The organism is Actinokineospora bangkokensis (assembly GCF_001940455.1).
Lineage (GTDB): Bacteria > Actinomycetota > Actinomycetes > Mycobacteriales > Pseudonocardiaceae > Actinokineospora > Actinokineospora bangkokensis.
In genome coordinates, this window is record NZ_MKQR01000009.1 from 56,556 (window position 1) to 112,217 (window position 55,662).

Sequence of the window (55,662 nt, forward strand, 5' to 3'; positions counted from 1 at the left end):
CCACCACGTCGCGCCAGTCCTGCGCGGCGTGGTCGCGCAGCAGCGCCTCGGTGCCCGCGGGTCGCACGCCCAGCGCCGACGGGTCGCCCAAGCGCTCGGTGAGCCGGGTGTAGGTGGCCAGCGCGCGCTCCGGGGGCAGGCCGCGCCCGGTCTGCGGGACGCCGCCGGCGAAGAACACGCCGCTGTTGGCGTCGGTGAGCCCGTAGAAGCCGTGCGGCCAGTCCGCGGTGTTGACCATCTTCGGCGTCTGGTCCACGCTGACGACCCCGCGCACGCCCGCCGTGCCGCACAGGTCGGTGCGCGCCCAGACCGCGCTGGCGCCCATCGACCCGCCGACCAGCACCACCTCGCCCAGGTCGAGCGCCGCCAGCACCTCGTCGAGGTCCTTGCCGTGCCGGGCCAGCCGGTTGCCGTGGCCGGGGTTGTCCGAGCGGCCGTGCGAGCGCCGGTCCACGCACACCGCGCGGTAGCCCGCCGCCGTCAGCGCCTCCACCTGCCACACCCACGACCGGGCGGTCGCCCCGTACCCGGCGACCAGGACCACGGGTGGCCCCTCGCCGTCCGAGGTCACGTGCAGCGCCACCCCGTCGTTGGTGCGCACGGTGGTCTCCGTCGTCATCGACGCCTCCCGCGTGGTCGTCCGCACCCATCGTCGATCAGGTGGGGCCCGGTCGCCAGGCGTGTGGGGGAACCTCCCGGCGCCGTCCCTGCCGGGCGGGGATCCGGAGCAGTTCACACCCCTGTCACCGGGGGGAGTGACCAGCGCTACTCCGCCCGGGTAGCGCGGCGGGACGCAGGTCGCCGTCAGGGGTGTCTTTAGAGGGTTCCTACAAAAGTGGGCTGGCGGCGTGCGCGATGGACGACCTTGGTGAATCGGTCCGGAACTAGCAGGGTGCTGGGTAGTCGCAGGCGCGCCCGGAACCCGGGCGCGCCCTGCCGCACGGTGGGGTTCCGGGAGGGGTTCGCAGGTGTTCAAGCGCATCGCCGTCGTCAACCGTGGTGAGGCCGCGATGCGGCTCATCCACGCCGTCCGCGAGCTCTCGGCCGAGACCGGGGAGCCGATCGAGGTGGTGGCGCTCTACACCGACGCCGACCGCCACGCCACGTTCGTCCGGGAGGCCGACGACGCCCACGCCCTGGGCCCGGCGTCGGCGCGGCCCTACCTCGACCACGCCGTGCTGGAGCGGGCGCTGGTGGAGACCCGCGCGGACGCGGCCTGGGTCGGCTGGGGCTTCGTGGCCGAGGACCCGGCGTTCGCCGAGCTGTGCGAGAAGGTCGGGGTCACCTTCATCGGCCCGAGCGCCGAGGCCATGCGCAAGCTGGGTGACAAGATCGGCGCCAAGCTCATCGCCGAGGAGGTCGGCGTCCCGGTGGCGCCGTGGAGCCGCGGCGAGGTCGCCACCCTGGAGCAGGCGCTGGCCGCGGGCGCCGAGATCGGCTACCCGCTCATGCTCAAGGCCACCGCGGGCGGTGGCGGGCGCGGCATCCGCAAGGTCACCTCCGGCGAGGACCTGGCCGAGGCCTACGAGCGCACCAGCCAGGAGGCGCTGCGCGCGTTCGGCTCCGGCGTGGTCTTCCTCGAGCGCCTGGTCACCGGCGCCCGGCACGTCGAGGTGCAGGTCATCGCCGACGGCCAGGGCACGGCGTGGGCGCTGGGCGTGCGCGACTGCTCGGTGCAGCGGCGCAACCAGAAGATCATCGAGGAGTCCGCCTCCCCGGTGCTGGCCCCCGAGCAGACCGCCGAGCTCAAGGCCGCCGCCGAGCGGCTGGCGCTGGCGGTGGACTACCGGGGCGCGGGCACCGTCGAGTTCCTCTACCACCCGGGGGAGCGGCTGTTCGCCTTCCTGGAGGTCAACACCCGCCTGCAGGTCGAGCACCCCATCACCGAGCTGACCACCGGCACCGACCTGGTGAAGCTGCAACTGCACGTCGCCTCCGGCGGCAGGCTCACCGGCCCGCAGCCCGCCGAGGCCGGGCACGCCATCGAGGCCCGGCTCAACGCCGAGGACCCCGACCGCGACTTCGCCCCCGCCCCCGGGCGGATCACCCGGTTGCAGCTGCCCGCGGGGCCCGGCATCCGGGTCGACACCGGGGTCAGCGAGGGCGACAGCATCCCCGCCGACTTCGACTCGATGATCGCCAAGGTCATCGCCTACGGCCGCGACCGCGACGAGGCCCTGGGCAGGCTGCGCCGCGCCATGGCCGAGACCACCGTGGTCATCGAGGGTGGCGCCACCAACAAGGGCTTCGTGCTCGACCTGCTCGACCAGCCCGAGGTCATCGACGCCAGCGCCGACACCGGCTGGATCGACCGGGTGCGCGCCGAGGGCCGACTGGTCGCCCACGAGCACTCCGCCATCGCGCTCATCGCCGCCGCCGTGGAGGCCTACGAGGACGAGGAGGAGGTCAGCCGCACCCGGCTGCTGTCCACCGCGCACGGCGGCCGCCCGCAGGTGCAGCACGAGAGCGGCAGGCCGCTGGACCTCAAGCTGCGCGGCACCGGCTACCGGGTGTCCGTCTCGCGCACCGACCAGACCCGCTACCGCGTCGGCGTCTCCGGCGGCGGCGACGTGCACGGCGCCGACGTCGAGGTCGAGCGGCACGACGCGCACAGCGGCCGGATCACGGTCAACGGCAGGCGCTTCCGGCTCGTCTCGGCCACCCACGGCCCGGTGCACCTGGTCGAGGTCGACGGCGTCACCCACCGCATCAGCCGCGACGAGGGCGGCGTGGTCCGCTCGCCCGCCCCCGCGCTGGTCGTGGCCACCCCGCTGGTCGTCGGGGACGAGGTCGACGCGGGCGCGCCCATCCTGGTGCTGGAGAGCATGAAGATGGAGACCGTGCTGCGCGCGCCCTTCCGCGGCCGGGTGCGCGAGTGCCCGGTGTCGGTGGGCAGCCAGGTGGAGACCGGTGCCCCGCTCATGCGCCTGGAACCGCTCAGCGACGACGCGGAGGAGAGCGCCGCGGCGACCGGGGTCGTCGAGGTCGAGCTGCCGCAGGCCCCCACCGGCCTGTCCGCCGCCGACCGCGCCGAGCGCGGCCTGCGCGACCTGCGCGCGCTGCTGCTGGGCTTCGACGTCGCCGCCCAGGACCGCGAGCACCCGCTCTCGGGCTACCTGGCCGCCCGCGCCGAGCTGGGCGGCAGGCCGCTGCCCGGCGAGATCGAGCTGCTGCGGCTGTTCGCCGACCTGTCCGAGCTCAGCCGCAACCAGCCCGGCGACCCGCTGGAGCCCGGCGGCCCGGTGCACAGCCCGCGCGAGCACTTCCACGTCTACCTGCAGAGCCTCGACGTGGAGCGGGCCGGGCTGCCCGAGCCGTTCCAGGCCAGGCTGCGCACCGTGCTCGCGCACTACGGCGTGGCCGACCTCGACCGCACCCCGGAGCTGGAGGCGGCGGTCTTCCGCGTCTTCCTCGCCCAGCAGCGCACCGCCGCCGACGTCGACGTCGTCTCCGAGCTGCTGCGCCAGTGGCTCGCCGGGTCGCTGCCGGTGGTGTCGCTGCGCCAGGAGGCGGGGCTGACCCTGGAGCACCTGGTCGAGGCCACCCAGGTGCGCTTCCCCGCGGTGGCCGACCTGGCCCGCGGCGTGGTGTTCCGCTGGTTCGCCCAGCCGCTGCTGCGCCGCACCCGCGCCCAGGTCTACGCCGCGGTCCGCGACGAGCTGCGCCACCTCGACCGCAACCCCGACTCCCCGGACCGCGCCGAGCGCATCCAGGCGATGGTCAGCGGCCCCGAGCCGCTGGTGCGGATCATCGGCCAGCGCATCGGCCTGCCCGACCGCGACCACGCCCCGCTGCTGGAGGTGCTGACCCGCCGCTACTACGGCAACCGGCCGCTCTCGCTGGTCGAGGCGGGCGACGCCGGGGGCTGCCGGGTGGTCACCGCCCAGCACGTGCGCGACGGCCGGGCGAGCAGGCTGTTCACCACCGCCGTCGACGTCGCCGACCTGCCCGCCGCCCTCGGCGCGCTGGCCGACGTCGCCGCCGGGCACGGCGAGGAGACCGTGGTCGCGGACCTGTACCTGCGCTGGGAGCCGCAGCCCGACGTCGACGGCATGGCCGAGCGGTTCACCGCGGCGCTGGCCGAGCACCCGCTGCCCGCCAACGTCCGCCGCGTCACGCTGACCGCGGCGGGCGCCCGGGGCGCGGTGCACCACCACCACTTCACCTTCCGCCCGGCCGAGGGCGGCGGCTTCGCCGAGGACCGGCTCATCCGCGGCCTGCACCCGCAGATCGCCCGACGCCTGCAGTTGCAGCGCTTCCGCGAGTTCGACCTCACCCGGCTGCCCTCCACCGACGAGGAGATCTACCTCTTCCGCGCGGCCGCCCGCAGCAACCGCTCCGACGAGCGGCTGTTCGTGCTGGCCCAGGTCCGCGACCTCACCCCGCTGCGGGAGGAGGACGGCAGGCTGGTGGCGCTGCCCGCGGTCGAGGACGTCTTCCACGCCTGCCTCGACGCGATCCGCAACGTCCAGGCCCAGCGGCCCAGCGGCAAGCGGTTCGACACCAACCGCATCATGATCTACGTCTGGCCCACCACCGACCTCACCGCCGAGGAGGTCGAGTCGGTCGTGCAGCGCGTCATGCCGACCGCCCGCGGCGCGGGCCTGGAGGAGGTGCAGGTGCTGTCCCGGCAGCGCCAGGCCGACGGCCGGGTCTCCGAGGTGGCCGTGCGCATCTCCCTCGGCCCCGACGCCACCCCCCGCCTGCACGTGGGCGAGCCCAGCACCGACCCGGTGCTGCCGCTCGACGACTACCGGCAGAAGGTGCTGCGCGCGGCCCGCCGCGGCTACACCTACCCCTACGAGCTGACCGACCTGCTCGCCGGCAGCGGCAGCTTCGTCGAGCACGACCTCGACGGGTCGGGCGCCCTGGTGCCGGTCGACCGCCCGCGCGGGGGCAACACCGCCGCGGTCGTGGCGGGCGTGGTCAGCACCCCGACCGCCCTGCACCCCGAGGGCGTGACCCGGGTCGTGCTGCTCGGTGACCCGACCAAGGCGCTCGGCGCGCTGTCGGAGCCGGAGTGCTCGCGGGTCATCGCCGCGCTCGACCTGGCCGAGCGGATGGGCGTGCCGCTGGAGTGGTTCGCGCTGTCGGCGGGCGCGCGGATCTCGATGACCTCCGGCACCGAGAACATGGACTGGGTCGCGGCCGCGCTCAAGCGGATCGTCACCTTCACCCAGGCGGGCGGCGAGATCAACATCGTCGTCGCGGGCATCACCGTCGGCGCCCAGCCGTACTGGAACGCCGAGGCCACCATGCTCATGCACACCAAGGGCATCCTGGTCATGACGCCCGACTCGGCCATGGTGCTCACCGGCAAGCAGTCGCTGGACTTCTCCGGCGGGGTGTCCGCCGAGGACAACTTCGGCATCGGCGGCTACGACCGCGTCATGGGCCCCAACGGCCAGGCGCAGTACTGGGCCCGCGACCTCAACGCCGCCCGCGACGTGCTCATGGCGCACTACGAGCACACCTACGTCGCGCCGGGGGAGACCGCGCCGCGCACCGCGGGGACCACCGACCCGCTCGACCGCGACATCAGCGACTACCCGCACGCGGTCGTCGGCTGCGACTTCACCACCGTGGGCCAGGTGTTCTCCGCCGAGCACAACCCCGACCGCAAGAAGCCGTTCGACATCCGCACGGTGATGCGCGCGGTGTCCGACCAGGACCACCCGGTGCTGGAGCGCTGGGCGGGCATGGCCGACGCCGACACCTCCGCGGTGCAGGACGTCCACATCGGCGGGCGCCCGGTGTGCCTGATCGGCATCGAGTCGCGGGCGGTGCCCCGCCGCGGGTTCCCGCCCACCGACGGCCCGGACACCTACACCGCGGGCACGCTGTTCCCGCGGTCGTCGAAGAAGACCGCGCGGGCCATCAACGCCGCCTCGGGCAACCGCCCGCTGGTGGTGCTGGCGAACCTGTCCGGCTTCGACGGCTCCCCGGAGTCGATGCGCAAGCTGCAGCTGGAGTACGGCGCCGAGATCGGCCGGGCGATCGTCAACTTCGAGGGCCCGATCGTGTTCTGCGTGATCTCCCGCTACCACGGCGGCGCGTTCGTGGTGTTCTCCAAGGCGCTCAACCCGAACATGACGGTGCTGGCGCTGGAGGGCTCCTTCGCCTCGGTGCTCGGCGGCGCCCCCGCCGCGGCGGTGGTGTTCGCCGGTGAGGTCAACAGCCGCACCGCGGCCGACTCCCGGGTGGTCGACGTGCAGGCGAAGGTCGCCGCCGCCACCGGCGCCGACCGCGCCGCGCTGGCCGCCGAGCTGGTGGACGTGCGCGCCTCGGTGCGCGCGGAGAAGCTGGGTGAGGTCGCGGCCGAGTTCGACCGGGTGCACAACATCGAGCGCGCGGTGGCGGTCGGGTCGGTCGACGAGATCGTCTCCGCGGCCCAGCTGCGGCCCAAGGTGATCGAGGCGATCGAGCGCGGCCTGGCCCGCTGACGCCGGACGGGGGTGCCCGGTGGTCGGGCACCCCCGTCGGGGTCGGTCGTGGCGGTCAGGCGGCGAGCGAACCGTAGACCAGGACGTTGTCCAGGTAGCTGTGGTTCGCGGCGTCGAACTTCCCGCCGCAGGTGATCAGCCGGATCTCCGGGCGGTCGGTGTCGCCGTAGACCGCGTCGGTGGGGAAGGTGTCCTTGGCCACCTGGTCCACTTTGTACACGGTGAAGGCGACGGTGCTGCCGTCGGCGCGGCCGACCTCCACGCGGTCACCGACCGCCACGTCCTTGAGCCGCCAGAAGATGCCGGGCTTGCGGTTGCCGTCGACGTGGCCGAGCACCACGGCCGGGCCCGCCTCGCCGGGCGCCGGGCTGTCGCGGTACCAGCCCGCCTGCATCGGCTGGTCCACTGGCGGCACCTCGACGGTCCGGTCCGCGTTGAGGCCGAGCTGCACCAGGGTGGACCGGGCCGCGATGCTGGGCACGTCGATCCACAGCGGCGTCACCGGTGCGCTCGGCGCGCTCACCTGCGCCTGCTGCGGCGCGGACTGCGGTGCGGGCTCCGCGGGCGAGCAGGCGACCAGCGCGGCGGCGAGCAGGGTGAGCAGGCCGAGCAGCGGGCGGCGCGTCACCGCAGGCCCGCCGACCCGGTCTCCGGGGCGCCGACCGGGACCTGCGCGACCTGCCGGTCGCCCGCGGGCCGCGGCGCCGTGGTCGTGGTGGGCGCCGCGGGCGTGGTGGTCTGCGCGACCGAGGTGACCCGCCCGCAGGTCGACGAGGCCAGGATGACGTCCCCGCTGCCCAGCTGGGCGGCCGGGCCGCCGAGCAGGCGCAGGTGCAGCGCGTTGACCGTCAGCGTGCCGTCGGCGGCGGTCACCTGCTCGTTGACGACCAGCTCCAGCACCCCGGGGATGCCCAGCCGCTGGTTCGGGCTGCCGTCGAGGGGCAGCCGCCCGAGCCCCGCCAGGTCGAGGTCGACGACCGTGGCCGACCCGGTGACCCCGGCGGGGGTGGCGGTGCACTCCGAGGCCAGCGTCCGCACCGTGGGCGTGCCGCCCGCCAGCGCGGCCAGCACCGGCAGGCTCGCGTCGACGATCGCCGCGGTCGAGTGCACCCCGGCCCGGGAGGCCACCGACGAGCTCGTCACCGCCTTGGCCCGCACCAGCCCGGCCAGCGGCACGTCGACCACCGAGGCCTCGGTGGGCCCGGCCGTCGACGAGGGGGCCAACCGGCCCGTGTCCACCGTCAGCCCCTGCTCGCCCAGCACACCGGGCAGCAGCGACACCCTCGCCGAGGCGCCGAACGCCGACCCGGCGTCCGGTTCCGCGCTCGCGGGCGCCGCGGCGCCCACCACCCCGACCACGACCGCCGACAGGACGGCGGTGCCGCGGGTACGCATGTCCAACCGCATCAAGGCAAAACCCCTTCGCACAGGAGAAAGAGATGGCGGCCCGCTCCACACCCCGTCCCCCGGCGGCACAGGTGTCGATCACACACCCGGATGGGCGAGCGGGAGGGAAGCTACCAAACTCCTTGCGCCCCAATCGAAATCCAGCTCACTCATCGGGGTGGCCCGCAACTATCCTGCGTTGATCACCGACGGCCTTGAGCGCTGAACAGGGCGACGTCGACCCCGGTGGGTCCGACCGATCCGGTGACCCAGCGTCACCTCACCCCGGTGCGCGGTGCTCGAATGGCCGCACCGTTCACTCGTTGTCGTACACCTGCAAGGTGCAGCCGGGCGCACGCGTCCGCTGTGCTCCGCGCCACGTCGAGGCAACCCCGCACCGGTTCCGGCGCTCCGGTCAGCGCGCGGGCGACGCGCCCAGCTCCATCCCCGCGATGAGCAGGGGTAACCGCGCGGAGCTGGCGGCCTCGGCCTCGGCGTCACCCCGGTGGCGGGCGTCCCACAGCGCCGCCTTCTCCCGCAGGTACCCCAGCCGGGCCTGCTTGGCCCGGATCTCCGCCTCCACCCGCTCGGCCTGGCGCAGCAGCAGGTCGCGCTGCTCGGCCGAGGTCGACAGCCCGCGCGCCCGGTTGGCCAGGTAGACCCGCATGTCCTCGATGCGCATGCCCACCGCACGCAGGCACGCCAGCACCTCCAGGGTGTCGACGTCCGCGGTGCCGTAGCGGCGGTGCCCGCTGCGCTCGTCCCGGCTGACCGGCCCGATCAACCCGATGTCCTCGTAGTACCGCAGCGTCGGCTCGCTCAGCCCGCAGTGCCGCGACACCTCCTGGATGCTCAACGCGACCATGGCCCCCAGCGAACCACCCCTCAAGCGCTTGAGGTCAACGGCCCACCCCCGGCGGGGTCTTCGTGCGGGCGGTCGGCGGTCCTGCGACACTTCCCCCGGAGTGCGCACGCGCTCGGCGAGGAGGACGGATGACCACGCGCGTCCCGGCGGTCCCGCGCGGACGCCGATGACCGACACCCCCGCCACCCGGGCGCCCGCGCGGTTCACCGCCGAGATCGCCGCCCGCAGCGGTGAGCTGGCCGCGGTGCGCGACGACCTGCGGAGCTGGTTGCGCTCCCGCGACGCCTCCCCGGACCTGGTGGTCGACGTGCTGCTGGTGGTCGACGAGGCGATGACCAACAGCGTCGAGCACGGCTACCGCGGCGGCGTGCCGGGCCCGGTGCGGGTCTCCGCCGAGCTGGGGGCCACGGCCCTGCTCGTGGTCGTCTCCGACGACGGCTGCTGGCGCCCGCCGCGGCCCGCCCCCGACAGCACCCGCGGCCGCGGGCTGGAGATCATGCGCGCGGTGGCCTCCGCCGTCCGGCTGGACACCAGCCGCGGCACGACGGTCTCGCTGACGATCCCGCTCGACGGGGTCAGCTGACGCCTGCGCCGGGCGCGTCGACCCGCAGGGCCACCAGCACCGCGTCGTCATCGATGTCGTCGAGCACCACCCGCCGGGCGAACAGCCCGTCGAGCAGCGCGGGCAGGTCGTCCACGCCCCCGGCCCCGAGGTCCGCGGCGAGCTCGGCGGTCTCCACCCGGGAGTCGAGGCCGCGCCGGTCGGTCAGCCCGTCGGTGTGCAGCAGCAGCACGTCGCCCGGCGCCAGCTCGGCGGTGTGGTCGTCGATCCCCTTGGGGCGCAGCCGCGGGTAGCCGAACATCATGTCCCGCTGGTCGAGGACCTCCACGGTGCCGTCCGCGCGGCGGATGAACGGCGGCGGGTGCCCCGCGTTGGCCCACCGCACCTCCCACCGGCCCCCGGGCAGCGGCCGCAGGTGGCAGTGCACGAGCGACCCGGTGGCGGGTGGCCCCACCGCGGCGCAGGCGCGCTCGACCGCGTCCACCACCGCCGACGGCAGGCCTGCCGGGCGCTCCCAGGTGGCCTGCCGGGCCATGCTGCGCACCTGCCCCATGACCGCCGCGGCGTGCAGGTCGTGGCCGGTGATGTCGCCGACGGTGACGGCCAGCCCGCTGCCGCCGTCGAACAGCACGGCGTCGTACCAGTCGCCGCCGACGTGGTCGGTCTGCGAGGAGGGCCAGTAGCGCGCCGCCATCGCCAGCCCGGGGACCTCCGGCAGCGGGCTGAGCATGGCGTCCTGGAGCTGGTGGGCCACGGTGATGCGCTGCTGGAGGAAGCGGGTGCGCTCGACCGCCCGGCCGATGTAGTCGGCCAGCGTCGCCAGCACCACCTGGTGCTGCGGCCCGGCCTCGGGCAGCTCCGGCCAGCCCAGCTCCAGCGCGCCGATGACCTCCCCGGCCGCGTGCAGCGGGGTGCGCACCAGCGCGCTCAGCCCGCGCGCCAGGTGCGCGGCGGCGACCTCGGGGGCGAAGCCCGCGGCGATGGCGGCCTCGTCGGCGAACAGCGCCACCTGCCGCGGCCACGGCCCGTCGACCACCGGTTCCAGGTCGATGTGGACGTGCGTGGCCCCCACGGCCTCGGAGACGACGCCCGCCACGACCTCCCGGACCTCGTCCACGTCGACGGCCTTGGTCAGCGCCTCGGACACCGCCAGCAGCAGTTGCGAGCGCTCCAGCGCCCGCACCAGCCGGGCCTCCGCCGCCGCGGTCTGCGCCCGCTCGCGCTCGGCGTCGCGCAGCGAGATCCGCAGGCGCAGCCGCGCGGACGTGCCGTCGGCCAGCGCCGAGAGCACCGCCAGCTCCTCGCGGCGCCAGACCCGCGGCACGTGGTCGATCGCGCACAGCGAGCCCAGCGGTCGACCGGCGCCGTCGGTGAGCGGGAACCCCGCGTAGGCGACGACGCCGAGGTCCACGATCGCCTCGTTGTACCGCAGCACCGGGTGCTCGCGGGCGTCCTCGACCACCAGCGGCTCCCCGGACACCACGACGTGCTGACAGAACGAGTGCGACAGCGGCGTGCCGCGGCAGGACGCCCACGGCTCACCGAGCCCGACGGCCCCGGGGAAGTGCTGCCCCTCGGTGTCCACGAGGCTCACCAGCGCCACCGGCACCCCCAGCAGGTCGCGCACCTGCTCGGAGACGGCGTCGAACTCCGCGTCGGCCTGCGCCCCCAGCCCCGTCTCGCCCAGCGCGGCCACCCGCCCCGGCTCGGCCAGCGCCTCGATCACGGGGGTCTGGTCGGTGTGGACGTCCGGCTGCGCGCCACTGCTCGCGACGTCCACCGCACCTCCTCTGCCGCCGCGGCGGCGGGGTGCCTCCCACGGTAAGCCGCCGGGGCCCCTCGGGCACGATGAGGGTGGTCACCACGCGCAGGCGAAATCCGGTTGAGACCGCTGCCCCCGGGAACCCCGGCCCGGACACCGGAGCCTTCAGGAGGGAACGCCGTGGGGACGACCACCGCTGAGCAGTCGCTGTGGCTGCGGGACACCGCCGCCGACAACCACCCCGCCCTGGTGGGGGCCGAGCGCGCGGACGTGGTCGTCGTCGGGGCGGGCATCGCCGGGCTGACCACCGCCCTGCTGCTGCGCAGGCGGGGCGTCGACGTCACCGTCGTGGAGGCCGCGACCGTCGGTTCGGGCGTCAGCGGCAACAACACCGCCAAGGTCACCGCGTTGCAGTCCACGATGTACTCCTCGATCGAGTCCAAGCACGGCAAGCCCGCTGCCGCCGCCTACGCCGCCGCGGCGGGCGATGGCGTCGCCCTGGTCGCCCAGCTCGCCGCGGAGATCGACTGCGACTTCCAGCTCGCCCCGGCCGCCACCTACGCCTTCGCCCAGGGGGAGCGCAGGACCGTCGAGGCCGAGTTCGAGGCGGCCCAGCGCGCCGGGCTGCAGGTGCAGTGGGAGGAGCGGATCGACCTGCCGTTCGAGACCTTCGGCGCGGTGCGCCTGCCCGACCAGGTGCTGCTGCACCCGGCCAAGTACGTGCGCGGGCTCGCCGCCGCGCTGACCGCGGCGGGCGGGGTCATCCACGAGCACAGCCGCGTGCGCAGCGTGTCCGTCACCGCCCCGTACACCGTGCGCACCGCCGAGGGCGAGATCACCGCGGACCAGGTCGTCATCGCCACCCACTACCCGCTGCTCGACCGCGGCCTGTTCTTCGCCCGCTTGGAGGCCGAGCGCTCCTACTGCGTCGCCGCCCGGCTCGCCTCCGGCGCCCCGCCGCGGGACCTGGCGATCAGCGCGGGCTCGCCGTCCTGGTCGTTCAGCAGGCACGGCGACCTCATGGTCCTCGGCGGGCGCAGCCACCCCTCGGGCGAGCGCGGGGTCGACCGCACCCGCTACACCGACCTGGAGGACTTCGCCCGCAGGCACTTCGACGTCGCGGAGATCACCCACCGCTGGTCGGCCCAGGACCCCAAGGCCTACGACCTGCTCCCCATGGTCGGCTCCTACCTGCCCGGGGCGTCGTCGCTGTGGGTGGCGACCGGGTTCAACAAGTGGGGCCTGGCCATGGGCAGCGCCGCGGGCGCGGTCCTGGCCGACCGGGTGAGCGGCGCGGCGAGCCCGCACCAGGACCTGTTCACCCCGCACCGGGTCACCCTGCGCGGCGCCCCCACCCTGGTCAAGCAGAACGCCAAGGTCGCCGCCGACCTCGTCGGCGACCGCCTGCACTCGGCCGAGGCGGGCAGCGCCGACGAGGTGCCGGTGGACGAGGCGCGCGTGCTCTCCGACGCCCAGGGCAAGAAGGGCGTCTACCGCGACCGGGCGGGCGCCCTGCACGCGGTGTCCCTGCGCTGCACCCACCTGGGCTGCCTGGTGCGGTTCAACGGCGCCGAGCGCAGCTGGGACTGCCCGTGCCACGCCTCCCGCTTCGACGTCGACGGCGCCGTCCTGGAAAGCCCGGCCGTCGACCCGCTGGCGCCGCGTGAACCGTGAGCCGTCCCGGGTGGTTCAGCGCGGTGAGCCGGTGAGCCGGTAGCCGTCGCGGCCGGAGAAGTCGGCGGTCAGCGCGAAGCGGTCACCCCGCACCAGGGTGTGCCGCCACTCCACCGGAACGCCGCGCGCCCACCCGAGCCGGGTGATCGACAGCGCCGCCGTGCCCGCGCCGCAGCGCAACCGGGCGCGCTCGGCGGCGGTGGGCAGCACGGCGCGGACCTCCTCGCGGCCGTGCTCGACCCGCAGGCCGGTCGCCCGGTGCAGCTCGGCGTACAGGCTGGTGTGCCGGAAGTCAGCGTCGAGCAGCGGCCGGGCGGTGGCGGCGGGCAGCCACACCCGGTCGATCGCCAGCGGGTCGCCGCCCGCCAGGCGCAGCCGCTCCAGGTGCACCAGCGGGGTCGACGCCTCCAGGCCCAGGCGCTCGGCCACCAGCGCGTCGGCGTGCACCTCCAGCCGGTGCACCACGCTGTCCTGGGCCAGGCCCGCCGCCTCCACCGCGGCGAACAGGCTGTGCAGCGCGCCGACCGGCTGGGTGATCTCCGCCGGTGCGGCGACCCTGGGCTGCCTGCCGCGCTCGGCGACCACCGTGCCGTCGGCGCGCAGGTCGCGCAGCGCCTGGCGGACGGTCTGCCTGCTCACCCCGTACTCCTCGACCAGGGCGAGCTCGCCGGGGAAGTGCCGGTCGAACTCGCCCGCGCCGATGCGCGCCAGCAGGTGCTCGCGCACCTGCCGCCACAGCGGCGTCGCCCCGCTGCGGTCCAACTCGACTGCGACCACGGCACCTCCCGCGCGCACTCTAGCGAGTGGCCCCCGCCGCACTGGCTTGTCAAATGTACGGACAACTCGTAGCTTCAAATGTACAGACATTTGGAGGTGCGGGGTGGAGCGGTCACGTCCGGGGTGCGGGTCATGAGCGCCGGTGTCGCGGACCGGCCCACCGCCGCGGCGCGGCCCCCGGTGCGCCGGGTCGTGCCCGGCCTGCTGGTGGCCGTGGCCGTCGCGGCGGTCGCCACGGCGCTGGGCGCGGTGGTGCCGCTGGTGGGCGGGCCGGTGTTCGGGATCGCGCTGGGCGCGGCCGCCGGGTCGCTCGTGCCGCGGTTGCGCGGTCCGGTGTGGACGGACGGCTTCGGCTTCGCCGGGCGGGTGGTGCTCCCGCTGTCGATCGTCGTGCTGGGCACCGGGTTGCCCCTCGGGGAGGTCGCGCGGGTGGGCGTCGGGTCGCTGCCGGTCATGCTCGGCACGCTGGCGGTCGCGCTGGGCGGCGGGCTGATGCTGGGCAGGCTGCTCGGCGTCGGCGGGGACACCAGGACGCTGATCGCGGTGGGCACCGGCATCTGCGGCGCGTCCGCCATCGCCGCCGCGGGCTCGGTGCTGCGGCCCCGCCAGGCCGACACCGCCTACGCGGTGGGCACCATCGTCACCTTCAACGTCGCGGCCGTGCTGCTGTTCCCGCCGCTGGGGCACCTGCTGCACCTCGACGCGCAGGCGTTCGGGCTGTGGGCGGGCACCGCGGTCAACGACACGTCCTCGGTGGTGGCCGCGGGCTACGCCTACGGCGCCGAGGCGGGCAGGCACGCCGTGGTGGTCAAGCTGGCGCGCAGCCTGATGATCATCCCGGTGGTGCTCGGCCTCGCCGCCCTGGTCGCCCGCCGCGGTGGCGCGCACGGGCCCGTGCCCTGGCACCGGGTCGTGCCGCCGTTCCTCGTCGGGTTCCTCGCCGCCGCCACGCTGCGCTCCGCGGGCCTGGTGCCCGACCCCTGGCTGCCCGCGCTCGGCGCGACCGGCGCGTTCCTGGTCACCACGGCGCTGGCGGGCACCGGTCTGGCCCTGCGCCCCGCCGACCTGCGCGCGGCCGGGGTGCGTCCGCTGCTGCTCGGCGGGCTGCTCTGGGTCGCCGTCGCCGCGTCCAGCCTCGGCCTGCAAGCGCTCACCGGCGCCCTGTGAGGGCCACCCCTCGGGGCGCCTGCCTCAGCTGCCGCCCTCGGCCAGCAGGGGGCGCAGCTCCAGGTCCGGGTGCGCGCGCTGCATGAGCCGCAGCGCCATGTCGTCGAGGAACAGCGCCAGGTCGGCGCCGTCGAGCCGGGTCAGCACCTCGCTGCGGGTGCCGCCGTCGACGGTGGTGCGCTGGTCGGGGCGGGCGAGCAGGCGCACGGTGCGGTAGGCCAGGTGCTCCAGGCGCACGGGGGAGTTGAACTCGTGCTCCATCCGGTGCGCGGCCACCTCGAACTGCATGGGGCCGACGGCGGCGAACACCGGCGCCGCGTCCCCGCGCAGGTCCGAGCGCAGCACCTGCACCACGCCCTCGGCGCCGAGCTGCTCGACCCCCTTGCGGAACTGCTTGGCCCGGCCCAGGTCCACCGGGCGCGCCACGGCGAAGTGCGCGGGGGCGAAGCTGGGCAGCCCGGGGAAGCGCACCGCGGGCTTGCCGTCGTGCAAGGTGTCGCCCACCCGCAGCGCGTTGGCGTTCACCAGGCCGATGACGTCGCCGGGGAAGGCGGTGTCCAGGGTCGAGCGCTGCTGGCCGAAGACCTGGTGGGCGTACTTGGTGGCGAACGGCTTGCCCGAGACCGCGTTGGTCACGACCATGCCGCGCTCGAACACCCCCGAGCACACCCGGGCGAACGCGATCTGGTCGCGGTGGGCGGGGTCCATGCCGGTCTGCACCTTGAACACGAACGCCGAGAACGGCGCGTCCAGCGGCCGGTCGGCACCATCCACACCGGCCCGCGGGGTCGGCTGCGGGGCCAGCTCCACGAGTAGGTCGAGCAGGTGGCGCACGCCGAAGTTGCGCACCGCCGCGCCGAAGAGCACCGGGGTGGCCGACGCGGCGGCGAACCGGTCGACGTCGAACTCCCCGTCGGAGGCCTGGAGCAGCTCGGCCTCCTCGCAGGCCCGCGCCCACTCCGCGCCGACCGCCTCGGCCGCCGCGGCCGGGTCCAGCCGCACGTCCGGGGCGGCGGTGGCCCCGCCCGCGGTCGGCTGGTACTCCACGAACTGCCCGGTGCGCACGTCGAGCACCCCGCGCAGGTGCCCGGCCTGGCCCACCGGCCAGGTCAGCGGCATCGGCTGCAGGCCGATCCGCTCGGTCAGCTCGTCGCACAGCTCCAGCGCCTCGCGGCCGGGCCGGTCCCACTTGTTGATGAAGGTGATGACCGGGATGCCCCGGTGGCGGCACACGTCGAACAGCTTCAGCGTCTGCGGCTCCAGGCCCTTGGCCGCGTCGAGCAGCATCACCGCCGAGTCGACCGCCGACAGCACCCGGTAGGTGTCCTCGGAGAAGTCGGCGTGCCCGGGGGTGTCCAGCAGGTTCACCACCGCGTCGCCGTAGCCGAACTGCAACGCCGCGGAGGTGATGGAGATGCCGCGGGCGCGCTCCATCTCCATCCAGTCCGAGGTCACCCCGCGCCGCCCCGCCTTGCCGTGCACGGCCCCGGCCTCGGAGATGACCCGCGCGTGCAGCGCCAGGGCCTCGGTGAGCGTGGACTTGCCCGCGTCCGGGTGGCTGATCACGGCGAAGGTCCGGCGGCGACCCGCCTCGCCCACCACGTCGGCGTGCGCGGCCTGGACGGTGCTGCCGGTCGACACCCGTGCTCCTCCGTTGTCGTGGGCTGGACTGGGGTGACGCTAGTCTAGGCCGCCCGCCGCGGGCGCCCCCGGGCCCCGCGCCCGGCGCGGTCCGGGCGGTGGGCGGCCCCCGCGCGGGTGAACACCTGGCCACACCCGGCGCGGACGGGTCAGGATCGACCGCACCTCGGCTAGGGTGGGGTGATGCGGCGCCACGGGACGGTCGAGCACACCGGTGACCTGGGCCGCGCCGATCACGTCTGCTGGGCCTGCGACGGTGCCGAGGAGTTCGTCGGACGGGCGCGGACCTTCCTCGACCAGGGCATCGGCCTGGGCCAGCAGGTCTGGCTGGTCGCCCCGGGCGACCCCGGCGAGCTCACCGACCGGCTGCTCGGCACGGGCGACCCGGCCGCGGGGCGGCTGCGCGCCGCGCTCGGCGCGGGTGGTGCCCGGGTGGTCTCGCTCGACGACACCTACACCGCGGGCGCGGTGGTGCGGCCCGACGAGCAGGTCCGGGTGTACGCCGCGGCCACCGCCGCCGCCGTGGCCGCCGGGTACACCGGCCTGCGGGTGGCCGCCGACTGCACCGAGCTGGTCGCCACCGGGCCCCAGCTGGCCGCCTTCACCCGCTACGAGCACCGCGTCGAGCGGATGATGGTGGACGTGCCGTTCTCGGCCATGTGCGCCTACGACCGCGGCCTGGGCGAACGGGCGATCGAGCAGCTCTCGGCGGTGCACGCCACCGGCAACGACCCCGCCACCCGCTTCCGCCTCTTCGGCACGCCGGGCGCCACCGCCGGGCTCGCGGGGGAGCTGGACCTGGCCACCCTCGACCTGCTCCGCGCGGTCCTCGACCGCGCCGACCCGGAGCCCGGGGCCGACGGCCGGGTCGTCCTCGACGTCGCCGACCTCGGGTTCGCCGACCACCGCTCCCTGCTCGCGCTGGCCGACCACGCCGACCGGCACGGGGCCACCCTGGTGCTGCGCTCGGCGCCGCGGGCGGTCGCCCGCGTCGTCGACTTCCTCGACGTGCCGACCCTGCGCGTCGCCGCGGCTGCCTGACCGCGCAGGCAGTCTCCCGCTCCACCGTCCGTCACGCGCTCGCAGCAGCCGCGGACCGCCGGGCGCGGGTGCGGGCTGTGGTCAGCAGGGCGACGGCGAGCAGGAGTTCGGCGAGGTCACCCCCGTAGTACATGACCTCCGCGGCACCGCGCACCTGGTCGGCTGGCGCGTCCACGCGGGTCCAGAAGCCGCCGTACAGCAGTTGTGAGACCACCGCGTGCACCGCGATCGCGCAGCCGAGGTAGACGAGCCGGGTGCGGGTGCCGGGCCGTCCCGGGTGCGGGTCGGGCCCGGCGATCACGTGCGCGAAGAGGGTGCCCGCGACGAGGAAGTGCGCGTGCAGCAACCAGTGCCCGGCCGGGTGGGCGGTGAGGACAGTGAAGAGTGGTGTGAAGTACAGCGGCACCAAGCTGACCGTGGACAGGAGCAACGCCGTCAGCGGGTGGGCGAGCGCACGCAGCGGACGGCTGTGCAGGAGCGCGCTCAGCCGCCTGCCCTGGTGCACGGGAAGGGCGCGCAGGAGCAGCGTCGCGGGAGCGCCGAGCACCAGCGCCACCGGTGCGTACATCCCGACGATGAGGTGTTGCACCATGTGCCCGCGGAAGTCCGCTCGCGCCCACGTCGCCACCGGCGGCAGGAACGCGACGGCGAGGAGGACGAGCCCGGCGCCGAAACTCGCGGTGCGCCAAGGGCTCCAGCCCCGAGCGGGGTTGCGGGCGCGGGAGCGGCGCACCAACGACAGGTAGGTCGCCGCGGCCAGAGCCAGGACGAGCGCGGGCAGGGCCGCGCCCGCGTCCGCGCCGTGGTGGTGCATCAGGACCGGGCGGGCAGCGGCCGCGCGCTGCGCCGCAGCGCCCACCCGCCGAGCACCAGCAGCGCCCCCAGCAGCAGGAACCCGAGGTCCCACCACAGCTGACCCGGACCGCTCCGCACGTGGTGGATGCCGAGCACGTGGTGGTCGAGGACACCTTCGACCAGGTTGAACAGGCCCCAGCCCACCAGCACCCACCCCCACAGCGCCCGGGAGGTCCACGGGGTGCGGCGGTCAGCGGTGAGCCGCGAGTGGAGCAGCGCCAGGCCGGTGAGCACGGCGAGCCAGCACACGGTGTGGAAGACCCCGTCCCACACGGTGTTCATGCCCAGCCCGGAGACCGTGCCTGGGTCGTAGTAGGGCACGCCGATGTTGTCGGTGTCGGTGCTGGTGAGCATGTGGTGCCAGCGCAGCAGTTGGTGCAGCAGGATGCCGTCGACGAACCCGCCCAGCCCGACGCCGAGCAGGGTGCCGGGCAGCCGGAGGGCGTCGCGCGGACCCGCGCCGGTCGCCGCGCGCGTCGAGCTGGTCATCGGTGGCCTCCCGTGATCGGCTGCCACCGGCTTCCCCGCGCCCGGGGCGCGAAACCCGGGTCAGGGGTGCCGGGGGCCGTCGACGCGCGGCTGGCGGGGGAGGCGGGCCGCGGCGATGTCGATGACTCGCGCGACGATCGAGCCCGGTCGCACCAGGACGGTGAGCCGCACGCCCGCGGCCGCGCAGCGGTGGTGCAGCCGCACCAGCTCGCGCAGGCCCGACGCGGCCAGCAGCTCCAGCGGGGTGAGGTCGACGACCAGCTCCGCCTCGGGCGCCGTCCGGTCGAACGCGGCGTCGAGCGCCGCGCGGAACTCCTCGGTGCTGCTGATGTCGACGGCCCCGCGGAAGACCGCGCGGACCACGGCCGACCCGGTCCGTGCACCGCTCGTGTCTCGCACGCCGCACCTCCAACGTCGCATGACGGGTGGCTCACCGTACTCGCGGCCCCAGGGGATCGGAAGCCACGACCACAGGGGGGTGAGACGCCCGCTTCACCGCTGCGCGGCGGATTCCCGCACCCCCAGGTCCTCAGCGGACACCTCGCGCGCGAACCGGTGCACCCCGGCGATGGCGAGCAGTTCGCGCACGTGGCCCGACGGCGCCGTCACCAGCCACGCGGTGAACCCCAGCGCGTCCGTGGCCGCGCAGAACGCCACGACCTCGCGCACGGCCGCGGTGGACAGGGCGCCCACACCCCGCAGGTCCAGCACGACGACGACGGCTTGCTCGACCCGTCCCCGCGCCTCGGTGAGCGCCTTGGCCAAGGCGCCCGCCTCCCCGGCCCGCACGTCCCCCGCGACGGCGATGACCGCCGTCGCGCGGCCCAGCGACCCCGTGTCGAGCGTGAACACCCGTCTGCCCTCCAGCCCGTTCTCCTCCGGGCACCCCGTGCACCCGGTGGGCTCGCCTCGACCTGTCCCGGTCGAAGTTCGCCCGAACGGGCCACCATTGCCCCTGCGTCCGCGCGGTGTGCCGCACCCGTCCGGCTCCGCCCGGAGCGGGGGTGCGCCACCCGCGCTGATCACTTCCCCCGGTGGGCGGATGTCAAACCCGGGTGCGGCTCGGCGCGCCCGCCCGCGCGGCGCCGCCGGTGTCCGGAACCCGCAGCATGACCCGCGTGACGTGGGGTATTCGCGCAGACCTGTCCCGCGGGGGTGTGAGGGGTGTGTGCCGTGTTCGCCGTGCTGGTGACCGAGGAGAGCGGCGGTCTGGTGTTCGTGGAGCTGCTGGGCGAGCTGGACCGCACCGTCCTCGGTCGGTGCCGGTCGCAGCTGCACGACGCCGCCCCCGAGGACCCGGCGTCGTGCGTGGCCGTCGACCTGCGCTCCCTGGACTTCTGCTGCGTCGCCGGGGTGCGCGAGCTGTTGCGGTTCGGCCTCGCGCTGCGCGCCCGCGGCGTCTCGGTGTGCCTGGTGGCCGAGCCCGGCACGCACCTGCGCGCGGTCTTCGAGATCGCGCGCGGGCGCGCCGACGTGCCGCTGCTCGCGGCGGGCGAGGTGGGCGTCTGGGCGGTGCTGGCGCGCATCGACCGGTGACGGCGCCGCCGGTCAGCCGCCGAGCAGGTGGGAGCGCTGGGCGGTGAGCACGCCGTCGAGCCCCGCCAGCGTGGTGTTGAGCCTGCCCGCGACCTCGTGCAGCGCCGCGCCCTCGCGCGGGGACGAGCGCGGGCCCGCCATGGCCTGCGCGCTGCGCTCGGCGAGGGCGGCGGCGCCGATGGGGTGCGGCAGGCGGGCGCGGCGCAGGTCGGCGTAGGTGGTGGCGCCGGTGTCCGCGAGCGCGAGGGACAACGCCGCGGCCAGGACTAGCGCGGTGTCGGCGTCCTCGTCGTCGAAGGCCCCGGCGGCGGTCGAGTAGAGGTTGAGCGCGCCCTTGGCCACCCCGTCCGGCTGGGTGCCGAGGATCGTCGTCGCGAGCACCGAGCGGTAGCCGCGGCTGGTGGCGAGCGCGCTGAAGGTGGGCCAGGTGGTGTCGTCGTCGAGCGCCCGGACCCCGCCGCGCCCGGCCGCCGCGTCGACGCAGGGCCCTTCCCCGGTCTCGTACTGGAGGTTGTCGAGCTCCGCGGCCACCGGGTCCAGGCTGATCGGGGTGCTGAGCAGGCCGTCCGGCCCGCGCACCGTGACGCTGGCGAGGTCGGTGCCGGGGATGGCGAGCTGGGCGGTCGCGGCGGTCAGGGTGAGGACGTGGGCCGCGGTGCCCGCGCTGTGCAGCAGGGCCGCGAGGCGCAGGAGGTCTCTGGCCGGATCGGGATCCGGTGCGTCGTCGTTCTGGATGGCGGACATGCGCCAGGTTGCCCACTGGAATCGCGGTTAGGCATATCGCTGCGCGGGCACCCTGTAATCCATTTCTCAGGGTCATCCACCTCTCGGGGGTTGCCCTTTTCCCAGGGGTCTGTCCACCTGTCGGTGTGTCAAGCTGAATGGCCAACTGGGACACGGGGTGGCATGCGCGCGCCAGGCCTTCGGCGGTGTCGGCGCGAGTGGGTGACAGGGCACGCGTCTTGTTGGGCGCAATCCCCCGGTGGGGGCCGTCGGAGCGCTCCGCGCTGGTTAAGGTTCGAGCCGTGACGACGCAGTTCAGCGTGGTGCTCAGGGAATTGCGCAGGCGGGTGCCGCTGACCCAGGAGGAGCTGGCCGATCGGGCCGGGGTGTCGGTGCGCACGATCCGCAGGCTGGAGACGGGGGAGCGGGCGAACCCCCAATTGGACACGGTGCGCCTGCTCGCCGACGCCCTGGGGTTGGCCCCGGACGAGCGGGCCCGGGTGCTGGCGGTGGTCGACGGGCACGCCGCTGCCGCCGAACTCGCTGTCCCCGCCGAACTTGTTGGTTCCGCCGAACTCGTCGTCCCCGCCGAAGCCGCCGAGCGCGCTGAGCCCGCCGCTCCCGCCGAACCCGTCGTCGCGCCACCCGCCGAGGAGGCGGGCCGCGACACCGAGCCGCCCGCAGGGGCGCCGAATCGCACCGAGCCCGCGGCGGTGCGCCCGAGCGGTGCAGTGGGCCTGCTCGCACCCGCCGCGCCGGTCGAGTCGACCTTGGAGCGCAGGCTGGCCGCGGCCGCCGACGACCTGGCGCACGCGGTCGGGGCGCGGTTGGGCCGGGAGGAGGAGCTGCGGCGGGTGCAGGACCCGTTCCCGCTCCCCGTGCGCTGGCAGCTGGCCCCCGAGGGGGTCATGGACCACTGGGAGAACATCTGCCGCGCCTCGCCGGGCGCCACCGCGCGCCCGCTGGACCTGGCCGGGCGGCTGCCGGAGGTGGCCGAGGTGTACCGGCGGGTGCCGTCCGGGCGGCTGGTGGTGCTCGGGCGCACCGGGTCGGGCAAGTCGGTGCTCGCCGCCCGCTTCGTCCTCGACCTGCTGGGCGCCCGACCGCCCGGCGGCGCCGTCCCGGTGGTGTTCGCCCTCGGCTCGTGGGACCCGACCGCGACCCTGTTCCGCGACTGGCTGGCCGCCCAGCTCGTGCGCGACCACCCCGGTCTGGAGGCCACCGGCCCCGACGGCGGCGACCTGGCGACCGCGCTCGTCGAGGCCGGGCGGGTGCTGCCGGTGCTCGACGGGTTCGACGAGCTGGCCACCGGGCTGCACCGGCCCGCCCTCGACGCGCTCAACGCCACCACCCTGCCGCTGCTGCTCACCAGCCGCCCCGGCGAGTACGCGGCGGTGGCGGGCGCGGCGGCCCTCACCGCCGCCGCGGCCGTGCGGCTGACCGACCTCACCGTCGCCGACCTCGCCGACTACCTGCCCCGCACCGCCCGCAAGTCCGGCGGCGGCACCGCTTGGGACCCGGTGCTGGCCGAGCTGCGCGCGCACCCCGAGCGCCCCGCGTGCCTGAACCTGCGCACGGTCCTGACCACCCCGCTCATGGTCGGCCTGGCCCGCACCGCCTACAGCGGCCCCGACGGCGCCGACCCCGCCGCCCTGCTCGACCCCGCGCGCTTCGCCAGCCAGCACGACCTTGAGGACCACCTGCTCGCCAGCTTCATCCCCACCGTCTACCGCGACCCCGACGCCCGCTGGGACCCCGACCGCGTGCGCGGCTGGCTCGCCCACCTCGCCCGCCACCTCGACCGCCTCGGCACCCAGGACCTCGCCTGGTGGCAGCTCGGCGCGAGCATGCGCCGCTCCGCCAGGATGGTCGTCCTCGGCGTCGTCGCAGGCTTGTTCGTCGGTGTGCTCAGCGGTGCGCTCATCCGGCTGCTGGGCGCTCCCACCGCGGGCGGCACCCCGGTCAACGCGCTCGTGCTGGCCCTGGAGAACTGGGCCGGGTTCGGCCTGGCCTTCGCCCTCGGCCACGGCATCGGCAACGCCGTCGAGGGCGGCCCGTTCCGGCCCTCCCGGGTCCGCCTCGCCCCGCGCGGCGGCGCCCGGCGGCTGCGCGCCCGGTTCCTGCCCCGGCTGGCGGTCGGCGTCGCGGGCGGCCTCGGCGCGGGCGTGGTGCTCGGCCTGGCCAACTCCGCCGGGCACAACCCGATGGGCATCCCCGGCTCCGGCTTCCCCGGCGGCTTGGCCACCGGGATCGCCATGGGCGTGGTCAGCGGCGTCGCCTGGGGCCTGCTCGCGGGGGTCGAGGCCCCGGTCGACATCCGCTCCAGCGTCGACCCCGCCCACCTGCTGCGCACCAACCGCCGGATGGTCGTCGGCGGGTTCGCGGGCCTGGGCGTCGTGCTGGGCCTGCTGCACGCCGCGCTGCTGGCCCTCGCCCAGGGCCGCCTCGACCCCGCCACCCTGCCGCTGGACCTCACCGTCGGGCCGGTGGTCGGGTTCGCGATCGGGGTGTGCGTCACGGCGTGGGGGCACTGGCTGGTGTTCGCGCGGGTGTGGCTGCCGCTGACGGGGAAGCTGCCGTGGTCGGTCGCGGCTTTCCTGGACGACGCATGCCGCCGGGGGGTGCTGCGGCAGGTGGGCGCGGTGCACCAGTTCCGGCACGCGCGCCTCCAGGCGCACCTGGCGTCGTCCTGACACGGGCTGGGGAGCGGGAAGCCCCCGGCCGCGCGAGGGGGGAGACGGCGGCCGAGGGCTGGTGTGGGGGTCGGTGCGGCGGTCGCCTCGCGGCGAGTGGCGCGACGCGGCTCCCGTGGGGGTGTTCCGCGAAGGCAGTGGGTGAGGCCCGGGGACTCGTTCCGCACCGACCAGCACGTACAACGGCGATCCCCCGCCTGGTGTTCCGCCCTGGTCGTGAGCCGCCTCACCTCGGTGCCATCAGCCGTGCGGCGGTGGCTGTGCCGGGCGGGGACCGTACTGTTCGGGTGTGACGCGCGGGCTGGTCCTGGCTGTGGTGGCGGTGTTCGGCGTGGCCTCGTGCAGCGCCACATCGGAGGGGCCTGGTGGTCCTCCGGCGTCCGCGGGGCCCGCGTCGCGACCTGCGGTGGCCGCCCCGCCCGCCGGGGCGGCGTTCGACTACCAGTTGGGCGGCGCCTACGAGCCGCCGGACGGGGTCCGGGTGCTCAGCCGCGATCGCACCGCCGACGCCGCTCCCGGCGTGTACTCCATCTGCTACGTCAACGCCTTCCAGGCCCAGCCCGGTGCCGAGGGGGAGTGGGACCCCGACCTGCTGCTCCGCGGCACCGGGGGCGAGCCGGTGATCGACGAGGAGTGGGACGAGGCCCTGCTCGACCTGCGCACCGAGAACAAGCGCACCCGCGTCGCCGCCAAGGTGGGGCGGTGGATCGACGAGTGCGCGGCCAAGGGCTACCGGGCGGTCGAGCCGGACAACTTCGACAGCTACACGCGCTCCCAGGACCTGCTCACCGCCGACGAGGCGCAGGCCTTCTTCCGCCTCCTGGCCGCCCACGCCCACCGGGCGGGGTTGGCCATCGCGCAGAAGAACACCTCCGACCTCGCGCCCCGACGACAGGCGAACGGTGCGGACTTCGCGGTGGTCGAGGAGTGCGGGGAGCAGGACAACTGCGGCGACTACACCCCCTACTTCGCGGACAACGTCATCGTCATCGAGTACACCGATGAGGGACTGGCGAACGCTTGCGCGAAGTGGGGATCGCTCAGCATCGTCCGCAGGGACAAGGACGTGCTGCCCCAAGGGTCCGCGGGGTACGTCCGCGAATCTTGCCGCTGACCCCCGCCCGGTTCCTCACAGGCGGCTGGCCAGCGTCGCCACCCCGGCGCCCGACAGCTGCTCCACCGCCCCGGCGCGCCCCGCCATCGCCATCAGCAGCGGCTCGGCGGGGCCTTCCACCACCGGGCCCTCGCCCGCTGCCCAGTCCACATCGGTCGCCCGCAGTCGCAATCCCCTGACCCGCTTGGCCGCGCCGATCGGCGGCGCGATCCTCGCGAAGCCCAGCACCGCCACCAGCCGCTCCGGCGGGATCTCCCGGGGCCTGCCGAGCGGGCGCCGGATGTCCTGGTGGTGCACCAGCCCATCGGTCAGCGCGATGCGGGCCCCGAACGCGGCGGGCAGGCCGTGTGGCGAGACGCGCTCCCTGGCCACCGCCAGCAGCTCCGCCGGGGTGCGTGCGCGTGCTTCGTCCACACCGGCCTGGTTCCCGGCGACGCCGCCCTTGACCAACCGGCGCACGGTGCCGCCCACCCCGAGCGAGTCGTAGTCGAAGACGTGCGCCACGACGTCCCGGACCCGCCAGCGCGCGCACAGGGTCGGCGCCTCCCACTCCTCGGGGGTGAGGGTCGCCAGGAAGTCCACGAGTTCCGCGCGTTCGGCACGCGCCATGGCCTTGGTGTCGCTCATCGCACTCCTCCGCGGCGCTGGTGCGCCAACCCTAGGCGGGGGCGCGACCGCGGGCACGGCGAGCGCGGCCCGTCGCCGTCAGGCGGTGTCCAGGGCCGCGGCGAGGTCGTCAACCAGGTCGTCGGTGTCCTCCAGACCGACGGCGAGGCGCAGGTGACCGGCGCGGTGGAAGTGCTCGGGGTAGTTCTCGTCGCCGCCCCTGGTGCCCGGGCCCGCGTGCACGATCAGCGTCTCGTCGTGGCCCAGCGACACCGCGGGCGTGATGACCTTCAGGGCGTTGACGAAGCGGGTGTGCGCCGCCGAGTCGCCGGTGAGGGCGAAGGTCAGCACCGCGCCGAAGCCGCCGGTGAACTGGCGGCGGGCGAGCTCGTGCTGCGGGTGGCTCGGCAGGCCCGGGTAGGCGACGAACGCGACCCGCGGGTCCTGCTCCAGGAACTCCGCGATGCGCTGGGCGGAGGCCACCTGCGCGCGCAGCCGCAGGGGCAGGGTCACCGAGCCGCGCGTGATCAACCACGCGTTGAACGGCGACAGCACCCCGCCCACGTCCACCAGCGCGTCCGCCCGGACCTGGTCGAGCAGGGCGCGGCTGCCGGTCACCACCCCGCCCATCGCGTCGCCGTGGCCGTTGATGAACTTGGTCAGCGAGTGCACCACCACGTCCGCGCCGTCGGCGAGCGGCCGGTAGAGCGGCGGTGGCGTGAACGTGCTGTCGACGCTGAGCAGCGCCCCGGCCCCGTGCGCGACCTCCGCCAGCGCGGCGACGTCGGCCACCGCGGTGGTGGGGTTGGCGATGGACTCGACGTGCAGCAGCCTGGTGGTCGGCCGCAGCGCCCCGCGGACCGCGTCGAGGTCGGTGACGTCGACGAACGACGCCTCGATGCCGTAGCGGCGCGGCAGCAGCTCGGCGAACAGCCGCCACACCGCCTCGTAGGTCACGCTGGAGACGACGACGTGGTCGCCGCTGCGCAGGTGGGTGAAGAACAGCGCGTGCAGCGCGGCGACCCCGGTCGCGAACACGACCGACGCCTCACCCCCGTCCAGCGCCGCCAGCTTCGCCTCCAGCACGTGCTGGTTGGCGTGGCCGTTGCGGGCGTAGAACAGCCCACCGGCCGCCGACCAGCTCACCTGGGAGGCGTCCTCGGGCAGGTGGTAGGAGTTCGCCAGCACCAGCGGGGTCCGGATCGGCCCCGTCGTCGCGTGCGGGTCGTTGCCCCCGTGCACGGCCCACGTCCGCTCGCCCACGGTCGACGGGTCCCGCTTGTCCGGTGCTGCCATCCCGCTCCTCCCTCGGTCCTGCCCCGAGCTTGGCCGCTCACCCCCGCCCCGGCCACCCGTCCCGAGGTGCGGGCGCGGTCCGCTCAGGCGGCGTGGCGGGTGGCGGCGGTGAGCAGGTGCGGGGCGAGGGCGTCCGCGATGAGGGCGTAGCCGGCGGGGGAGGGGTGGAAGCGGTCGCCGGAGAACAGGGCCGGGTTGGCGCGGAAGCTGTCGAACAGCTCCGCGCCCACGGCGGCGACCGAGCCGCCCGCCCGGTCCACGGCGTCGGCCTGCGCCTGCGCGTAGGCGGCGCTGACCTGCCGGACCACGTCGCGGAACGGCTCGGGCACGGCGGTGACGATGCTGAGGTCGGGGGTGGTGGCCACGACGACGGCGGCGCCGGTGCCGGTGAGACCCCGCACCGCCTCCCCGAGCAGCCGGGCGCCCGCCTGGGGCGGGGTGAAGGAGATGAGGTCGTTGGCGCCGATGACGACCAGCGCCAGGTCCACGCCCGCCGCCGTGGCGGAGCGGACCTGGGGGGCGAGGTCGGTGGACCGGGCGCCGGAGACGGCGTGCAGGCTCAGGTCGACCTGGTGGCCCGCTCGGCGCAGGGTGTCGGACAGCCGGTGCCCCAGGGTCTGATCGGCCCTGGTGCACCCGACCCCCGCGGCGAGCGAGTCACCGAGGACGTGGAAGCGGAGGGTGTTCATCACCCCGTTCAACGCCCGGAGAGTCCGCTTTGCTCCCCGCGGTGGGTGGGGTGTGACGGCTGCCGCCGCGCAGTGCCGTGAACGGCCGTTGGCGACGTCGTCCCGGGCTTCACCACCTCGTTGTCCTCACCGGCGTGGTGGTGCACGCGCTCACCCCGGCCACTGCGGGATGAGGTAGGCCACGCCCGCCTCGGTGATCCGGTGCAGGTCGTCCTCGGTCAGGCCGCGGCCGGTGAAGCGCTCCACGGCGACGAGCCCCTTCTCGTGCTTGTCGCGGAAGTTCGCGAAGTCGAGGTCCGCCATCGCCGCCGCGGCCGCCGGGTGGTCCGGGGACGGGGTCAGGCCGGGTTCGCAGGAGCCGAGCACCTCGCCGCGCTCGGCGAACGACAACCTGGTGACGGCGTTGACGTTCCAGAACATGCTCGCCGCCCGGCCCGAGCGGGAGGCCAGGGACAACACCGGCCCGTGGCTGCCGGTGAAGCCGTTCTCCTCGACCACCAGCACGTCCGCGCCCCGGTCGAGCACGGCCAGCCACATCTGCTCCCAGCCGTGGGCCCCGCTGCGCAGGTCCGCCAGCGAGGCGGGGGCCCCCGGGTCCGCGCCGAACGCCCGCACCACCTCGGCGGCGGACGAGCCCGTGACGACCGTGACGGTGGCCGCCACGGACAGCCCGCTGCGCTGGACCCACCGGTACGCCGCCTCCGGGCGGTGGACCGGGGGCGGTTCGGGTTCCCCGCGCAGGCGGTGCCCCAGCCGATCCGCCCTGGCGTGGACGCGCGGCGGCTCGGCGGGTGCCTCCCACAGCCAGATGGCGGCGCTCTCGCCGCTCGGGTCGTCGCGGCCGTAGGCGTGCACGCGCACCCGGTAGTCGCCCGGCCACGGCGGTGTGCGCAGGCCCCAGACCTGCTCCGGCGCGCCGCCGGGGCGCGGGGCGGGGCGGGCCTCGTCGGAGCCGAGCAGGCGGGCGTCACCGCGGGTCGCCGTCCAGCTCACGTCCACGACCTCGTCCCACTCGGCGGTGTCCACCTCGTCGGGCGGCCCGGCCAGCACGCGGAAGCCGACGGCGAGGGTCCCCCGCTCCCCGCCGGTGCGGACCACGACCCCGCCCGGCACGACGTCCACCAGGCCGTTCGCGGTGAAGTCCGCGCCCACGGGGAAAGCCCCCTCGGCGAGGGCGAAGGCGTGGTCGCGCACCGCGACGGTGTCGCTGCCCGCCTGCGGCAGCCGGTACTCGGCCCGGCGGCGGGCCACCACCGCGTCGGCGTAGCCGGGCGGCACCGGGGCGCTGCGCAGCCGCTCGGTCGCCACCCCCAACGCCGTCCCCACCACCGCCGCGGTGCCCTGCCCCAGCTCGCGCAGGGCCAAGGCGGAGGTGATGACGGCCAGCGCGAGGTGACCGGCACCGTGCGCCGCCGCCAACGCCTCCTCGTCCCCGCCCACCCGGAGCGGTCCCAGCAGCGCCTCCGCGGGCAGGCCCGCGCTCGTGGCGGCGACCAGCTCCAGCAGCCCCGGCCTGGTGCGCGCCAGCAGCCGCGTCTCCCGCAGCGCCTCCGGCTCCGACCCGGCGTGGAGGGTGGCGAACGCGCCCGACGGCGGCGGGGCGAGCCCGCCGGTCAACCCGAGGTCGGGCAGGCGCAGCCGCGCCAGCGGACCCTCCAGGGCGCCGTGCACCCGCTCCACCACCCACGGCTCCACCGCGCGCAGCGCCGCCACGACCGGCGGCTCCGGCACCTGCGACCGGCGCACCACCGGTCCCCGGCTCCCCAGCCTGCCCAGGGCGGCCGCGGGCGCGGGCGGGATCGCGGACACGACGTCAGGCAGCGCGGCGGCGACGGCCGCGACGAGTTGTTCCCCCATGCCGGTCATCGTGCCGGCGCCCACCGACAAGACGCGGTGCGCTCAAGCTGACCCGACGGGGTGAACCAGGTCCTCGCAGGCCCAGGCGCGTCCTGCGGGCGTCAGCGACAATCGGGCCATGCCCGAGATCAACCGCGAGCTGGCCGACTTCCTGCGCCGCGCCCGCAGCCAGGTCGACCCGTCGCGCGCGGGCCTGCCCCCGGACGGGCGGGCGCGCCGCGTCCCCGGGCTCCGGCGCGAGGAGGTGGCCCGCCTGGCCGGGGTGTCCACCGACTACTACACCCGGCTGGAGCAGGGGCGCCGCGCGAGCCCGTCCCCCTCGGTCATCGCCGCCCTCGGCCGGGCGCTGGGGCTCGACGCGGCGGGCCGCGCGCACCTGGAGGACCTCATCGGCCTCACCAGCGCCCCCCGCCGCCGCACCCGCGGGGCGCAGCGCGTGCGCCCCGGCCTGCACCAGCTGCTGGACGCCCTCGACGGCGAGCCCGCCGTGGTGCTGGGCCGCCGCACCGACGTGCTGGCGGCGAACCGGCTGGCCAGGGCGCTGTTCACCGACTTCGACGCGCTGCCGCGCGCGCAGCGCAACTACGCCCGCTGGATGTTCTTCGACGACGAGGCCCGCACCCTGTTCGTCGACTGGGCCGACCAGGCGCGCGCCGCCGTGGAGAGCCTGCGCTTCGAGGCCGGGCGCGACCCGGACGACCGCGCCACCCGCGCGCTGGTGGCGGAACTGCGCGAGCACAGCGCCGAGTTCGACGCGTGGTGGGAGCAGCACCGCGTGCACCAGCGCACGCACGGCTCCAAGCGGCTGCGCCACCCGCTCGTCGGCGAGCTGACCGTGGACTACGAGACCCTCAACCCGCCCGGCGACCCCGACACGACGCTGTACGTCTACACAACCGAACCCGGGTCGCCCTCCCGCCACGCCCTCGACCTCCTGGCGAGCTGGTCGGCCGCGGGCGTCGAACGCCAAGACCAGGCCTGACCCCAGCCCCACGCCTCCTGCTCACCAGCGGCGGGTCACCAAGCCGAGGAGCAAGCCGAGCGGCCTCGGTGCCAGGCCGGGGACGGCACCGGGTGAGCTGTGGTGCCAGGCCGGGGACGGCACCGGGTGAGCCGTGGTGCCAGGCCGGGGATGGCACCGGGTGAGCTGTGGTGCCAGGCCGGGGATGGCACCGGGTGAGCCGTGGTGCCAGGCCGGGGACGATGCCGGGCGGGGACGAGGGGGTGGGCGGCGGGAGAAATCTGATCAAGCCCGCTCGACGGTGGCGATCAGCTCGTCGATGTCGTCATCGGTGTGGGCGAAGGAGGTGACGAACCGCGCGACCCCGGGGGCCCAGCGGTCGTGGTGGAAGGCGAAGCCCGCCGCGAGCAGCCCGTCGCGCACCCGGTCGGGGAGCGTGGCGAACAGGATGTTGGCCTGCGGCTCGGCCAGCAGCTCGATGCCCGCGGCCTTGAAGCCCCCGGCGAGGCGGGCCGCGGTGCCGTTGGACCGGCGGGCCAGGCGCAGCCACAGGTCGTCGGCCAGGTAGGCGTCGAGCTGGGCGGAGTGGAAGCGCATCTTGGACGCCAGCTGGCCCGCCCGCTTGACCCGGAACGCCAGCTGCTCGGCCGCGGCCCCGTCGAAGCAGACGATCGCGTCGGCGGTCATGGTGCCGTTCTTGGTGGCGCCGAAGGAGAGCACGTCGACGCCCGCCTTCCAGGTCAGCTCCGCGGGGGAGGCGCCGAGGTGCGCGACGGCGTTGGCGAACCGGGCGCCGTCGACGTGCACGGCCAGCCCGGCCTCCTTGGCGATGCCCGCCAGCTCCCGCACCTGCGCCGCCGAGTACGCGGTGCCCACCTCGGTCGCCTGGCTGAGGCTGAGCGCGCTCGGCTGCACCGAGTGCGCGTCCCCCGCCCCGCGCCGCACGGCCTCCCGCAGCGCCCCCGGGTCGACCCGGCAGTCCGCACCGGGCACGCCGACGAGCTTCGCGCCCCCGGTGAACGCCTCCGGCGCGCCGCACTCGTCGAGGTTGATGTGGCTCTCCGGGTGGCACAGCACGCTGCCCCACGGCGGCACGAGCGCGGCCAGGCCGAGGGAGTTGGCGATCGTGCCGGTGGAGACGGGGAACACCGCCACCTCCCGCTCGAACACCGCGGCGAGCCTGCCGCGCAGGCTGTCGGTGAACCGGTCGCTGCCGTAGGGGGCGCTCTGCTCACCCGCCGCCGCCGCGACGGCCGCGACGACCTCGGGGGGCGCGCCCGCGGTGTTGTCGCTGAGGAACAGGCGGTTGCGGGTGGTGCTCATGCGTCCTCGGTTCGACCGGTGGTGGGGGCGGCCGTGCCAGGGTAGCTGACGGGGGTGGGGGCCAGGTTTGCGCTGCGCAGGGCGGTGAAGAGGGCGCTTGGGTGGTGGGTTGGTTGCCCTCTGAAGATCGAGGGGTGGACTCGTGGTGGTCATCGGCGTCTGGTGAGGAGGGTCAGTGCTGCGGCCAGCACGAGGAGGCCGCACCAGGACAGCGGTGGTAGGCGTTCCCCGAGGACGGTTGTGCCCAGGGTGGCGGCGACGGCTGGTTCGGCCAGGGTGAGGGTCGTCGCGGTGGGGGCCGGGGTGTGCCGCAGGCCGTGGCCGAAGCAGCGGTAGGCCAGGTAGACGGTGAACAGGGCGAGGTAGGTCGCCACCGCGATGCCGCTGGGCCGCGTGAGCCAGGTGGTGTCGAGGGTGAGCACGAGCGGGAGGACGAGGAGGCCCGCCGCGCCGAACAGCGCGCCCATCACCCGGTCCGGTTCGTGGCCGGAGGCGATCAGGCGGCTGCCGATCACCGAATACGCGGCGTAGGAGAAGCCCGCCGCGGCCGCGAGTGCGGTTCCGGTGGTGTCGACGGTGGTCGGGTGGTCGGTGAGGTGGGGGCCGAGGACCAGCAGGCCGCAGCCGAGGATGGCGGCGGTGGTGGCGGCCACCCAGGTGCCGGTGGGACGGCCGTGGCCCGTGGCCCAGCCCAGCAGGCCCGCGAAGACCGGGGCGCTGCCGAGGGCGATGACGGTCGCCACGGCGACGCCGGTGCGGGAGACGGCGGGGTAGAAGGTGATCGGGTAGCCGGCTACGGCGATGGCGCCCAGCAGGAAGGACCAGCGGTCTCGGCGGGAGCTGGTGGGCGGCAGGGAGCGGGCGCCGCGGGAGGTGATGAACAGCAGGAGGCCGCCGAGGGTGAGGCCCGCGCAGCCGACGGCGGCGGGTGGGGCGCTCGCGGGGGCCAGGGAGCCTGCCGTCCCGGTGGTGCCCCAGAGGACGGCGGCGGTGAGGATGGGGGCGGGGCCTGCGGTGAGGCGCGCCCACGCGGGCGTGGTGCGGAGTGGCACGGTCGTCTTCCGGTCGTCGGGTCCTGGTGGGGACTGCGCGGGCGCGCGACGACGGAACCCCTGGTCGGGGCGGGTGCGGGTGTCGGCGTCCGCTCAGGCGCCGGGAGGTGGCAGCACGACGTGCCAGTGGCCGTTCACACCGCGAGGGTACCCGGGTGGTCGCCGACACCTGCGGCCCGCACCCGCTGGCTTGCCGGATCGGCAAGCTGATGTGCCGATCGGCACGGGCGGTGCCAGGGTGGGGACGACCTCAGGAGTCCACAGGGGAGTGAGCACATGGCGCGCAGGCGCGACACCGGCCCACCGGCGACGGGACCGTCCGAGAAGGAGGTGCTGTGGGGCCTGCTCTCCTACCTGCGCGAGTCGATCGCGGCCAAGGCCGAGGGGGTGCCGGAACCACACGTGCGGGCCGCAGGCGTGCCGTCCGGCACGTCCCTGCTGGGGCTCATCTCGCACCTGACGCAGGTCGAGCGGCACTGGTTGCTGGGGGCGACTGTGCGCGACTGGGAAGCCACCTTCCACCCCGACGCGCAGGCCACCGCCGAGGAGGTGCTGGCCGCCTACCGGGAGACGACCAGGCAGGCGGACGAGGCCATCGCGGAGTGCGACGACCTGGCGGCCCCCGGGCCGCGGGCGGGGCGGCGCACGCCGTCGTGGCGGTGGACGCTGGCGCACATGATCGAGGAGACGGGCAGGCACGCAGGCCACGCCGACATCCTCCGCGAGCTGGTCGACGGTGCTACCGGGCGATGACGGTCACTTGGCGCGCGGGTCGGTCTCGGGGCTCTGGTCGTCCGGCTGGGTGCCCGCGGCCGCGACCTCCGAGGGGGCGGCTCGGCCCGCGCGGCGGTGCAGGACGGACTCCTCGCGGAAGCGCTGCACCATCTCCGGGTAGTGCAGTTCGAACGCCGGGCGCTCGGAGCGGATCTTGGGCAGTTCGGTGAAGTTGTGGCGCGGTGGCGGGCAGGTGGTGGCCCACTCCAGTGAGTTGCCGTGGCCCCACGGGTCGTCGACCTCCACCGGTTCGCCGTAGCGGTAGCTGCGCAGGACGTTCCAGATGAACGGCAGCACGGACCCGCCGAGGACGAAGGCGCCGACGGTGGACACGGCGTGCAGGGCGGTGAAGCCGTCGTCGGGCAGGTAGTCGGCGTAGCGGCGCGGCATCCCCTCGTTGCCCAGCCAGTGCATCACCAGGAACGTCAGGTGGAAGCCGAGGAACGTCGTCCAGAAGTGCAGCTTAGCCAACCGCTCGTCGAGCATCCGGCCGGTCATCTTCGGGAACCAGAAGTACAGGCCCGCGAAGGTGGCGAACACGATGGTGCCGAACAGCACGTAGTGGAAGTGCGCCACCACGAAGTAGGTGTCGTGCACGTGGAAGTCGATCGCGGGCGCCGCCAGCAGCACCCCGGTGAGGCCGCCGAACAGGAACGTCACCAGGAAGCCGATGCCGAACAGCATGGGCGACTCGAACGTCAGCTGCCCCTTCCACATCGTGCCGATCCAGTTGAAGAACTTGATGCCCGTGGGCACCGCGATCAGGAACGACAGGAAGGAGAAGAACGGCAGCAGCACCGCCCCGGTGGCGAACATGTGGTGCGCCCACACCGTCATCGACAGCGCGGTGATGCCGATGGTGGCGAAGACCAGGCCCTTGTACCCGAACAGCGGCTTCCTGCTGAACACGGGGAAGATCTCGGACACGATGCCGAAGTACGGCAGCGCGACGATGTAGACCTCGGGGTGGCCGAAGAACCAGAACAGGTGCTGCCAGAGGATCGCCCCACCGCTGGCCGGGTCGAACACGTGCGCCCCGAGCACCCGGTCGGCCATCAGGCCCAGCAGCGCCGCGGTGAGGATCGGGAACGCGAGCAGCACCAGGATGCTGGTGAAGAAGATGTTCCAGGTGAAGATGGGCATCCGCCACATCGTCATCCCCGGCGCCCGCAGGCACACCACGGTGGTGAGCATGTTGACCGCGCCCAGGATCGTCGCCAGCCCGCCGACGACCAGGCCCATCGCCCACAGGTTCCCGCCGGGGCCGGGGGAGTTGGTGCTGTCCGAGAGCGGCGTGTAGGCGAACCAGCCGAAGTCGGCCGCGCCGCCGGGCAGCAGGAACCCGGAGAGGGTGATGAGCCCGCCGAACAGGTACAACCAGTACGACAGCGCGTTGAGCCGGGGGAACGCCACGTCCGGTGAGCCGATCTGCAGCGGCAGCACGAAGTTGGCGAACCCGAACACGTTCGGCGTCGCGTACAGCAGCATCATCACGGTGCCGTGCATGGTGAACAGCTGGTTGTACTGCTCGGGGGAGAGGAACTGCATGCCCGGCACCGCCAGCTCCCCGCGCATGAGCAGCGCCATCACCCCGCCCACCAGGAAGAACCCGAACGAGGTCGTCAGGTACATGACCCCGATCCGCTTGTGGTCGGTCGTGCGCAGCAGCGCCAGGAACGCCGACCCGCGCGGCGCCCGCCGCGCCGGGTAGGGGCGGGTCGGGACCGGCGTGGTCGCGGTGGGCGCCGTGGCCATGGAGCACTCCCGGGGTCGCAGGTCCCGGCGTTCTACCCAGCGCGCACGCGTTCAACCCCCGCGCGCGGGTGGTGGCGGCGTTTTACCGCGCGCGCGGGAGGTACCAGAACCGGATGACGCCCGAGACCGCCCCACCCCCGGCCGCCGCCACCCCGTCGACGTGGGCGCCGCTGCGCCGGGCCACCTACCGGGCGGTCTGGTCGGCGCAGTTCGCCTCGAACATCGGCACGTGGGCGCAGACGGTGGGCGCGCAGTGGGCGATGGGCGACCTCGGCGGCGGCGCGCTGGCGGTGTCGCTGGTGCAGGCGGCCACCACCCTGCCGGTGTTCCTGCTGGTGGTGCCCTTCGGCGCGGTGGGCGACATCCTCGACCGGCGGCGGGTGCTGCTCAGCGGGCAGGCGCTGATGCTGGCGGGGTCGCTGGCGCTGGTGCTGCTGCTGGGCGCCGGTGCGGCGACCCCGGCGTCGCTGCTGGGGCTCATCGCGGTGATGGGCGTGGGGCAGGCGCTCACCATGCCGTCGTTCCAGGCGATCCAGCCGGAGCTGGTGCCCCCGGCGGAGATCCGCCAGGCGGCGCTGCTCAACAGCGTCAACGTCAACGTCGGCCGGGCGATCGGGCCCGCGCTGGGCGGCGCGCTCATCGGCGTCGCGGGGCCGCAGGCGGCGTTCGCCTTCAACGCCGTGTCCTTCCTGGGCGTGCTGCTGGTGCTCTGGCGGTGGCGGCGCCCCGCGGACCACCGACCGCTGGGCGCCGAGCACGTCCTCACCGCCGTGCGCACCGGGGCCCGCTACGTCCGCAGCTCACCGCTGTTCTCCCGGGTCCTGGTGCGCAGCGCGCTGTTCGTGGCCTTCGGCAGCACGTTGTGGGCGCTGCTGCCCGCGCTCGCCCGCGGCCCCCTGCACCTCGGCGCGGGCGGGTACGGCGTCCTGCTGGGCAGCCTCGGGGTCGGCGCGGTGACGGGGGCGTTCGTGGTGCCCGCACTGCTGCGGCGGTGGGGGTCGAACACCGTCATCACCAGCGCCACCCTCGCCTACGCCGTCGTCGTCGCGCTGGCGGCGCTGGTGCCCGTGACCGCGGTCGTGGTCCCGGCGATGCTGGTGGCGGGCATGGGGTGGATGGCCGTGCTGTCCACGCTCAACGCCGCCGCGCAGCTCCTGCTGCCAGCCTGGACGCGTGCTCGGGCGCTGGCCTACTACCAACTGGTGTTCATGGGTGGCCAGGCGTTCGGCGCGGTGGTGTGGGGGGCCGTGGCCGGGTGGTTCGGGCTGGCGGTGGCCATGGTGGTCCCCTCGGCCGCGATGGTGCTCGCGGCGCTGGTCGCGGTGCGGGCGGTGCCGTTGACCGACCGGCGGCTCGACACCTCGCCCGCGAGCCTGTGGGACGAGCCGCCGCCGGTCGACGACCCGGACCGGGGACCAGTGCTGGTGACCGTGGAGTGGCGGGTCGCCGATCCCGAGGCGGCGGCGTTCACGACCGCCATGCGGGCCGTCGGCCGCTCGCGCAGGCGCACGGGGGCGTCCCGCTGGGGCCTGTTCCGCGACCAGGGGGCGCCGGGGGTCTACCTGGAGGCCTTCACCGTCGACACCTGGCACGAGCACCTGCGCCAGCACGTCGAGCGCGGCACCGGGGTCGACGTGCTCGTCGAGCAGCGGGCGCGCGACCTGGCCGTCGAACCGCCGCGCGTCCGCCACCTGCTGTGGGCCGAACCGCCGATCACAGCCGGATGACGGCCACACCCCCGACCCCGTTCGGCGGGTCGCCGGGCGCGCGGCCCGCCAGCAGGTCGGCGGCGTAGGCGGGCGGCCTGCGGCGCAGCCCGCGCAGCACGTGCGCCAGGTACGGGACGCTGAACAGCGCGCGGTCGGTGGGCAGGGCGGTGAACACCCCGTCCGGCGCGGGCTGGGCGTAGTCGGCCAGCGCGGCGGAGAACTGACCGAGCCGCAGCAGGTGCAGCGGCTCCACCAGCGCCTTCGCCACCTGCCGGGCCCCGGACTGGGGCTGGGCCAGGAAGTCGGCCACGCACCCCCGCACGGTCGGCGACGGGCGCAGCGGCGGCTGCGGCCGGTCCGCGCGCGCCACGTCCTCCAGCGGCAGCGACCAGTGGAACACCGCGCCCGGCAGCGTCGGCCCGACCCGCGGCGCCAGGTACTCGGCCACCAGGCCCGGCACCACCGACACGCCCGCGCGCTTGCGCCCCCGGCAGTGCGCGCCGCCGTAGTGGGCGATGCCGCAGTCGAGGCCGGACCGGTGCGCCCGGTCGCGGCAGAACAGCAGGTCGACGGCGGGCACACCCAGGTGCTCCGCGGCCTGGACGAGGTCGTCGCCGGGCCGGTCGAGGCGCCAGCCCGCCCGCGTGCGCCGCAGGGCCGCTGGCCGGGCCAACGCCCCGAACGCGGTACCGCCCCCGTCGACGAACCACCACAGCCACCCCGCGCCGTCGGGCCCGCACCGCCACCGCCGCACCTGGGGGCGGGCCGCGTCCAGCAGCACCCCGGTGGCCGCGACCGGGCACCAGCCCGCCTCCGACGCCCGGGACAGGTGACGGTCGACGGCGCGCCTGCCGTTGCGCAACGCCTGGCTGCCCGGGGCCGCACTCGCGCCGCGGCGCCCGGGGAGGACGGAACTGGTCATGCTGCCTCCTTCCAGCGGCAGGGGCAGGGGAGTGGAGACACGGCGCTTCCAACGGGTGGGCGGCGCGGGAACTACCCGGTGGGGCGGGTTTTACACGTGGTGGGCGTGAAGTTGGGCTTGTGGGGTGGGTGGTTGCCGCTGCGCGGCGGGAAAGAGCGCGGGATTTTGGGGCTGTGCCCGGGTGGGTGGTTCTGCTTGACAGGGGCCCCTGCGGCGATCATGTGCTCGGGGTGGGGAAAAGGTGAGGCCTGCGGCCCCACCCCCCGCCGTGGGTAGCACATGATCGCCTTCCCCTGTCAAGCAGAACCACCCACCCGGGCGTTTGCGTAGCCGGGCTGCCGGTTGCGTTGTGCTCCGGTTCTTTGGGGAGCGGGTTGGGCGGGGGTTGGGTGCTCGGGGGTGGTGGCTGTTGGGTGGGGGGCTGGGGGAGGGAGTCAGGTGGTGGGGGAGGCGGAGGCGGTGGTGGTGTCGGCGCCGGTGGCCGCCTGGCGGTTGGTGCGGGGGCCGTGCCAGTCGAGGCAGGCGACTGTGGCGTCGTCGCGGAGGTGGTTGGCGCAGGCCTTCTTGACGGCGGCGGTGAGGGTTCGGACGACTTCCCGGGGGTGGAGGGCCCGGGTCCGCCAGGTGATGTCGGCGAGGTCGACGGCGGCGGCGTCGCGTTCGACCATGCCGTCGGTGAACAGGACGAGGCGGTCGCCGGGGTGGAGGGGGACGTGCTGGACCTCGAAGGGGGTGCCCTCGGCGGCGCCGAAGAGGATGCTGGCGCGCAGGTCGAGGGGTTTGACCTGGTCGTCGCGCAGGAGCAGGGGCGGGTAGTGGCCCGCGTTGACCAGGTCGAGGTGGCCGTCGGTGAGGTCGACGCGGGCGAGCTGACCGGTGGCGGTGGCGCCCGGCACGTGCTCCAGCAGGGCCTGGTTGGCCTTGGCGGCCTGCTCGTCGAGGGTGCAGCCCGCGCGGCGGGCGCCGCGCAGGGCGGCCACGAGCAGGGTGGCGACCAGGGCGGAGCGGACGTCGTGGCCCACCGCGTCGGTGATCGACAGGTGCAGGGCGTCGCGGGACAGGGCGTAGTCGTAGGTGTCGCCGCCGATCTGGTCGGCCGGGACGAGGGCGCCCGCGATGGTGAACTGGGCGGCCTCGCAGCAGTCGGCTGAGGGGAGCAGCTGGTGCTGGATCTCCGCGGCCAGGTTCACCGGGGTCGTGCGCTCGCCGAAGTGGTACAGGTCGGTGAACCGGCGGTCGGTGACGATGATGTAGGCCAGCGCGTGCGCCGCCTCGCCCAGCTCGGCCAAGGCCGCGTCGTCCAGTGACGGCACGGTCAGCTCCAGCACGCCAAGGCAGTCGCCGCGGTTGGTCACCGGCAGCACCACCCGCACCCCGCCGTCGACCGCGGCCCGCCAAGGGCGCTGGGTGTGCAGCACCTGCTCGTAGGGGCTGCCCGGCAGCGGGATCTGCTCCGAGCCCCGCCCGTCGCCGGAGTCCGGCGTCCTGGCCAGCCGCACCACCCGCTCACCGACGATGTCGACCAGCAGGAACGACACGTCCCGAGCCGCGAAGCGCGCCTGCAGGTCGCGCGCGGTCACGTCCACCGACTCCACCGGCGAGGCCTCCTCCGCCGCCGTGAGGAGCGCACCGAGTCCACCTGTCTGCACAGCCCACCTCCCGCGAACCACGACCTACCCGCGACACCGACCGATCATGCGTCCCCCTCGCCCGCCGTCGACCGGCGGGCCACCCGCCGGGCCGCCACCGCGCAGCCGAAGGACACCAGGCCCCAGAAAACCAGCTCGGTCGAGCCCCCCGCCACCCCGAGGGCGAACAGCGCGGCACCGAGCGCGCAGCACGCCACCAGCACCGCCCGCGACCGCCTGGCCCGCCGCGCGCCCACCGAGGCCGCCCGCAGCTCCGCGGTGAACCCCGGGTCACCCTCGGCCAAGCGCCGCTCGATCTCAGCGAGCCTGCGCTCCTCGTCGCGGCTGAGCATCCACTGCCTCCTGCTCCTCGTCGCGGCCGCGCCCGCGGCCACCGGTACCCGGTATTGCTCAGCACGGCCACCTCAAACTCCTCCACCCCGGTGTTTCCGGGCCCTCGCGGTGGGCAGCCTGCGGCCCAGGAGGGATGCCACATGGCCGCTGACGACCGACCGCTGCCCAACTACGACGGCCTGCCCGTCGAGACGCTGCGCCACCGGATCCGCTCGCTCGACGAACCGGAGCTGGCCGACCTGCACGCCTACGAGCGCGCCCACGCCCACCGCCCGCTGGTGCTGACCGCCGTGGAGGCGCGCCTGGAGCAGCTGCGCGCGGGCGCCAGGCCCTCCGGCGGCACCCAGGGGAGCCCGCCGGAGGTGGCGGGCGAGCCCGGCCGCCCGCCTGCCTCGCCCGGCACGGCCGCGGAGCCCGGCACGCCGCTGCGCCACGGGGTCGCCGGGCAGACCCCGCGGCGCGGACGCCCGTGACGACCCCACACCCCCCGAACCCACCCCCTGCACCCACCGACGACGAGGAGACCACCATGAGAGCGATCGGAGCCGCCGTGATGGCGGCAGGCGCCGCGGCCGTGGCCGGGGCGGTCCGCAAGTCCCGCACCGGACCCGCCCACGACGACGACCAGCCCCGCTGGCTGGGCGTCACCGTCTACGCCGCGCCCGCCGACGTGCCCACGGGCGCGTCGCTGCCCGAGCCGCTGGCCCGCTTCGGCGACGGCGTCGAGGTGGTTGTCCGGCCCGCGCCCGGCGACAAGGGCACCGAACTGATGGCCAAGGCCATCGGCCGCGGCGTCCGCACCGGTGAGCTGCGGGCGGCGCTGCGCGACGCGAAGTCGCTCATCGAGACCGGGGAGGTCGTCCAGCCCGACGCCCACCCCTCCACCCACCCGGGACCGGCGGGGCGCCTGCTGTCCGCGGTCAACGCGCACGCCAAGGAGGTCGGTCGGCTGTGAAGGCCCTCTGCTGGGAAGGCGTGAACAAGGTCGGGGTCGAGAACCTGGAGGACCCGAGCATCCAGAACGCCCACGACATCGTCGTCAAGGTCAAATACAGCACCTCGTGCGGCTCCGACCTGCACCTGCTCACCGGGCACGTGCCGTTCATGGAGGCCGGGGACGTGCTGGGCCACGAGTTCTGCGGCGAGGTCGTCGAGGTCGGGCCCGCGGTGCGCAAGCACTCGGTGGGCGACCGGGTGGTGGTGGCGTCGTTCATCGGCTGCGGCTCGTGCTGGTACTGCAAGCACGACCTGTGGTCGCTGTGCGACAACACCAACACCAACCCCGGGCACACGCAGCTGCTCTGGGGGTCCAACCCCGGCGCGGTGTTCGGCTACTCCCACGCGCTGGGCGGGTTCCGCGGCAGCCACGCCGAGTACATCCGGGTGCCCTTCGGTGACATGACCGCGTTCCCCGTGCCCGAGGGCGTCAGCGACCTGAGCGCGCTGTTCGCCTCCGACGCCGCCCCGACCGGGTGGATGGGAGCCGACCTGGGCGGGGTCACCGGCGGGGACGTCGTGGCGGTGTGGGGCGCGGGCGCGGTGGGCCAGATGGCCGCGCGGGCCTCGCAGCTGCTCGGCGCCGAGAGGGTCGTGGTGATCGACCGCTTCGGCTACCGGCTGGACATGGTCCGCGAGCGCTTCGGCGTGGAGACCCTGGACTACACCGCCACCGACGTGGGCGCCGAGCTGCGGGAGATGACCGCGGGGCGCGGGCCGGACGTGTGCATCGAGGCCGTGGGGTGCGAGGCGCACAGCCCCGGGCCGCAGCACGTCTACGACCAGGTCAAGAGCAAGCTGAAGCTGGAGACCGACCGGCCGATCGCCGTGCGCGAGGCGATCCAGGCCTGCCGCAAGGGCGGGTCGGTGTTCATCCTGGGCGTGTTCACCGGGTTCGTCGACAAGTTCCCGCTGGGCGCGCTGATGAACAAGGGTCTGACCGTGCGCGGCGCCCAGCAGCACGGGCAGCGCTACATCCCCATGCTGCTCGACCGCATCGCCGCGGGGGAGCTGTCCACCGAGCAGTTCGCCACCCACGTCCTGCCTTTGGAGGACGGCCAGCGGGGGTACGACCTGTTCAAGGAGAAGGACGACGACTGCGTGCGCGCGGTGTTCGCCCCGAACGCCCCGTGACGGAGGAGGACGGCATGCCCGGCAAGCAGGAACTGCCCAGCACCCTGGAGCGCTCGTCGCGCAAGGCTCAGCAGACCTGGGTGAAGGCCCACGACTCGGCCGTGGGCACCTACGGCGAGGGCGAGCGGGCGCACCGCACCGCCTTCGCCGCGGTCAAGCACAGCTTCGAGAAGGTCGGTGACCACTGGGAGCCCAAGGAGCGCAAGGGGCCCTCCGACGACCAGGCCCGCCGCCGGACCTCGCGGCCGGGGCCCACGGCGGGCGGGGTGGACGCCAACGCCTCGAAGAAGCACCTCTACGACCTGGCCAAGGAGCTGGACGTCCCCGGCCGGTCGAGCATGTCCAAGCAGGAGCTGGTGGCGGCCATCCAGAAGGCCAACGACCGCGCGACCGCCAAGGCCCGCGGCTGACACCGGCGCGCGTGGTCGGGGCACCCACCCCGACCACGCGCGCTCAGGAGCCGGAGGAGGTGCCCGTCCAGTACTCGACGAAGCGGCCGTCGCGCACGCGCAGCAGGTCGTTGCCGTGGAAGGTCAGCTCGCCGTCGCTGGTGTAGCCGCGGCCGGACCAGCGGGCGCACACCAGGTCGTCCTCGACCAGCGGGCCCACCTCCAGGGTGAAGTCGAGCGCGTCGAACAGGCCGTGGGTCTTGGCCACCACCGCCGCGAGCTCGTCCGGGCCGCGCACCTCGCGGGTGGGCCAGTGCCCGACGAAGTCCGCCGACACCAGGTCCCGGGCCGCGCTCGCGTCGCCGTTCCACAGGTCGGCGAGCCAGCGGCGGTAGAGGTCGTGCGCGGGGGTGGCTGCCATGGTCCAGCAGTGAACCACCGTCCGGCGCGCGCCGCGAGCCGGTCGGGCGGCGCGCCCGCCCGCCGGTGGCCACGCACGCTAACTATTGACTTTCGATAGATCACTAGCGAAACTCGATGCATGTCGATCGAGCGACGCGCGGTTGTCGCGCTCAGGGTGTTCCTGGTGGTGCTGTTCGCCCTGCTGGTGGTGTTCCAGACGTTCTCCCTGCCCGGCCAGTTCGCCCACATGGCCGCCGAGGACCCTGCCTCGGCGTCGCTGCGGTGGCCCGCGACCGCCATCGCCGCCTTCCTGGTCCTGTGCGCGGAGGTCGTCGTGGTGTGCACGTGGAAGCTGCTGTCGCTGGTGCGGCGCGACCGGATCTTCAGCCCGGAGGCGTTCAAGTGGGTCGACGGCATCCTCTGGGCGGTGCTGGCGGCGTGGGTCGTGCTCGGCGGGGTGTTCGCGGTCGTCGTGCTCGGCGCCGACGACCCCGGCCTGCCGATGCTGCTGCTCCTGCTCGGCACGTGCCTGACCGTGTTCGGCCTGGTGGTGCTGGTGATGCGCGCCCTGCTGCGCCAGGCCACCGCGCTGCGCACCGACCTGGACGGGGTCATCTGATGGCGATCGTCGTGCGCATCGACGTGGAGCTGGCGAAGCGGAAGATGAGCGTGGGCGAGTTCGCCGAGCGGGTGGGCCTGACCCCCGCGAACGTCGCCGTGCTGAAGAACGGCCGGGCCAAGGCGGTGCGGTTCAGCACGCTGGAGGCGATGTGCCGGGTGCTGGGGTGCCAGCCGGGCGACCTGCTGGAGTGGGTGCCCGACGAGTGAGGCTCAGGAGGACGAGCGCCGGGGCCTGCGGTGCGGTGGGCGCTCCGCGGCCCGCTCGTCGTGCAGGAGCGTGACGCCGTTCATGCCGCGCAGGGCCGCGGTGACCGCCGCGTCGAGCGCGGCCAGCACGGGGGAGTGCCCGATGGACTCCGCGAACTTGGCCGCCAGGTCAGGGCTGGACCGCAGCAGCCGGGGGAGCGGCAGGCGCACGTGCAGCTCCCCGCCCGTCCCGATGACCGCCACCGCCGTCAGCGGGCCCCCGGTCTCCGGCAGCTCCCGGCGGAACCGCGTGTTGAGCGCGGGCTCCGCCGGGTCGCGCACCAGTTCGCGCAAGGCGATCAGGGCCGCGTCGGGCAGCGTGGCGGGCAGTTCCTTCGCGTGCACGTGCACCTGCTTGACGCGTCGGTGCGCGCGCTCGTCCCCGTGCAGCACCACGACGTCGCCGTCCCCCTCGTCGACCGCCTCCACCACGACGGTGATCACCACGGGGGTCTCCGGCGGGGCCTGCGGCTCGGCCACCCCCGCGATGCCGTGGAACTCCACCGAGTCGGCGACGGGCGCGGGGTCGGGCGGCGGCTCGACCGCGGCCGTGGCGCGCCGGGGCCGGGATCGCAGCAACCGCGGGACGAGCAGCGCGATCCCGAGCACCGCGGCGAGCCCGCCCACGACGGCCAGGCCCGTCACGAACGGCGCGACAACACCGTCGTAGACACCTGAAGCCGCGTGCACCCCCATGCTGGGATCCTACCGGCGCGAACACGCTGGTTCCCGGTGAACACAAGGGAGATCACGATGACGGCGCCCGCCGACGACGAGGTGTTCGCCACGTCCGCGGCGCTGCGGGTCCGCGTCGCGGACCCTGCTGGAGTTCGCTGGACGAGAGCTAGTTGAACCCCCAGCGCCTGTACTGGCGGGGTGCTGGGCTGCCTGCCTTGGTGGGGGACGGGGTGGGGGCGGTGGTGAGCGCGGCCGAGCCGCCGGGGCGCCGGGGTTGGGTGAATCTCCTTGCCTGGGGCCGCTGGGGCGGTCAGGCGCGGACGGGTGGTGTCACCCGGGCCGAGAAGATTCACCCAACCGGGCGAGGTTTCGCCACGATGGGCGGAACGGTTCAGGCCGCAGGTGGCACCAACCGGTAGATCGCGCCCGCTTGGTCGTCGGTGATGTAGATGGCCCTGTCCGGGCCCTGCACGGCGGCGACGGGACGACCCCAGCGGGCGCCGGAGGAGGACTGGAAGCCGCCGACCAACGTCTGCTGGTCGCCCAGGGAACCGTTGGCCCAGGTGAAGAACGAGACCTCCGGGGCGCGGGGCGGGGAGGCGTTCCACGAGCCGTGCACCCCGACCAGCGCGCCCCGGGCGTACGGGGCGGGCAGGGCGGTGGTGGTGAACGACAGGCCCAAGGGCGCGGAGTGGCCGCCGAGGGACTGTTCGACCGGGGCCAGGGTGGAGCAGTTCAGCTTGGCGCCGGTGGGGTTGGTCTCCTGGTCGCGGGTGAACGGCGGGGCGGAGTAGTCGAAGGCGGTGCCCTTGACGCCGGGGTTCACGTCCGGGTCGGGGTTGCAGTACGGCCAGCCGAGGTTGCGGCCCTGGGTGAGCTTGGCCAGCGGCTCGGCCGGGTGGTCGCGGACGTAGTCGGGGATCACCTGGCCCAGGGAGCTCCCGGTGGCGCTGCCGTAGGGGCGGTTGAACGGGTACTGGATGTTGTCGCGGTTGTTGACCGCCGTCCAGACCGCGCCGTCGGGGGCGACGGCCAGCCCAGTGCCGTTGCGGACGCCGACGGCGAAGGGCTGGGTCGGTCCGCCGCCGGGCGGCACGCGCAGGATCGACGCGCGGGGCGGGGTGGCGGAGAGGTCGCCCGTGGAGATGTTGCCGGTGGAGCCGACCGAGATGTACACCGCGCCGTCCTGGCCGATGGCCACGCTCTTGAGGGCGTGGGCGTACTGCCCGCCCAGCTCGGGGCTCTTGGCGTCCGGCAGGCCGACGGCGATCGGCACCGGGTTGACGGCGGTGCCCTGCGAGTAGGTGTAGGCGTCCACGCGGTTGCTCTGGGCCAGGAACAGCCCGGAGCCCGCGAACGCCAGGCCGTGCGGCTGGTTCAGCCCGCTCAGCAGCGTGGTCACCGCGCCGTTGGCGCTCACCCGCCGCACCGTGCCGTCCTGCGGCACCGACACCAGGAGGGTCCCGTCCGGCGCCCACGCGGCGAGGCGGGGCGCTTTGAGGCGCGCGTACACCGACAGCGTCCACCCCTGCGGCACGAGCGCTTGTCGGGGTACGTCGAACGGGGCCGCGTTCATGCCGCTGGGCACGGTCAGCGTCACCGGCACCAGCGCGGCGGCGTTGGCCGCGGTGGGCGCCCGCACGGCGTCGACGGTCGCGGGGTCGCGGGGTGCGGCGGGCCGCACCGCGGCGGACTGCGCGTCGGGGGCGGTACCGCAGGCGGACAGGAGCAGGACGGCGGCGGCCGTGGCGAGGGTTGAGCGTCTGACAGGCATGACACTCCTCGGGACTAGGGGGTTCCGGACAGAGGTACCCCGGCGGAGGCGGCCGCCAAGCACGGGATCGGTTCACCTCGTGCCCGGAACCGGTTTTCCTCGCGCAGGACCGCATCCCATGCTGTGCTCGCACCGGGACGCGCGGCAAGAGGCCGATCGTGGCGCGGTTTCCCGCCACCGGCAGGACGCGCCTAAGCCGTCACGAGGGCGTCGATCCCGGCGGTGGGCACGACGGCGCGCGCGGCGTGGGCCAGGTCGGCGTCGAGGGTGATGAAGGCGTCGGCTTGCAACCGGGTCAGGGCCAGGTACTCGGCGGTGTGCGTGTCGTCCCAGCCGAGCGAGTCCGCGATCTTCCACGCGGTCGCTTGCAGCACGCGGTCGCCCAGCAGGCGCAGCCGCAGGGCGCGGACGCGGTCGAGCCGGGCGTCGGCTTCCCGCTGGGTCAGTTCCCCCGCGCGGAACCGGGTGTAGAGGGTGGACAGCACCTGCGAGCGGATCAGCGTCGGCGCCAGCAGGACGTGGCCCGCCGCCACCGCCGTCCCGTCCTCGGCCAAGCGCAGCGCCACGTCGGGCCCGATCACGTACTTCGCCACAGCGTCCTCGCTCTCCGGTCTCCCCGCCGCGCACAGGATAAGGAGCCCCCGCTCAGAGCAGCAGCGCGAGCCGCACCAACTCGGGGTACCAGTCGTTGGCCGTGCCCAGCAGGTCCAACGCTTCCGCGGGCGGCACCACCCGCACCTCCTGCACCTGCTCCCCGTCCGGCGGGTTCGACGGCGGCCCCACCACCTCCACCGGTGCCACCGCCCACAGCCACGTCAGGTCCGGGTGCGGCAGGTGTGGCCGGTAGGGCTTCGGACGGCCGGTGCGGCCGTGGTGCACCCCGATCCAGCGCAGCGGGCCCGTGGGGCGCACCCCGGCCTCCTCCAGCAGCTCCCGCTCGGCGCACTGCTGCCACGTCTCGCCCGGCTCGGTGGTGCCGCCAGGCAGGAACCAGCGCTGCTCGTCCCGGCACACCACGATCCCGTCGTCGACGGAGCAGATGACGTGGACGTTGGTGATGGTGTCGGCGGGGGCGGCGGCGGTGGTGAACCGGGCGCGGATGTCGCCCCACTCCCAGTGCTGCTCCCGGAACAGCGCGGGGAAGGTCTCCCGGCAGTCCGATTCCACGATCGGCTCGCGGTGCACCCCGGGCCCGCGCGGGCACGCCCACACCGCCGTGCCGCCGAAGACAGTCGGCGTGAGCGGGTGCTGATGGCGAGGACAGGCGGGCAGCGCCTGCCCCCAGCGGGACCCCTCGACGACGCTGTCCTGCACGTGGGAGGCCACCACCAGCGCCGCCACCACCGGGTCCGCCAGCGGGAAGCGCACCTCGCCGATGCCCGCGTCGTCGACCCGCGCCACGGCGTTGCCGTCGGGCCCGACCCGGATCTCCGCGATCTCCCACCGCCGGTCGAACCGGTCGAGCACGTCCCGCACCACCCGGCGCGCGAAGTGCGCGGCGACGGCGCGCGTTGCCTCGGTCATGGACCCATCTTGTCGGGTACGGTCTGGCCCCATGTCGGAACCGCCGTACCAGCCGAACCGGCCCCGCCCCCGCGCACCGCGCGACCCCGGGTACGGGCGCGAACAGCCCTACGGCGGTCCCGACCACGGCCAGGGCTACCAGCAGGATCCCTACCAGCAGGGATACGCCCCGGACCCGTACCGGCGGGACTACCCCCAGGACCCGTACCCCCAGGACCCGTACCCCCAAGACCCTTACCGGCAGCAGGGCCACGCCCCCGCGCGCCCGCCGCAGCGCCCCCGCCAGGAGGGCTACCGGCCGGAGCCGCGCAGGCCGGAGCCCCGCCCCGAACCGCCGCGCGAGCAGTACCGCGAACCCGAGCGGCACAGCTCCGGCGGCGGGTTCCGGCTGCCGGGCCTCGGCGTGCTGTTGGCGATCCTCGGCACCGCGGTGCAGGTCATCAGCGCGACGCTGCTGCCGTGGATCAGCCTCACCGGCGGCGACACCCAGTCGCTCATCGACCTGTGGAAGACCGTGTCCAGCGGCGGGCTCGACGACTTCGGCGACTGGTACGTGGTGCTGTTCAGCTACCCGCTGGTGGTGCTGAGCGTCCTGCTCGCCTTCTCCGCGGTCCTGGAGTCGGTCGCGATGAAGGTCGTGTGGGCGGGCCTGGCGATCCTCGGCCTGGGCTACGTCGCGCTGCGGTTCGGCCTCGGCCCGTTCACCGGCCTGTTCGGCGTCCCCCAGGAGGGGTTCAGCACCCCGCAGCTGGTCGTCGCGGTGGTGGCGGTGGCGCTGCTGGTCGGCGTGGCGTTCGCGGCGAAGACGGCGATCTCGGTGTTCCGCCGCATCGCCGGGGTCGTGCTGCTCGCGCTGTCGGGCGTGCACGTCTCCGCCGTCGCGGACCTCACCGGCGGGTTCGACCTCGCCTCGGTCGACTTCGGCGCGTTCGGGCCCACCCTGGGCTACCTGCTCATCGGCGTCGCCGCCCTCATCGGCCCGCGCAGGCTGTTCTGACGGCCTTGTCATGACGGCCTGGTCATGACGGCCTGGTCATGACGGCCTGGCCGCGACCGCCCGCGTCTTGGCAGGCCCGGTCTACCGGCCCCCGGCGTCCTGGAAAGCCAGCCGGTAGGCGGCGGGGCTGGTGCCCACGACGCGCTTGAAGCGGTCGCGGAAGGCGGTCAGCGAACCGAAGCCGACCTGCCCGGCGATCCGCTCCACCGGGTGGTCGGTGGCCTCCAGCAGGTGCTGGGCCTGCCGGACCCTGGCGCGGTGCAACCACTGCAACGGCGTGGTGCCGGTCTGCTCGCGGAAGCGCCGGTTGAGCGTGCGGGTGCTCATCCCGGCGTGCTCGGCGATGTCCTCCAGCGACAGGTCCGCCGCCGTGTTGTCCTGCAACCACAGCAGCACCGGCTCCAGCGCCGACCCGCGCGGCGCGGGCGGCTGGTCGTGCACGATGAACTGCGCCTGGCCGCCCTCGCGCTCCAGCGGCATCACCGAGGCGCGCGCGGCATCGGCGGCCACGGCCGACCCGTGGTCGCGGCGCACCAGGTGCAGGCACAGGTCGAGCCCCGCCGCGGCGCCCGCCGAGGTGAGGAACCGGCCGTTGTCGACGTAGAGCACGTCGGGGTCGACCTCGACGTGCGGGTGGCGGCGGGCGAGCTCGGCGGAGGCCAGCCAGTGCGTGGTGGCCCGGTGCCCGTCGAGCAGGCCGGTGGCGGCGAAGATGAACGCACCGGAGCAGATCGAGGCGATGCGGGTGCCGTGCGCGGCGGCGGCGCGCAGGGCGGCCGTGACGTCGTCGGGGACGGCGGCGGTGATGTCCCGGCACCCGGGCAGCACGATCGTGTCGGCCGTGGCGAGCGCGTCGAGCCCGTGCGGCGCGGTGAGCGCGAAGGCGCCCGCGTCCACCTGCGGGGTCGGCGCGCACACCCGCACCCGGTAGGCGGGCCGCCCACCGGGCAGCCGGGTCTGGGTGAAGACCTCCACCGGGGTCGCCAGGTCGAACGGGATGACCCCGTCCAGGGCCAGCACGGCCACCGTGTGCATGGCACTCCTCCCGGGGTGCGTTCGAATCCCGCCACCTGCGCCCACCAGCGTAGTGACCGGTGGGCCCAGGTCAGCGCCCTGGCGCGAATCTGGTGGAAGTTGGCAATCGTGCCACTCCCGTCGTGATCACCGCGTCGCTAGCGTGGCCGCCATGACCAAGGCACTGCTCGCCGCCCACGTGCTCGTGGCCATCCTGGCCGTCGGCCCCGTGGCCGTCGCCGCCAGCATGTTCCCGCCGTCCACCCGCCGGGCCCTCGCCTCGGAGGACCCGCGCGACCTCGCCGCGCTGCGCACCCTGCACCGCATCTGCCGGGTCTACGCGGCGGTCGGCATCGCCGTCCCGGTCCTCGGCCTCGCCACCGCGGGGGTCATGGGCGTCACCGGCCAGGTGTGGGTGGTTGTCTCCATCGCCCTGACCGCGGCCGCGGCGCTGCTGCTCGCCCTGGTCGTCCTCCCCGGCCAAGCCGCCCTGCTCGACGACCTGGCGACCGCGGGCCCGTCCACCACCGCCCGGCTGGGCATGGCGACCGGCGCCTTCAACCTCCTGTGGGCCGTGGTGACGGTCCTGATGATCATCCGGCCAGGGTCGACGACCGGCGCCTAGGTCTGCTGGGGTTCTTCTTCGGCCGGGGGGTCGGGGACGGGGTCGCTGACGCGGTCGCGCAGGTGCTGCCAGAGGACACCGAGGATGGCGGCCACGGGGACGGCCAAGAGGCTGCCCACGATGCCCGCGAGCGTGCCGCCCAGGGTGACCGCGAGCAGGACCACGGCGGCGTGCAGGCCCAGGCCGCGGCTCTGCAGCATGGGCTGGAAGACGTTGCCCTCCAGCTGCTGCACCACGATGATCACGATCAGCACGAGCAGCGCGTCCCAGAAGCCGTTGAAGACCAGGGCGATGAGCACCGAGACGAAGCCCGCGAACAGGGCGCCCACGATGGGGATGAACGCGGCGACGAAGGTGAGCACGGCCAGCGGCAGCACCAGCGGCACCCCGATGACCCACAGGCCCAGGCCGATGAACACCGCGTCGAGCAGGCCGACGAAGGCCTGCGAGCGCACGAACGCGCCCAGCGTCTGCCAGCAGCGCTCGGCCACCAGCGGGACGTCGTCGGCGGCTCGCCCGGGCAGCTGCCCGCGCAGCCACGGCAGGAACCGCGGGCCGTCCTTGAGGAAGTAGAACATCAGGAAGACCGCGAGCACCGCGGTGACCAGGCCGTTGGCCACGGTGCCGACCCCGGTGACGGCGGCGTTGATGATGTCGCCGATGCTGTCCTTGAGGCGCTCGACGCCCATGTCCAGCGCGGCGGTGACCTGGTCGTCGCGGATGTTGAGCGGCGGCCCGGAGGCCCACTGCCGCACCTGGTCGACGCCGTCGACCACGCCGTCGGCCAGTTCGTCCGCCTGGCCCGCCACCGGCACCACGATCAGCGTCGCGGTGCCCGCGGCCACCGCCAGCCCCAGCAGCGTCACCGCCGTCGCCGCCAGCGCGGGCGGCCAGCGGTGCGCGCGCAGGAACCGCGCCACCGGCCAGGTGAGCGTCGTCAGCAGCAGCGCGATCACCACCGGCCAGACGACCGACCACATCCGCCCGAGCAACCACAGCGCCACCCCGGTCAGCACCAGGACCACCAGCACGTCCCAGGACACCCGCGCCGACCCGCGCAACGCCGCGCGCGCCTTCGCCGCGCTCACCCTCCGACCCATGACCCCACCCTAGGGCGCCCACACCGGACCCGTCGGGCGAAGCCCCAGACGGCCACCGAACGGGCGCGCGCAGGTCGGAGCGGTTCAGGAAAGGACCCGTTCGGAGAACGGGGCGACCGGGACGATGCCCCGCGCGGACCCTTGACCGTCGACAGTGGACACAGGAGCGCCCGGCCGCCGCGCGCCGCCGCCGAGGTGATCCGCACCGGTAAGGTCGGTGGTGGAGCACCAGGAGGGACCACATGGACAAGCCCGAGAACGGCGACCAGCACGACGGCGTGGTGGACGCGGAGATCGTCGACGAGCCGGGGGTGCCCGCCGTGCCGGACGCGCCCGTGCCGCCGCCGGACTACTCCGAGTCGGGCGTGCCCAGCTTCGACTACGTCCGGAGCCGGATCGAGTCCCGCGGCGCGACCGCCGACGGCGGCGTCGAGCTGGCGGGCCTGGGCGGCTCGGGCCCGGACGTCGCGTCCCTCGACGACCAGCTGGCCGAGCGGGAGCGCAAGGGCAAGGACAAGCTCGCCGAGATCCGCCGCTCCATGGGCCTGGAGTAACCGGGCCGGGCCGCGCAGGTCGATCGCGGGGGGCGCTGCGCCGCTGGGCACCTCGACCCTCGCGGGCCCGGCACGCGTCCCGCTCACGCGGCTCTGGGTTTCCCCCCGCGGCCGACCCCGGTCGCGGGATAGTGACCCCCGTGACACGACGGGTTCACTTCACCGAAACCACCGCGCCGGCTCGGCTGACCTACAGTCGCGGCATCTTGAGCGACATCGACCCCTTCATCGGCACCGCCGCGACCGACCTGCCACCGGCGCAGGGGCTCGCGGCGACTTGGTGGTGGCCCAAGCCCCAGGTAGGCAACACCCACCCTGGCGCCACCTCGCCGCTGGGCATGGTGTCGGCGTGCGCGTACTCCGGTGCCTACCCCACGGGCTACGGGCTCTACACCAAGAACACCGAGGGCGTGCCGGAGGCGATGTTCGACGCCCCGCAGGCGTCCGGGTTCACCCACTTCCAGCAGTCGGGCACCGGCGCGATCCGCAAGTACTACAACTACGTGCGGGTGACCCCGATGGTGCAGCCGCTGGACTGCCTCGGCCAGGCGTGGGCGCTGCACGACGAGGTGGCCGAGCCGGGCTACTACGCGGCCACGCTGGACACCGGGGTGCGCTCGGAGCTGACCGTGGGCGCGAAGGTCGCCGTCCACCGCTACACCTTCCCGCAGACCCGCAGCGCCCGGGTGGTGCTGGACCTGTCGTGCGGCGGGCTGGCCATCGACCACGGCCGCACCGTGCCGCTGCGCGCGCACGTGGAGATGGTCGGCCCCGGCCGCGCGCAGGGCACCGTGGTGGTCGAGGGCGTCCCGCTGTCGGTCTACGTCGAGTTCGACACCCCGCGCTGGCGGCAGATGCTCTGGTACGACCGCAGGCTCATCGAGGGCGGCACCCGGCTCGACTTCGACCGCATCCGCCAGACCACCCTGCGCCCGTTCGGCCTGCTGTTCATGGGGTCGGCGGCGGCCGGGCAGAGCGTCGAGGTGCGCATCGGGTTCTCCCTGCGCGGCTGCGAGCAGGCCAGGCGCAACCTGCACCGGGAGTGCGGGGAGGGCGAACTGGCCTTCGACGACCTGCGGGCGCGCACCAGCGCCAACTGGTCCGACCACGTGGGCCGCGTCGAGGTCCAGGGCGGCACCGACGCCCGCAGGCAGGTCTTCGCCACCTCGATGTACCACTCCCTGATCAAGCCGTGCTTCGGCGACGACGAGAGCCCGTTCTGGCCCACCCCGGGCCCGTTCGCCTTCGACGTGTGCACCATGTGGGACATCTACAAGACCGAGATCCCGCTGCTCGCCGCGATCGTCCCCGACCGCGCGGTCGACCTGCTGGAATCGCTCATCCGGGTGTGCGAGGAGGAGGGCAACTTCCCCATCGGCTACCGGATGGCCCGCGGCGCCGACCGGTTCTTCCGGCAGGCCAGCGCCCTCGCGCACACCGCGCTGGCCGACGCGCACGCGCTGGGCCTCGGTGACCTGGACTGGAACTGGGCGCTGGTGCACATGGCCGACGACCTGCGCCGGATGTACGGCGAGGACTACTACGAGCACGGCGTGGTGCACCCCATCACCCACACCCTCGACCTCGCCTACGCCTACCACTGCACGGCGGGGGTGGCCAGGGCGATGGGGGACCCGATGCTCGCCGAGGACATGGTGGCGCGCAGCCGGTTGTGGTCCAACGCCTTCGACCCGGCGACCGGGCTGCTGGTCGACTCCTCGTTCTACGAGGGCGGCAAGTGGAACTACTCGTTCCGGCTGATCCACGACATGGCCGGGCGGATCGCGCTGGCGGGCGGGGACGCGCCGTTCGTGCGGATGCTCGACTCGTTCTTCGGCTTCGGCGCCGACCCGGTGGTGCAGCCGGGGGTGCGCCCGGACCCGACGACCATGGCCGCGGGCTACGCGCTGAACCGGTTCGAGGGCCTGAACAACGAGCCGGACATGGAAGCGCCCTGGTCCTACCACTACGCGGGCAGGCCCGACCGCACCGCCGAGGTGGTGCACGCCGCGCTGACCCACCAGTTCGGCACCGGCCCCGGTGGGCTGCCCGGCAACGACGACTCCGGTGGCCTGAGCTCCTGGTACGTGTGGGCGTCGCTGGGGCTGTTCCCGATCGCCGGGCAGGGCCTGTTCCTGGTCAACGCCCCGGCGTTCGAGCAGGCCACCATCCACTTGGCGGAGGGCGACTTCACCATCGAGACCAGCGGGCACCGGCAGGCCCCGATCAGCTCCGACGGGTTCGACCGCCCGCCAGCGCCGCAGTACGTCCAGTCCGCCCGCCTCAACGGCAAGCCGCTCGACGTCGCCCACCTCAGCGCCGCCACCGTGCACGCCGGTGGGCGGCTGCACCTGGAACTCGGCCCGGAGCCCTCGGAGTGGGGCAGCAAGTTCCGGCCGCCGTCGTTGTCCGACCCGCACGGCACGGGAGCCCGCCCATGAGCCCACCGCACCGCCGTCTCGTCATCGCCGTCCGCGCCGACCCCGTCATCTGCGGACACTCCGGGGAAGCGCGCAACCTCGCCGAGGTCGCGCTCACCAGGGGCTTCACCGACGTCCGCCTGCTGACCTGGCCGATACCGGCCCTGCAGGCGGCGGGCCTGCCCCTCAAGCCCCTCGACCGGATCCTGCCCTACAGCGACGGGATCACCGTCGAGCGCCCGGAACCGGTGGGCGACTACCGCGTCCCCGACGGCCGCTTCATGGCCGGGCTGACTGGCAGGCTGGTCGAACTGCTCGCCGACGGCGTGCCCACCACGTGCCTGTCGATGTACCTGGCCCCGCACGACGCCGTCGTCCGCGACGCGGTCACCGCGGCCAGGGCGGCGGGCCTGGCCCCCGACGTGCGCACGATGGCCAAGGCGGTGGGCTCCGACATCACCAACGTCATCCGCTCGTGCCTGCGCGAGGGCACCTTCGGCGCGGCCATCGCGCTGTTCACCACCTTCCTCGCCAACGACCGGCTGCTGGCGGTCTCGGAGTTCACCAAGCAGGAGATCACCGCCGCCGCCCGCGACGTGGACGCCCACTGCGGCACCCGCTTCGCCCAGGAGTGCCAGCGGCGGGTGGAGATCAGCTACCCGCCGGTGGACACCTCCGCCTACGTCGACCTCGACCCGGCGGCGGTGGACGCCGCGCTGGCCCGCCGGGGCCTGAGCCGCGACGGCTACGTGCTGTTCCTGTCCCGGGTGGCGCGGGCCAAGGGCGTCGACGACCTGATCAACGCCTACACCGGCTCCCAGGCCGCGCGGAAGGTCAAGCTGGTCGTCGCGGGCACCGGCCCGAACCTGGAGGCGATGCGCGCGCTGGCCGCGGGCGACGAGCGCGTGCAGTTCCTCACCGACGTCGACGACGAGGAGAAGCCGCTGCTCATGGCCGGGTGCGCGGCCTACGCGCTGCCGACCCGGCCGGAGCAGGAGTTCGTCGAGACGTTCGGCATCGCGCTGACGGAGAAGATGCTGGCGGGCGGCGGGCCGGTGATCACGACCCTGACCGGGGGCACCGGTGAGGCGGTGGGGGACACCGCGGTCATCGTCGGCGCCAACGACGTGCCGGGGTTGCGCGCGGCGCTGGACCGGGCCGTGCTGCACATGTCCGAGCAGGAGCGGCGCGCGATGGCCGAGGCGGCCCGGGAGCACGCGCTGGGCTTCGACCGGTTCCGGGTGTTCGACGACCTGTTCGCGGCGCAGTCCGCGTCCTGACGGCGACGAGGGCGGGGCAGCGGTCGTCCCGCTGCCCCGCCCTCGCGCCGCTGCGCCCACCCCACCCGTCAGAGGGTGGAGGTGTCGATCACGAAGCGGTACCGCACGTCCGAGGCGAGCACGCGCTCGTAGGCCTCGTTGATCTTGTCGGCCGGGATGACCTCGACCTCGGCGCCCAGGTGGTGCTCGGCGCAGAAGTCCAGCATCTCCTGGGTCTCGCGGATCCCGCCGATCATCGAGCCGCCGAACGAGCG

At 74.7% G+C, this 55,662-nt stretch carries 52 protein-coding genes (2 of these 52 running past the window's edge); 22 read left to right on the plus strand and 30 right to left on the minus strand.

Annotated features, from left to right (window positions below):
• Window positions 1–619: the 5' portion of an alpha/beta fold hydrolase gene (locus BJP25_RS08805; RefSeq protein WP_075974353.1), read on the minus strand. 194 nt of this gene lie to the left of the window's left edge; the window shows 619 of its 813 coding nt (coding positions 1–619); it begins with the start codon at window positions 617–619; its stop codon lies beyond the left edge, outside the window.
• Between the two features lie 349 nt (window positions 620–968).
• Here BJP25_RS08805 and BJP25_RS08810 point away from each other — a divergent pair, with 349 nt between their 5' ends.
• A complete protein-coding gene (locus BJP25_RS08810; RefSeq protein WP_075974354.1) occupies window positions 969–6,443 on the plus strand; it encodes an ATP-binding protein in 5,475 nt (1,824 codons plus the stop codon).
• Between the two features lie 55 nt (window positions 6,444–6,498).
• Here the strand turns inward: BJP25_RS08810 and BJP25_RS08815 are convergent, their stop codons facing one another.
• The 3 genes from BJP25_RS08815 to BJP25_RS08825 form a co-directional block, all read right to left on the minus strand.
• Window positions 6,499–7,071 (minus strand): class F sortase, encoded by a 573-nt coding sequence (locus tag BJP25_RS08815; RefSeq protein WP_075974355.1) that lies wholly within the window; start codon window positions 7,069–7,071, stop codon window positions 6,499–6,501.
• Window positions 7,068–7,838, minus strand: coding sequence for a choice-of-anchor P family protein (locus tag BJP25_RS08820; RefSeq protein WP_233158007.1), 771 nt, complete (start codon window positions 7,836–7,838; stop codon window positions 7,068–7,070). Before BJP25_RS08820 ends, BJP25_RS08815 begins: the two co-directional genes overlap by 4 nt.
• A gap of 406 nt (window positions 7,839–8,244) precedes the next feature.
• The gene (locus tag BJP25_RS08825; protein ID WP_075974357.1) at window positions 8,245–8,694 is read right to left on the minus strand and encodes a MerR family transcriptional regulator; all 450 of its coding nucleotides are present in this window, start codon (window positions 8,692–8,694) and stop codon (window positions 8,245–8,247) included.
• Window positions 8,695–8,860: 166 nt separating this feature from the next.
• On the opposite strand from BJP25_RS08825, the gene BJP25_RS08830 reads away from it, so the two are divergent.
• The gene (locus tag BJP25_RS08830; protein WP_075974358.1) at window positions 8,861–9,277 is read left to right on the plus strand and encodes an ATP-binding protein; all 417 of its coding nucleotides are present in this window, start codon (window positions 8,861–8,863) and stop codon (window positions 9,275–9,277) included.
• Here the strand turns inward: BJP25_RS08830 and BJP25_RS08835 are convergent.
• The gene (locus BJP25_RS08835; RefSeq protein ID WP_084793807.1) at window positions 9,270–11,036 is read right to left on the minus strand and encodes a SpoIIE family protein phosphatase; all 1,767 of its coding nucleotides are present in this window, start codon (window positions 11,034–11,036) and stop codon (window positions 9,270–9,272) included. The genes BJP25_RS08830 and BJP25_RS08835 overlap by 8 nt on opposite strands.
• 162 nt (window positions 11,037–11,198) lie before the next feature.
• Here BJP25_RS08835 and BJP25_RS08840 point away from each other — a divergent pair, with 162 nt between their 5' ends.
• Window positions 11,199–12,692: an FAD-dependent oxidoreductase gene (locus BJP25_RS08840; protein WP_075974359.1), complete on the plus strand. Its 1,494-nt coding sequence runs from the start codon at window positions 11,199–11,201 to the stop codon at window positions 12,690–12,692.
• Between the two features lie 15 nt (window positions 12,693–12,707).
• On the opposite strand, the gene BJP25_RS08845 is transcribed toward BJP25_RS08840, so the two are convergent.
• A complete protein-coding gene (locus BJP25_RS08845) occupies window positions 12,708–13,469 on the minus strand; it encodes a GntR family transcriptional regulator (protein WP_075974360.1) in 762 nt (253 codons plus the stop codon).
• Between the two features lie 132 nt (window positions 13,470–13,601).
• On the opposite strand from BJP25_RS08845, the gene BJP25_RS08850 reads away from it, so the two are divergent.
• On the plus strand, window positions 13,602–14,636 hold the full coding sequence (locus BJP25_RS08850) for a YeiH family protein (protein ID WP_075974361.1): 1,035 nt from the start codon (window positions 13,602–13,604) through the stop codon (window positions 14,634–14,636).
• A 24-nt stretch (window positions 14,637–14,660) separates the two neighbouring features.
• On the opposite strand, the gene BJP25_RS08855 is transcribed toward BJP25_RS08850, so the two are convergent.
• A complete protein-coding gene (locus BJP25_RS08855; RefSeq protein WP_075974362.1) occupies window positions 14,661–16,277 on the minus strand; it encodes a peptide chain release factor 3 in 1,617 nt (538 codons plus the stop codon).
• 183 nt (window positions 16,278–16,460) lie between these two features.
• Here BJP25_RS08855 and BJP25_RS08860 point away from each other — a divergent pair, with 183 nt between their 5' ends.
• Window positions 16,461–17,318: an MEDS domain-containing protein gene (locus BJP25_RS08860; RefSeq protein ID WP_075974363.1), complete on the plus strand. Its 858-nt coding sequence runs from the start codon at window positions 16,461–16,463 to the stop codon at window positions 17,316–17,318.
• Between the two features lie 31 nt (window positions 17,319–17,349).
• Here the strand turns inward: BJP25_RS08860 and BJP25_RS08865 are convergent, their stop codons facing one another.
• The 4 genes from BJP25_RS08865 to BJP25_RS08880 all read right to left on the minus strand — a co-directional run bounded on the left by BJP25_RS08865 (window position 17,350) and on the right by BJP25_RS08880 (window position 19,514).
• Complete coding sequence (locus tag BJP25_RS08865; RefSeq protein WP_198943399.1) at window positions 17,350–18,177, minus strand: cytochrome c oxidase assembly protein; 828 nt, start codon at window positions 18,175–18,177, stop codon at window positions 17,350–17,352.
• A complete protein-coding gene (locus BJP25_RS08870) occupies window positions 18,132–18,662 on the minus strand; it encodes a DUF2243 domain-containing protein (RefSeq protein WP_075974364.1) in 531 nt (176 codons plus the stop codon). Before BJP25_RS08870 ends, BJP25_RS08865 begins: the two co-directional genes overlap by 46 nt.
• 60 nt (window positions 18,663–18,722) lie before the next feature.
• A complete protein-coding gene (locus BJP25_RS08875) occupies window positions 18,723–19,061 on the minus strand; it encodes an STAS domain-containing protein (RefSeq protein ID WP_158075621.1) in 339 nt (112 codons plus the stop codon).
• Between the two features lie 93 nt (window positions 19,062–19,154).
• Window positions 19,155–19,514, minus strand: a complete 360-nt coding sequence (locus BJP25_RS08880; RefSeq protein ID WP_075974366.1) for an STAS domain-containing protein — start codon at window positions 19,512–19,514, stop codon at window positions 19,155–19,157.
• 321 nt (window positions 19,515–19,835) lie between these two features.
• Here BJP25_RS08880 and BJP25_RS08885 point away from each other — a divergent pair, with 321 nt between their 5' ends.
• Window positions 19,836–20,198: an STAS domain-containing protein gene (locus BJP25_RS08885; protein WP_075974367.1), complete on the plus strand. Its 363-nt coding sequence runs from the start codon at window positions 19,836–19,838 to the stop codon at window positions 20,196–20,198.
• 12 nt (window positions 20,199–20,210) lie between these two features.
• Here the strand turns inward: BJP25_RS08885 and BJP25_RS08890 are convergent, their stop codons facing one another.
• Window positions 20,211–20,942 carry a GAF domain-containing protein gene (locus tag BJP25_RS08890; RefSeq protein WP_075974368.1) on the minus strand — a complete coding sequence of 244 codons (732 nt, stop codon included), beginning with the start codon at window positions 20,940–20,942 and terminating at the stop codon, window positions 20,211–20,213.
• Between the two features lie 281 nt (window positions 20,943–21,223).
• Here BJP25_RS08890 and BJP25_RS08895 point away from each other — a divergent pair, with 281 nt between their 5' ends.
• Complete coding sequence (locus BJP25_RS08895) at window positions 21,224–23,614, plus strand: helix-turn-helix transcriptional regulator (RefSeq protein ID WP_075974369.1); 2,391 nt, start codon at window positions 21,224–21,226, stop codon at window positions 23,612–23,614.
• 289 nt (window positions 23,615–23,903) lie between these two features.
• Complete coding sequence (locus BJP25_RS08900; protein WP_075974370.1) at window positions 23,904–24,728, plus strand: endo alpha-1,4 polygalactosaminidase; 825 nt, start codon at window positions 23,904–23,906, stop codon at window positions 24,726–24,728.
• A 15-nt stretch (window positions 24,729–24,743) separates the two neighbouring features.
• Here the strand turns inward: BJP25_RS08900 and BJP25_RS08905 are convergent, their stop codons facing one another.
• The 4 genes from BJP25_RS08905 to BJP25_RS08920 form a co-directional block, all read right to left on the minus strand.
• The gene (locus tag BJP25_RS08905; RefSeq protein WP_075974371.1) at window positions 24,744–25,355 is read right to left on the minus strand and encodes a maleylpyruvate isomerase family mycothiol-dependent enzyme; all 612 of its coding nucleotides are present in this window, start codon (window positions 25,353–25,355) and stop codon (window positions 24,744–24,746) included.
• 78 nt (window positions 25,356–25,433) lie between these two features.
• Complete coding sequence (locus BJP25_RS08910; protein ID WP_075974372.1) at window positions 25,434–26,630, minus strand: trans-sulfuration enzyme family protein; 1,197 nt, start codon at window positions 26,628–26,630, stop codon at window positions 25,434–25,436.
• 83 nt (window positions 26,631–26,713) lie between these two features.
• Entirely contained in the window at window positions 26,714–27,322 is a 609-nt protein-coding gene (locus BJP25_RS08915) for an SGNH/GDSL hydrolase family protein (RefSeq protein ID WP_233158008.1), read from the minus strand.
• Between the two features lie 147 nt (window positions 27,323–27,469).
• Window positions 27,470–29,176 carry a DUF6461 domain-containing protein gene (locus BJP25_RS08920; protein WP_075974769.1) on the minus strand — a complete coding sequence of 569 codons (1,707 nt, stop codon included), beginning with the start codon at window positions 29,174–29,176 and terminating at the stop codon, window positions 27,470–27,472.
• A gap of 118 nt (window positions 29,177–29,294) precedes the next feature.
• On the opposite strand from BJP25_RS08920, the gene BJP25_RS08925 reads away from it, so the two are divergent.
• Window positions 29,295–30,158: a helix-turn-helix domain-containing protein gene (locus BJP25_RS08925; RefSeq protein ID WP_075974374.1), complete on the plus strand. Its 864-nt coding sequence runs from the start codon at window positions 29,295–29,297 to the stop codon at window positions 30,156–30,158.
• 264 nt (window positions 30,159–30,422) lie between these two features.
• On the opposite strand, the gene BJP25_RS08930 is transcribed toward BJP25_RS08925, so the two are convergent.
• Window positions 30,423–31,460 carry a threonine aldolase family protein gene (locus BJP25_RS08930; RefSeq protein ID WP_075974375.1) on the minus strand — a complete coding sequence of 346 codons (1,038 nt, stop codon included), beginning with the start codon at window positions 31,458–31,460 and terminating at the stop codon, window positions 30,423–30,425.
• A 149-nt stretch (window positions 31,461–31,609) separates the two neighbouring features.
• Window positions 31,610–32,512, minus strand: a complete 903-nt coding sequence (locus tag BJP25_RS08935; RefSeq protein WP_075974376.1) for a DMT family transporter — start codon at window positions 32,510–32,512, stop codon at window positions 31,610–31,612.
• A 276-nt stretch (window positions 32,513–32,788) separates the two neighbouring features.
• Between BJP25_RS08935 and BJP25_RS08940 the strand changes: the two genes are divergently transcribed.
• Window positions 32,789–33,265, plus strand: a complete 477-nt coding sequence (locus tag BJP25_RS08940; protein WP_075974377.1) for a DinB family protein — start codon at window positions 32,789–32,791, stop codon at window positions 33,263–33,265.
• 3 nt (window positions 33,266–33,268) lie between these two features.
• Here the strand turns inward: BJP25_RS08940 and ctaD are convergent, their stop codons facing one another.
• Window positions 33,269–35,041, minus strand: coding sequence for an aa3-type cytochrome oxidase subunit I (ctaD, locus tag BJP25_RS08945; protein ID WP_075974378.1), 1,773 nt, complete (start codon window positions 35,039–35,041; stop codon window positions 33,269–33,271).
• A gap of 113 nt (window positions 35,042–35,154) precedes the next feature.
• Between ctaD and BJP25_RS08950 the strand changes: the two genes are divergently transcribed.
• Window positions 35,155–36,768 (plus strand): MFS transporter, encoded by a 1,614-nt coding sequence (locus tag BJP25_RS08950; RefSeq protein WP_075974379.1) that lies wholly within the window; start codon window positions 35,155–35,157, stop codon window positions 36,766–36,768.
• Here BJP25_RS08950 and BJP25_RS08955 read toward each other — a convergent pair.
• From BJP25_RS08955 to BJP25_RS08965, 3 genes are all read right to left on the minus strand, one after another.
• On the minus strand, window positions 36,755–37,672 hold the full coding sequence (locus tag BJP25_RS08955; protein WP_075974380.1) for a hypothetical protein: 918 nt from the start codon (window positions 37,670–37,672) through the stop codon (window positions 36,755–36,757). The genes BJP25_RS08950 and BJP25_RS08955 overlap by 14 nt on opposite strands.
• Window positions 37,673–38,106: 434 nt before the next feature.
• Window positions 38,107–39,321, minus strand: a complete 1,215-nt coding sequence (locus BJP25_RS08960; RefSeq protein WP_075974381.1) for a PP2C family protein-serine/threonine phosphatase — start codon at window positions 39,319–39,321, stop codon at window positions 38,107–38,109.
• A gap of 44 nt (window positions 39,322–39,365) precedes the next feature.
• Complete coding sequence (locus BJP25_RS08965; RefSeq protein ID WP_075974382.1) at window positions 39,366–39,653, minus strand: DUF3040 domain-containing protein; 288 nt, start codon at window positions 39,651–39,653, stop codon at window positions 39,366–39,368.
• 141 nt (window positions 39,654–39,794) lie between these two features.
• Here BJP25_RS08965 and BJP25_RS08970 point away from each other — a divergent pair, with 141 nt between their 5' ends.
• The 4 genes from BJP25_RS08970 to BJP25_RS08985 are packed head-to-tail and all read left to right on the plus strand — an operon-like array spanning window position 39,795 to window position 42,194.
• Window positions 39,795–40,127, plus strand: a complete 333-nt coding sequence (locus BJP25_RS08970) for a hypothetical protein (RefSeq protein ID WP_075974383.1) — start codon at window positions 39,795–39,797, stop codon at window positions 40,125–40,127.
• Between the two features lie 56 nt (window positions 40,128–40,183).
• A complete protein-coding gene (locus BJP25_RS08975; protein ID WP_075974384.1) occupies window positions 40,184–40,609 on the plus strand; it encodes a hypothetical protein in 426 nt (141 codons plus the stop codon).
• Window positions 40,606–41,784, plus strand: a complete 1,179-nt coding sequence (locus BJP25_RS08980) for a zinc-dependent alcohol dehydrogenase (protein WP_075974385.1) — start codon at window positions 40,606–40,608, stop codon at window positions 41,782–41,784. The genes BJP25_RS08975 and BJP25_RS08980 overlap by 4 nt, the downstream gene beginning before the upstream one ends.
• Window positions 41,785–41,798: 14 nt before the next feature.
• A complete protein-coding gene (locus tag BJP25_RS08985; RefSeq protein ID WP_075974386.1) occupies window positions 41,799–42,194 on the plus strand; it encodes a ChaB family protein in 396 nt (131 codons plus the stop codon).
• A gap of 43 nt (window positions 42,195–42,237) precedes the next feature.
• Here the strand turns inward: BJP25_RS08985 and BJP25_RS08990 are convergent, their stop codons facing one another.
• Window positions 42,238–42,594 carry an ester cyclase gene (locus tag BJP25_RS08990; protein ID WP_075974387.1) on the minus strand — a complete coding sequence of 119 codons (357 nt, stop codon included), beginning with the start codon at window positions 42,592–42,594 and terminating at the stop codon, window positions 42,238–42,240.
• 120 nt (window positions 42,595–42,714) lie between these two features.
• On the opposite strand from BJP25_RS08990, the gene BJP25_RS08995 reads away from it, so the two are divergent.
• Both BJP25_RS08995 and BJP25_RS09000 read left to right on the plus strand, forming a co-directional pair.
• A complete protein-coding gene (locus BJP25_RS08995; protein WP_075974388.1) occupies window positions 42,715–43,194 on the plus strand; it encodes a DUF2975 domain-containing protein in 480 nt (159 codons plus the stop codon).
• Entirely contained in the window at window positions 43,194–43,403 is a 210-nt protein-coding gene (locus tag BJP25_RS09000; protein WP_075974389.1) for a helix-turn-helix domain-containing protein, read from the plus strand. Before BJP25_RS08995 ends, BJP25_RS09000 begins: the two co-directional genes overlap by 1 nt.
• Before the next feature lie 3 nt (window positions 43,404–43,406).
• Here the strand turns inward: BJP25_RS09000 and BJP25_RS09005 are convergent, their stop codons facing one another.
• From BJP25_RS09005 to BJP25_RS34560, 4 genes are all read right to left on the minus strand, one after another.
• Entirely contained in the window at window positions 43,407–44,138 is a 732-nt protein-coding gene (locus BJP25_RS09005; protein ID WP_143218960.1) for a hypothetical protein, read from the minus strand.
• A 373-nt stretch (window positions 44,139–44,511) separates the two neighbouring features.
• Window positions 44,512–45,894, minus strand: coding sequence for a PQQ-dependent sugar dehydrogenase (locus tag BJP25_RS09010; protein ID WP_075974391.1), 1,383 nt, complete (start codon window positions 45,892–45,894; stop codon window positions 44,512–44,514).
• Window positions 45,895–46,085: 191 nt separating this feature from the next.
• The gene (locus BJP25_RS09015) at window positions 46,086–46,487 is read right to left on the minus strand and encodes a PIN domain-containing protein (protein ID WP_075974392.1); all 402 of its coding nucleotides are present in this window, start codon (window positions 46,485–46,487) and stop codon (window positions 46,086–46,088) included.
• A gap of 52 nt (window positions 46,488–46,539) precedes the next feature.
• A complete protein-coding gene (locus BJP25_RS34560; RefSeq protein ID WP_198943400.1) occupies window positions 46,540–47,418 on the minus strand; it encodes an NUDIX hydrolase in 879 nt (292 codons plus the stop codon).
• 31 nt (window positions 47,419–47,449) lie between these two features.
• Here BJP25_RS34560 and BJP25_RS09025 point away from each other — a divergent pair, with 31 nt between their 5' ends.
• Window positions 47,450–48,415 (plus strand): hypothetical protein, encoded by a 966-nt coding sequence (locus BJP25_RS09025; protein ID WP_075974393.1) that lies wholly within the window; start codon window positions 47,450–47,452, stop codon window positions 48,413–48,415.
• An 81-nt stretch (window positions 48,416–48,496) separates the two neighbouring features.
• Here the strand turns inward: BJP25_RS09025 and BJP25_RS09030 are convergent, their stop codons facing one another.
• A complete protein-coding gene (locus BJP25_RS09030) occupies window positions 48,497–49,450 on the minus strand; it encodes a GlxA family transcriptional regulator (RefSeq protein WP_075974394.1) in 954 nt (317 codons plus the stop codon).
• A 151-nt stretch (window positions 49,451–49,601) separates the two neighbouring features.
• Here BJP25_RS09030 and BJP25_RS09035 point away from each other — a divergent pair, with 151 nt between their 5' ends.
• Window positions 49,602–50,054 (plus strand): hypothetical protein, encoded by a 453-nt coding sequence (locus BJP25_RS09035; protein WP_075974395.1) that lies wholly within the window; start codon window positions 49,602–49,604, stop codon window positions 50,052–50,054.
• Here the strand turns inward: BJP25_RS09035 and BJP25_RS09040 are convergent.
• Window positions 50,051–51,154, minus strand: coding sequence for an AI-2E family transporter (locus BJP25_RS09040; protein ID WP_075974396.1), 1,104 nt, complete (start codon window positions 51,152–51,154; stop codon window positions 50,051–50,053). The genes BJP25_RS09035 and BJP25_RS09040 overlap by 4 nt on opposite strands.
• Before the next feature lie 242 nt (window positions 51,155–51,396).
• On the opposite strand from BJP25_RS09040, the gene BJP25_RS09045 reads away from it, so the two are divergent.
• The 3 genes from BJP25_RS09045 to BJP25_RS09055 all read left to right on the plus strand — a co-directional run bounded on the left by BJP25_RS09045 (window position 51,397) and on the right by BJP25_RS09055 (window position 55,408).
• Window positions 51,397–51,708: a hypothetical protein gene (locus BJP25_RS09045; RefSeq protein WP_075974397.1), complete on the plus strand. Its 312-nt coding sequence runs from the start codon at window positions 51,397–51,399 to the stop codon at window positions 51,706–51,708.
• A 206-nt stretch (window positions 51,709–51,914) separates the two neighbouring features.
• Complete coding sequence (locus tag BJP25_RS09050; protein WP_198943401.1) at window positions 51,915–54,149, plus strand: glycoside hydrolase domain-containing protein; 2,235 nt, start codon at window positions 51,915–51,917, stop codon at window positions 54,147–54,149.
• Window positions 54,146–55,408, plus strand: a complete 1,263-nt coding sequence (locus BJP25_RS09055; RefSeq protein ID WP_075974398.1) for a glycosyltransferase — start codon at window positions 54,146–54,148, stop codon at window positions 55,406–55,408. Before BJP25_RS09050 ends, BJP25_RS09055 begins: the two co-directional genes overlap by 4 nt.
• 68 nt (window positions 55,409–55,476) lie before the next feature.
• Here BJP25_RS09055 and BJP25_RS09060 read toward each other — a convergent pair whose 3' ends face one another.
• Window positions 55,477–55,662 carry the end of an NAD(P)-dependent alcohol dehydrogenase gene (locus BJP25_RS09060; RefSeq protein WP_198943424.1) on the minus strand. Its footprint extends 903 nt past the window's final position, so the window shows 186 of its 1,089 coding nt (coding positions 904–1,089); its start codon lies off the right edge, out of view — the gene reads right to left on this strand; it ends in the stop codon at window positions 55,477–55,479.

Coding starts and splice junctions, on each gene's coding strand:
- BJP25_RS08820 (WP_233158007.1), bottom strand. CDS start 7,838: ATGCGTACCCGCGGCACCGCCGTCCTGTCGGCGGTCGTGGTCGGGGTG.
- BJP25_RS08825 (WP_075974357.1), bottom strand. CDS start 8,694: ATGGTCGCGTTGAGCATCCAGGAGGTGTCGCGGCACTGCGGGCTGAGC.
- BJP25_RS08830 (WP_075974358.1), top strand. CDS start 8,861: ATGACCGACACCCCCGCCACCCGGGCGCCCGCGCGGTTCACCGCCGAG.
- BJP25_RS08850 (WP_075974361.1), top strand. CDS start 13,602: ATGAGCGCCGGTGTCGCGGACCGGCCCACCGCCGCGGCGCGGCCCCCG.
- BJP25_RS08860 (WP_075974363.1), top strand. CDS start 16,461: ATGCGGCGCCACGGGACGGTCGAGCACACCGGTGACCTGGGCCGCGCC.
- BJP25_RS08870 (WP_075974364.1), bottom strand. CDS start 18,662: ATGACCAGCTCGACGCGCGCGGCGACCGGCGCGGGTCCGCGCGACGCC.
- BJP25_RS08890 (WP_075974368.1), bottom strand. CDS start 20,942: ATGTCCGCCATCCAGAACGACGACGCACCGGATCCCGATCCGGCCAGA.
- BJP25_RS08905 (WP_075974371.1), bottom strand. CDS start 25,355: ATGAGCGACACCAAGGCCATGGCGCGTGCCGAACGCGCGGAACTCGTG.
- BJP25_RS08910 (WP_075974372.1), bottom strand. CDS start 26,630: ATGGCAGCACCGGACAAGCGGGACCCGTCGACCGTGGGCGAGCGGACG.
- BJP25_RS08920 (WP_075974769.1), bottom strand. CDS start 29,176: ATGGGGGAACAACTCGTCGCGGCCGTCGCCGCCGCGCTGCCTGACGTC.
- BJP25_RS08925 (WP_075974374.1), top strand. CDS start 29,295: ATGCCCGAGATCAACCGCGAGCTGGCCGACTTCCTGCGCCGCGCCCGC.
- BJP25_RS08930 (WP_075974375.1), bottom strand. CDS start 31,460: ATGAGCACCACCCGCAACCGCCTGTTCCTCAGCGACAACACCGCGGGC.
- BJP25_RS08940 (WP_075974377.1), top strand. CDS start 32,789: ATGGCGCGCAGGCGCGACACCGGCCCACCGGCGACGGGACCGTCCGAG.
- ctaD (WP_075974378.1), bottom strand. CDS start 35,041: ATGGCCACGGCGCCCACCGCGACCACGCCGGTCCCGACCCGCCCCTAC.
- BJP25_RS08950 (WP_075974379.1), top strand. CDS start 35,155: ATGACGCCCGAGACCGCCCCACCCCCGGCCGCCGCCACCCCGTCGACG.
- BJP25_RS08955 (WP_075974380.1), bottom strand. CDS start 37,672: ATGACCAGTTCCGTCCTCCCCGGGCGCCGCGGCGCGAGTGCGGCCCCG.
- BJP25_RS08965 (WP_075974382.1), bottom strand. CDS start 39,653: ATGCTCAGCCGCGACGAGGAGCGCAGGCTCGCTGAGATCGAGCGGCGC.
- BJP25_RS08970 (WP_075974383.1), top strand. CDS start 39,795: ATGGCCGCTGACGACCGACCGCTGCCCAACTACGACGGCCTGCCCGTC.
- BJP25_RS08975 (WP_075974384.1), top strand. CDS start 40,184: ATGAGAGCGATCGGAGCCGCCGTGATGGCGGCAGGCGCCGCGGCCGTG.
- BJP25_RS08985 (WP_075974386.1), top strand. CDS start 41,799: ATGCCCGGCAAGCAGGAACTGCCCAGCACCCTGGAGCGCTCGTCGCGC.
- BJP25_RS08990 (WP_075974387.1), bottom strand. CDS start 42,594: ATGGCAGCCACCCCCGCGCACGACCTCTACCGCCGCTGGCTCGCCGAC.
- BJP25_RS08995 (WP_075974388.1), top strand. CDS start 42,715: ATGTCGATCGAGCGACGCGCGGTTGTCGCGCTCAGGGTGTTCCTGGTG.
- BJP25_RS09000 (WP_075974389.1), top strand. CDS start 43,194: ATGGCGATCGTCGTGCGCATCGACGTGGAGCTGGCGAAGCGGAAGATG.
- BJP25_RS09005 (WP_143218960.1), bottom strand. CDS start 44,138: ATGGGGGTGCACGCGGCTTCAGGTGTCTACGACGGTGTTGTCGCGCCG.
- BJP25_RS09010 (WP_075974391.1), bottom strand. CDS start 45,894: ATGCCTGTCAGACGCTCAACCCTCGCCACGGCCGCCGCCGTCCTGCTC.
- BJP25_RS34560 (WP_198943400.1), bottom strand. CDS start 47,418: ATGACCGAGGCAACGCGCGCCGTCGCCGCGCACTTCGCGCGCCGGGTG.
- BJP25_RS09025 (WP_075974393.1), top strand. CDS start 47,450: ATGTCGGAACCGCCGTACCAGCCGAACCGGCCCCGCCCCCGCGCACCG.
- BJP25_RS09030 (WP_075974394.1), bottom strand. CDS start 49,450: ATGCACACGGTGGCCGTGCTGGCCCTGGACGGGGTCATCCCGTTCGAC.
- BJP25_RS09035 (WP_075974395.1), top strand. CDS start 49,602: ATGACCAAGGCACTGCTCGCCGCCCACGTGCTCGTGGCCATCCTGGCC.
- BJP25_RS09040 (WP_075974396.1), bottom strand. CDS start 51,154: ATGGGTCGGAGGGTGAGCGCGGCGAAGGCGCGCGCGGCGTTGCGCGGG.
- BJP25_RS09045 (WP_075974397.1), top strand. CDS start 51,397: ATGGACAAGCCCGAGAACGGCGACCAGCACGACGGCGTGGTGGACGCG.
- BJP25_RS09055 (WP_075974398.1), top strand. CDS start 54,146: ATGAGCCCACCGCACCGCCGTCTCGTCATCGCCGTCCGCGCCGACCCC.